Below are 40,697 nucleotides of genomic sequence, written 5' to 3' on the forward strand. Positions count from 1 at the left end.
GATCCCCGGCGGCAGCGGTCATCGCGTCGGCGCGGCCGGGATCGGCGGCGAACATCTCCCGCAGATGCATCCCCTCGACCTCCGCGCGATGATCGACCAACTTCTGCCACGGGGTGGATCGGGTCACGTCGCTCATGCGATCGACAGTAGTGTCCACCTCCCCGAACCGCCGGGTTTGCACCCTCCGCGGCGCGGGACGCGCATGATGGGATTCATGGACACATCAGAACTGATCCGGTCCGTGCCCACCGACCTCTTTCTCGGTGGCGAGTGGGTGCCTGCCGGAAATCGAGCGACCTTTCCCGTCCACAACCCCGCCACGGGTGACGTTCTGGCCGAGGTGGCCGACGCCACTCCCGACGACGCCATGCGCGCCCTGGATGCTGCGGTGACCGCAGGCCGCGACTGGGCCGCGACGCCTCCGCGTGAGCGAGCAGAACTTCTTCGCGCGGTGTGGGCGAAGATCAGCGAACGCGCCGACGACGTCGCGCTGCTCATGACCCTCGAAATGGGTAAAGCATTGCCCGAGAGCAGGTCCGAAGTCGCGTACGGCACCGAGTTCCTGCGATGGTTCTCCGAGGAAGCAGTGCGGATCGCCGGCCGCTACACCCCCGCCCCGGCGGGCAACGGCCGCATTCTCGTCACGAAGCAACCGGTCGGCCCGTGCCTTGCGATCACGCCGTGGAACTTCCCTCTCGCGATGGGTACCCGCAAGATCGCCCCCGCTCTGGCCGCGGGGTGCACGATGCTCGTCAAGCCTGCGTCGGAGACGCCGCTGACCCTGCTGATGCTTGCCCAGTTCTTCGCCGAAGCCGGTCTGCCCGCAGGCGTGTTGTCGGTGCTGCCGACGTCCCACGCCGGGGATGTGACCGGCCCCCTGCTCGAGGATCCGCGGCTGCGCAAACTCACCTTCACCGGATCGACGGCGGTAGGACGGTCGCTCGCGCAGACCGCCGGCCGGTCGCTCCTGCGCACCTCCCTGGAACTCGGCGGAAACGCGCCGTTCGTCGTGTTCGACGACGCCGACCTCGACGAAGCGGTCGAGGGTGCGGTTGCGGCCAAACTGCGGAACGGCGGTGAGGCGTGCACGGCCGCGAACAGGTTCCACGTCGCGAACTCCGTCCGGGAGGAATTCGTCACCAAGCTCACCGAACGCATGGCGTCGTACAAGCAAGGGCCGGGGACCGATCCCGACACGACCCTCGGGCCGCTGATCAACGAGAACCAGAAGAAGACGGTGATCGAACTGGTCGAAGACGCGGTTGCGGGAGGCGCGACGGTGCGACTCGGCGGGGAGACCCCGGAGGGCCCGGGCTGGTTCTATCCGGCCACGGTGCTCGACGACGTGCCGCGTACTGCTCGCATCCTGCGGGAAGAGGTCTTCGGGCCGGTCGCCGCCGTCACCGGTTTCGACACGGAGGACGAGGCCGTCACCGCAGCCAACGACACCGAGTACGGGCTGGCGGCGTACATCTTCACGCACGATCTGGATCGGGCGCTCCGGGTGTCGGATGCACTGGAATCGGGCATCGTCGGCGTCAACCGGGGAGTGGTGTCGGATGTCGCCGCACCGTTCGGCGGGATCAAGGCGTCCGGCATCGGCCGCGAAGGCGGGACCGAAGGTATCGAGGAATACCTCGAGACGAAATACATCGCGCTCCGGTAACGGGAGGGAGCCCGGCCGCTACGCCCACGGACCGGCAGTGTTCAGGCCGGCGCAGTATTCAGGCCGGCACTGGCCGTGGGCTAGTGGCCGAGGCGACCGCGGCCGAGGCGCAGCAGCAGCATCGCGAGGGTGTGGCCTTCCTGGCCCAGTTCGCTGAAACGCTCGAGCACCTTCATCTCGCGGCTGTGCACGAGCCTCGTGCCGCCGGACGCCATCCGGGTCCGGCCGATGATGCGCGAGACCTCGGTGCGGCGCTTGACGGCCGCGAGGATCTCGGCGTCGAGGCGATCGATCTCCTTGCGGAGTTCGTCGATCTCGGCCTCGGTGGTGGGCACTGCGTCGGCGGTTTCGCCGGAAAGAGCAGCGTCGGTGTTGGCGTTCAATGTCATCTCCTCGCGTCAGCGCTGGCCGTCCGACCGGTGAAGGGCGCATGACATAACGTCCAGTTTGCCACCGTGTCAATCCGCGGCCAAGTCGGGGATTCGCTGTCGTACGCGTCCGGTAGTTTGGTAGAACGATGAACACTCCCGTTGCTCCCGCCCACACGACCCCCGATTCGGACGCTCTCCTCGAGGGACTCAATCCACAACAGCGGGAAGCGGTCACGCACGAAGGTGGGCCGCTGCTCATCGTGGCGGGTGCGGGCTCGGGCAAGACGGCAGTGCTCACGCGGCGGATCGCCTACCTGCTGGGCGAGCGAGGTGTCGCACCCGGTCAGGTGCTCGCCATCACGTTCACCAACAAAGCAGCCGCAGAGATGCGCGAGCGCGTGGCCGCTCTGGTCGGGCCACGTGCCCTGTCGATGTGGGTGTCGACCTTCCACTCGAGTTGCGTCCGGATCCTGCGGGCCCAGGCGAGTCTCCTGCCCGGCATGAACTCCAACTTCACGATCTACGACGCCGACGATTCGCGCCGGTTGCTGACGATGATCGCGAAAGACCTCGAACTCGATATCAAGAAGTACTCTCCGCGGCTGCTCTCCACCCAGATCTCCAATCTGAAGAACGAACTGATCGGCCCGGAAGAGGCAGCGGCCGCCGTCGGTGCCGACGCCAGCGATCTGGAACGGATCGTCGCGCGCGTGTACGCGCTGTATCAGCAGCGCCTCCGTGCCGCGAACGCTTTCGACTTCGACGACCTGATCGGCGAGACCGTCGCGTTGCTGCAGGCTCACCCGGACATCGCCGAGTACTACCGCCGGCGCTTCCGGCACGTGCTGGTCGACGAGTACCAGGACACGAACCACGCCCAGTACGTGCTGGTCCGCACCCTGGTGGGCGACCCCGACGACGACTCCACCGTCGAGCCGAGCGAACTGTGCGTGGTCGGCGACGCCGACCAGTCGATCTACGCCTTCCGCGGCGCGACCACCCGCAACATCGAGGAGTTCGAACGCGACTATCCCCAGGCGCGCACGATCCTGCTCGAGCAGAACTACCGGTCCACCCAGAACATCCTGTCCGCGGCGAACGCGGTGATCTCCCGCAACACCGGTCGTCGCGAGAAGCGGTTGTGGACCGATTCCGGTGAGGGCGATCTCGTGGTCGGGTACGTGGCCGACAACGAGCACGACGAGGCGCGGTTCGTCGCGGCGGAGATCGACCGTCTCGTCGACGAGGGCATCAAGTTCTCCGATATCGCGGTGTTCTACCGCACCAACAACGCGTCCAGGGCCTTCGAGGACGTGTTCATCCGTCACGGCGTGCCGTACAAGGTCGTCGGCGGGGTCCGGTTCTACGAGCGCAAGGAAGTGCGCGACATCGTCGCGTACCTCAAGGTCCTCGAGAACCCCGAGGACACCGTGAGCCTGCGCCGGATCCTCAACACGCCTCGACGCGGCATCGGCGACCGGGCCGAGGCCTGCGTGGCGGTGCATGCCGAGCGTCTCGGCATCGGGTTCGGTCAGGCGCTGCGGGATGCGGCCGAGGGCAAAGTTGCCCTGCTGAACACTCGTGCGCAGAAGGCGATCGCCGGATTCGTGGGGATTCTCGACGAACTGCGGGCGATGCTGGTGGTCTCCGACGCCGACGGCAACGACACGGTCGACATCGGCGACGTGGTCGAGGCGATTCTCGAACGCACCGGGTACAGCGCCGAACTCGCCGCGAGCGACGATCCGCAGGACGGCGCCCGGCTCGACAACCTCAATGAACTCGTCAGTGTCGCACGGGAATTCAGCGCCGACGTGCGCAATGCCGCGGGTATCGAAGATGTGGGACGTGAAGACGGCGACCCGGATCCCGGTTCGCTGGCGGCGTTCCTGGAGAAGGTCTCACTCGTCGCCGACGCCGACCAGATCCCCGAAAACCAGGACGGTGTCGTCACGTTGATGACGCTGCACACCGCCAAGGGACTCGAGTTCCCCGTCGTGTTCGTGACGGGCTGGGAAGACGGGCAGTTCCCGCACATGCGTGCGCTCGGTGATCCTGCCGAGTTGTCCGAAGAGCGGCGTCTGGCTTACGTCGGCATCACGCGAGCGCGCCGTCGTCTGTACGTCAGCCGCGCAGTGCTGCGCTCGTCGTGGGGACAACCCGTCACGAATCCGGAATCTCGTTTCCTGCAGGAGATTCCGCAGCACCTCGTCGAATGGAAGCGGACAGATCCGGGGCCGGGGCGCGGACATGCCATCGGCTCGGGCACGGGATCGCGGTTCGGTGCGAGGGAGGAGCGTTCGTCCTCGCCGAGTTTCGGGGCGCCGCGCGGGCGAAACAATCACCTCGTGCTCGCCGTCGGCGACCGCGTCAGCCACGACAAGTACGGGCTGGGCACGGTTCTGGAGACGAAGGGCAGTGGGCCCACCGCGACGGTCGTCATCGACTTCGGAAGTGCCGGTAAGGTCCGGCTGATGCTGGTCGGCGGCGTGCCGATGATCAAGCTCTAGGCGCCCGCACCGCGGTTGCCCGCGCGGGCTGTCGCGAGGCGACCGGTATCGCGGCGGAAGGGCGCGCGATGTGGGAGTTCGTCAGACGCGGTTGCTGCCGGGGGCGATGCCCCGGGTGGCGAGCCACGGCACCGGGTCGATCTTGTCGACGCCGTTGAGGTGCACCTCGAAGTGGAGGTGCGGACCGGTGGAGAATCCGCGGTTGCCCATGGTGGCGATCTGGTCGCCGGCCAGGACCTGCTGTCCCACGCTGACCATGGACTGATCGATGTGCCCGTACACGGTGACCGTGCCGTCGGCATGGAGCAACCGGATCCACATACCGAAACCCGACGCGGGACCGGAATCGATGACTTCACCGTCGGCGACCGCGAGGATCGGGGTGCCGATCGGGCCGGCGATGTCGATGCCGGCATGGAGAGTGCCCCAGCGAGCACCGAAGTTCGAGGTGAACGCGCCCGCAGCGGGAAGGACGAACAGGGGCCGTCGGGCCGCTGCCTCGCGTGCCGCTCGCTCCTCGCTGAAGCGTTCGCCCTTGGCGAGGAGGTTGGAGAACTGCGACAGGTCGTTGGGGTCGGCGATGTTGAGCACCTGGGGCGCCTGCGAGGGTGCCGCACCGGTGCTGTCGGAAGTGAACTGCGCTGCCTGCGGCACCGCGGTGGCCGTGATGACCGAGGAGTCGCTGGTGTCTGCGGCGAGTGCGACCTGGCTGTGGTCGGCGTTCTGGCCGGGGCCACCGTTGGTCGCTGCCTGACCCGCTGCGACGACTGCGCCGGCGGCGACGGCGAACACCGCGGCACGGCCCTTGAGCGCGGTCGGGGGAGTGGGCACCCGGTGCGCTCCGCTGCGGCGAACAGGAGAGACGGTGTCGGAAGATTCGGCGGAATCCGAGGTGGGAGCGTCGACGTAATAGGTCGGCTCGGAGGCGAGGCCCGTCGTGCGGAAATCTATGGTCGCTGTGGTCCAAGCGTTCCAGTCGTCCGGTGCCGTTTCGGGCCGGCGGGCGTGGCTTTCGGCAATCGGGCTGCCTGGGCGCATCGCCATCCTCCGTTTCGTGACCTCATCGTTACTTGACCTGAGCGACGGTAACGAAACGATCGCAAGCAGGGCAACCTATAACGCAAACCAAAGCCCTTATGTGAGCGGCATCACAGTTATGTGCTGGGAAAAGCGGGGAATGGGCCGAATGTCACGGGATGAAACATCCAATGACTTTTGCATTGCGAAAGAGTCTCGGAGCAATCGGGGGCCGACTACCGGGCGGCCTCGGGGGAGCCGGTCGCGGCCGCGTGAGCGGCGCCTGTCATCCTGGGGATGGTGCTCCTCTTGGTTGCGGCGTTCTCACATTCCGGGAGGAAACCCGTGAGCTAACCCTCGGCGTCCAGGATCCGTGACATGCGCCACATGCCCGGAGCGCGGACGTTTCGCAGGGCGTCCATGTAACTAGAGTCCGAACCGGCCCGCTCAATACCCCCGAGCGGGCGTGAACGCAGACGAGACGGTGAGCAGATGGATCTCTTCGAATACCAGGCGAAGGAACTTTTCGCCAAGCATGACGTGCCGACGTCGGCTGGACGTGTTACAGACACGGTCGCCGGAGCCCGCGAGATCGCCGAGGAAATCGGCAAGCCCGTGATGGTCAAGGCGCAGGTCAAGGTCGGCGGCCGTGGCAAGGCGGGCGGCGTGAAGTACTCCGCCGACGTCGATGCCGCCGTGGCCAACGCCGAGGCGATCCTGGGCCTCGACATCAAGGGCCACGTCGTGAAGAAGCTGCTGGTCGCAGAGGCGAGTGACATCGCCGAGGAGTACTACATCTCCTTCCTGCTCGACCGCACCAACCGCACCTACCTGGCGATGTGCTCCGTGGAGGGTGGCGTCGAGATCGAGGTCACCGCCGAGGAGAACCCGGACGCCCTCGCGAAGATCCCGGTGGACGCGGTCAAGGGCGTCGACCTGGCCTTCGCCCGCGAGATCGCCGAGGCCGGCAAGCTGCCCGCAGAGGTGCTCGATGCCGCCGCCAACACCATCCAGAAGCTGTGGGAGGTGTTCATCAAGGAGGACGCGCTCCTCGTCGAGGTGAACCCGCTCGTCCGCACCCCGGACGACCAGATTCTGGCTCTCGACGGCAAGGTGACGCTGGACGAGAACGCCGCGTTCCGTCAGCCCGGCCACGAGGCATTCGAGGATCGGGACGCCACCGATCCGCTCGAGCTCAAGGCCAAGGAGAACGACCTCAACTACGTCAAGCTCGACGGCGAGGTCGGCATCATCGGTAACGGCGCAGGACTCGTGATGTCCACTCTCGACGTCGTTGCCTACGCAGGTGAGAAGCACGGCGGAGTCAAGCCCGCCAACTTCCTCGATATCGGTGGCGGCGCTTCGGCTGCCGTCATGGCCGCCGGCCTGGACGTGATCCTCAACGACGAGCAGGTCAAGAGCGTGTTCGTCAACGTCTTCGGTGGCATCACCGCATGTGACGCCGTGGCAAACGGCATCGTCGGCGCGCTCGAGACGCTGGGCGACGAGGCCAACAAGCCGCTGGTCGTCCGCCTCGACGGCAACAACGTCGAGGAGGGTCGCCGCATCCTCTCCGAGGCCAACCACCCGCTGGTCACGGTCGTCGCCACCATGGACGAGGCTGCCGACAAGGCTGCCGAGCTCGCCTTCGCAGCGAAGTAAAGGGACACACAGAACAATGGCAATCTTCCTTACCAAGGATTCCAAGGTCATCGTCCAGGGCATCACCGGCGGCGAGGGCACCAAGCACACCGCTCTCATGCTCAAGGCCGGCACCCAGGTTGTCGGCGGCGTCAACGCCCGCAAGGCCGGCACCACGGTCTCGCACACCGACAAGGACGGCAACGCCGTCGAACTGCCGGTCTACGGCACCGTCGCCGAGGCCATGAAGGAGACCGGCGCGGACGTCTCCATCGCGTTCGTTCCGCCGGCCTTCGCGAAGGACGCCATCGTCGAGGCCATCGACGCCGAGATCCCGCTGCTGGTCGTCATCACCGAGGGCATCCCGGTGCAGGACTCCGCGTACGCGTGGGCCTACAACGTCGACAAGGGCGAGAAGACCCGGATCATCGGCCCCAACTGCCCCGGCATCATCACCCCCGGTGAGGCGCTGGTCGGCATCACCCCGGCGAATATCGCCGGCAAGGGTCCGGTCGGTCTGGTGTCGAAGTCGGGCACCCTGACCTACCAGATGATGTTCGAACTCCGTGAGTACGGTTTCTCGACCGCCATCGGCATCGGCGGCGACCCGGTCATCGGCACCACCCACATCGACGCGATCGCTGCGTTCGAGAAGGATCCCGAGACCAAGGTCATCGTGATGATCGGCGAGATCGGCGGCGACGCCGAGGAGCGCGCAGCCGATTACATCAAGGCCAATGTGACCAAGCCGGTCGTCGGCTACGTCGCGGGCTTCACCGCACCCGAGGGCAAGACCATGGGCCACGCCGGCGCCATCGTCTCCGGTTCCTCGGGCACCGCCCAGGCCAAGAAGGACGCCCTCGAGGCCGCCGGCGTCAAGGTCGGCAAGACGCCGTCCGAGACCGCCGCTCTCGCGCGCGAAATCCTGCAGTCGCTGTAATTTCGCACCGTTCGACCTCTGCCCGTGTGTATTCCCGACGGAACACACACGGGCAGTGTGTTTTCGAGGGCAGGCGTGTTTCGGGGGCAGTGTGCTTTCGGTGCCTACTCGTCGATCCACTGGTGCCCCACCGGCGTGAGGTCACCCGAACCGGACGTGACCGACGCGACCGTCGCCGTGAGAACGACCGGGTCGGACGTCGCGACGGTCAGTACCGCACGCTCGCCGTACGCGACGCCGAGCACGCTGACCCCGCGCTGTCTCAGCTCGGCTTCCACGCGACCGGCGTCGGCATGGTCGACCCCGAGTTCGAACAGCTCCCGGCGGACCCGCGTGACCACGCGCGCCGAGTCGAGCGCGGTCGTGACCGCTCCCGAGTACGCGCGCACGAGTCCGCCCGCACCCAGCTTGATGCCGCCGAACCACCGCGTCACCACCACAGCGACGTTCACGAGATCGCGGTGATGCAGGACCTGCAACATCGGGATACCTGCGGTTCCGCCCGGTTCGCCGTCGTCGCTCGACCGCTCGGCCCGCGTCGCATGCTCGTCGCCGACGACGAACGCCCAGCAGTGGTGGCGTGCATCGGGATACAGTCGCCGTTGTTCCTCGACGAAGGCCAGCGCCGACTCCGGTGATTCGACACGCCGGAGTGCGGCGAGAAATCGCGAACGTTTGACCTCGGTTTCCACGACGACATCCGGGCCCGGGGCAAAAGTGTGCGGCATGGCCCCATTCTCGCGGGTCGTGCCTAGGCTGGTACGCAGGAGACGGACGACAGCCGAACCGACAGCAGGAGGACCGATGAATTTCCCCGCAGGGCAATCCACCCCGAGCAAGGTGGTGCCGCTGCTGCTGCCACTTGTGGTCGCCGCGCTCGGTGTCGTGAACTTTCTACTCGGTCTCGCGCCGTATGTGAGCATCACGTTCGGTTCCCGCGTCGCACTGTCGTCGTTCGATTTCGGATTCGCCGTCGTGCCCCTCGCTTTCCTGTTGCTCGGTGGCGTCAGCGCAGCGCTCTCGTTGCTGCCCGGCCAGGACCTGCGGGCAGTGGCAGTGGTCGCGTCGGGAGTCGGCTTCGTGACCTCGCTCTTCCAGTTGTTCCATCTGCCGGAAGACACGGGAATCGCCTGGGGCGGAGTCACGATCCTCGTCTTCGGCTTCGTGCAGGCCGCGCTCGCCGTCGTCACTCTGCTGTTCGGACTGGGCATTCTGGTGCCCGGACGCTCGGCACGGCAGAGCGGTGGCGCACAAGGCTATCCGCAGGGTTCGCCGCAGCAGGGTTCGGCGCAGCAGGGTGTCGGACAGTTCGGTGCCCAGCAGTACCCGGGACAGCAGTTCGGTGCCCAGCAGTACGGCGGGCAGCAGTACACAGGCCAGCAGCAGTACGGCGGCCAGCAGCAGTACGGCGGGCAGGCCGCCGGAGCTCAGCAGTATCCCGGTCAGCAGTTCGGTGCTCAGCAGTTCCCGGGTCAGCAGTTCGATGCCCAGCAGTACGGGGGCCAGCAGTACGGCGGTCAGTACGGGGGCCAGCAGTACGGTGGGGCGCAGCAGTACCCGGGCCAGCCCGCCTCCGGCCGGCAACCCGAGCAGTCCGGTAGCCAGCACTCCGGTAGCCAGCAGTACCCCGGTGGGTCGTCTTCCTCCGCGTCGCCGTCGCCGGAGTCGCAGTACCCCGCCGGACAGCAGCCGGGCGACCAGCCTTTTGCGGGCGCACAGCAGCACGGTGGGCAGTTCGGCCAGCAGCACTCGGGCGAACACGGGGGCACCGACCAGGAACGCACACAGCGCTTCACTCCCGCTCAGTACGGCGGGCCCGACCAGGCCGCCCAGTCGCATTCCGCGGTGAACACCGGCGGCGAGTACGACCGGTCCGAGTCGGAGCACACGGACGCGCAGCAGTCGCCGGGCCGCCCGGAGCAGGAGGATGCGTCGTCGGCGCCCGAGTCCGATGCCGAGCGCGCCGTCGTGAACCGCGCCGAAGACAACGAGGGTTCCGCTCCCGGCGAGCCCGCCCCCACCCAGGCGTTCCGCTCACCGGGTGACCAACGGTGATCGGCGCGCCTGACACCCTCCGCGACACGTCGGTGACACCCTCGACTCGATGACTTCCACGCTCGGCCGGTCGACCCGGCACACTCCACCCGAGGACGGCCACCTCGATCCGGAGCGGTTCCGAATCCTGGTCGGTACCGCGGCACGTCTTCCCGCGGTGACGCTCGCGGTGGTCGCCACGATCGTGGTGACCACCATGGTGCTCGCGAACAGCGACCTGGCGGGGATCTACGCCGCCATCGCGGGTACCTGGCTCGCGCTGCACCAGGTGACCCTCACGATCGACGGCACCTCGCTCGGTGTGCTTCCCCTGTTGCCCACAGCGGTCCTGGTGTGGTTGTCGGCGCGAGGGGCCGCCTCGGCGGCAGACGCCGTCATGGACTACACCGGGTACCAACTCGAAGGCCCCGACGCCGCACGCATCACCGCGGCAACACTGGCCGGCCCGCTGACCGTCACGGTCGTCGCGCTCGTCGTGATGCAGGACGCGGCGGGTGTTCTTCCTGTCGCGTCGCCGAACCCCGCTGCGGCTCTGGCGTGGGTGACGGGCCTGTACCTGCTCGCCGCGTTGCTCGGAATCGGCTCACGTCTGTGGCGGCCGCTGGTCCTCCGGTACGCGGTGCCGGAATGGCTCGTGCTGTCGGTCCGCCCCGCGGCGAGGGCGGTGCTCGGCATGTTCGCGGTCGGCGGCGTCCTCGTCGTCGCGGGACTGCTGTGGTCGTGGACCACACTGGGCGACCTGCTGGCACGCGGTGAAACCTGGACGGGCGTCCTCGGTCTCACCGTCCTGTCGATCCTGTACCTGCCGAATCTGGTGATCGGTGCGTCCGCGGTGCTGGCCGGGAGCACCGCACAGTTCGGGCAGGTGCGGTTGAGCTTGTTCGAGGCGTCGGGGGGCGATCTGCCTGCTCTCCCGATCCTCGCGGCGATCCCGGCGGGACCGGCGCACGCACTGTGGCCGGTACTGCTTGCTGTGCCGGCCACAGTCGGTGCTCTGCTCGGCCGGTTTGCCGCGCAGCGCACGCTCCAGGCGCAGGCCGACGGGGCGCCGGTGGGAAGCCTCGACGCTGCTCGGACGGTTCTGGCCGCGGCAGGGTTCGCCGGGCTGGTCACCGCAGGCATCACCTGGGCGGCAGGTGGCCCACTGGGAATCTTCGGGGTCGTCGGGGCCAGATGGTGGCTCGCCGGCGTGCTCCTGTTCGCGTGGGCAGGACTGCTCGGGCTCATCGTCGCCCAGTTGCTCATGTGGCGCGAGGGTCGCCTGGCCGCCGCAGTCCTGCGTGAGGACTACCACGAGCAGACAGACGACGAGCAGTTGGACGATGACCCGATCGACGACGAGCTGAGGGAGGATGACGAGGCAGCGGAGCGCAGCGACGCGGCCGAGGATTCCGATCACGACGCGGACCCGGACTCCGACTCCCGCACCGACGAGACGTCGGAGGGCGTGTCTGCGGAGGACGAGTCCGGGGAGGACGAGTCCGGGGAGGACGAAAGCCGAGAAGCCGTGGCGGACGCCGAGTCGGAGGCGGAGTCGGACACGGAGGGCAAGGGCAAGGGCAAGAAGGGCGCCGACTAGGCTTTGACACGGCCGGTTCGTCGGCCGACCCCCTCGAGTTCCAGGAGTAGTGCCCTGACTGCCTCGCGTGACCAGTTGCCGCCCACCGCACCGGCGCGGCTCGTCGTACTCGCGTCCGGGACGGGAAGCCTGTTGGCATCACTGCTCGAGCAGGCGCGTGACGACGACTACCCCGCACGCATCGTCGCTGTCGGTGTCGACCGCGAGTGCCCGGCCGAAGAGCACTCGGCGGCAGCCGGTATCCCTGTGTTCCGGGTGTCCCTGCGCGAGCATCCGGACAGGGCTGCCTGGGATCGCGCACTCACCGAGGCCGTCGCCGAATTCGAGCCCGATCTCGTGGTCACCGCCGGATTCATGAAGATCCTGGGACCGGCGTTCCTCGACCGTTTCGGTGGACGCATCATCAATACCCACCCGGCATTGCTGCCGTCGTTCCCCGGCGCACACGCAGTGCCCGATGCGCTCGCGTACGGCGTGAAGGTCACCGGTTCGACCGTGCACCTCGTCGACGGCGGAGTCGACACCGGCCCGGTGCTCGCGCAGGAGGCGGTGCCCGTCCTCGAGGACGACGACGTGGCGAGCCTGCACGAACGAATCAAAGTTGTGGAGCGACGGCTGTTGGCAGAGGTGGTCGCCGCCGTCGCGACCCGTGGAGTTGTTTCCGATGGACGAAAGGCCGTGATCCCCGGTGACCGAACGTAAGACTGTGCGCCGCGCGCTGGTCAGCGTGTACGACAAGAGCGGACTCGTCGAACTGGCGACAGGACTCCACGACGCGGGGGTCGAGCTGGTCTCGACCGGCTCCACCGCGGCGACGATCGCCGGAGCGGGCCTGCCCGTGACGAAGGTGGAGGAACTCACCGGCTTCCCGGAGTGCCTCGAGGGTCGCGTGAAGACGCTGCACCCGCGTGTCCACGCCGGCATCCTCGCGGACACCCGCAAGCAGGACCACCTCGACCAGATCGCCGATCTGGGCATCGAGGCATTCGAACTGGTCGTGGTCAACCTCTACCCGTTCACGGAGACGGTTGCCTCCGGCGCCGGCCCCGACGAGTGCGTCGAGCAGATCGACATCGGCGGACCGTCCATGGTGCGCGCCGCTGCGAAGAACCACCCGTCGGTGGCTGTGGTCGTGGATCCCGCCGCATACGGCGATGTCCTCGAATCCGTTGCGGCCGGTGGTTTCACCCTCGAGCAGCGCAAGCGCCTTGCCGCGCAAGCGTTCCAGCACACCGCGGCCTACGACGTCGCGGTGGCGACCTGGATGAACAGTGGCTACGCGGCTCCGGACGACGATGCGAAGTTCCCCGCCTGGACCGGCGCCACGTGGACCCGTGCGAATGTGCTGCGCTACGGCGAGAACCCGCACCAGGCGGCTGCCCTCTACGTGGACGGGTCGGGCGAGCCGGGACTCGCTCAGGCCGAGCAGTTCCACGGCAAGGAAATGTCCTACAACAACTATCAGGACGCCGACGCCGCATGGCGCGCCGCGCACGATCATCGCGAGCCGTGCGTCGCGATCATCAAGCACGCCAACCCCTGTGGGATCGCGATCGCCGATGACATCGCGACCGCTCACCGCAATGCCCACGAATGCGACCCGGTGTCGGCATTCGGTGGTGTGATCGCCGCGAACCGTGAGGTGAGCGTGAAGATGGCCGAGCAGGTCGCCGAGATCTTCACCGAGGTCGTCATCGCGCCGTCGTATGCGGACGGTGCGGTAGAGGTGCTCTCCCGCAAGAAGAACATCCGCATCCTGCGGGCCGACTCGCCGTCGTCCTCGCAGATCGAGATGCGCCAGATTTCCGGCGGGCTCCTGCTTCAGGAACGCGACGCGCTCGATGCCGAGGGCGATGCACCGGCCAACTGGCAGCTCGCGTGCGGCGAGGCCGCCGACGAAGCCACCCTGCGCGATCTCGAGTTCGCGTGGCGGACGGTGCGCGCCGTCAAGTCCAATGCGATTCTCCTGGTCTCGGGTGGCGCGACCGTCGGAGTCGGCATGGGGCAGGTCAACCGCGTCGATTCGTCGCGTCTGGCTGTGGCACGCGCGGGCGACCGGGTCGTCGGTTCCGTCGCCGCCTCGGACGCGTTCTTCCCGTTCGCGGACGGCCTCCAAGTGCTTACCGAGGCCGGAGTGAAGGCCGTCGTTCAGCCCGGCGGATCGGTGCGCGACAACGAGGTCATCGAGGCAGCGCGTGAAGCCGGGATCACCCTGTACCTGACGGGTGCCCGCCACTTCGCCCACTGACAGATACCGGACGGCGCCGGCCCCCGCGCCCCGGCCGGCAGGTCCGGCCGCGGGCGAGGGGGCGGCGGCGGCGGGGGCGGCCGCGGGTCCGCGCGATCCGCGGCCCTCGGAGATGACGAGGCGCGCGGCACCCCGGTCGAGCAGTTCACGGATCAGATCTGCTGCGGCGGCGCCGCTTTCGGTGCCACCGACGCGGCTGAGATCGATCGTGATGGCGTGGCCGGTCAGGTCGCCGGGCAGGTCCGACGGGACGGATCCGCCGGGTTCGATGCGAAGTTTCATGATGTTGTTTCTCCTGTCGGGGAATGAAGCTGTGGGGATAAGAAAGGGCACCCCGGGGGGGGGGGGCGGGGGGCCCCCGAGAAGGGAGTCGTCGTGTGACTTCTATTCTCGGGGTGGCCTTGCGGCGAAGTGGGAATGAAGGTGCGCAAAAGGTACGGAACAGCCGATGACGTGCATGTGCTTGAATCGCATCGAACCGTACCTTTCTCGGGCGTACCAGCGGGTTAACGGGAAACCATACACCAATAACGTGAAAGCGACATTTGTTATTTCGCGGACCCGGTCACAGACTCTTCAGCCACGCCTCGAAACCGGACGTGAACTCCTCCGAGAAGGGCAGGTCGGCGATGTAGTCGGCGCCCGTGGACTGCTGGTCCCCGATGTCCTTGAGGACGTGGTTGGTGCGGGTCATGCGCAGCGATGTCAGGCGGGTGTGGACGAGCGCGTCGTCGAGAGCGTCCACGTCCTCGATACGCACCTGGATGTCCTTGGTCGATGCGCTCGAGAGCACCGGCAGGTCGCCGTCGACCTGGGCGGCGAGCATCCGAGGATCGAGCGCGTCCTCCTCCGCGAGAGCCTTGGCGTTCGCGGGAACGAGCCCGGCGTTGCGGAGGGGTTCGGGCAGGTGGTCGCTGAGGGTACCGTCGGCCCGCAGCGATTCGACCGCTCCGGTCAGCGCCAGCCGGAGTTCGTCGGCAATCTGCACGGGGAGCTTCTGGGCGACGACCACCGCGTCGAGCTGGGCGTCGATCTGGGCGGTCAGCAGGTCGAGCAGGCGTACCGCGAGGGGTTCGATCAGACCGATACCCCTGATCCGCGGGTTGTCCTGCGCCAGCGCCAGGGCGATCAGCGCACCTTCGCTGTGTCCGACGACGTAGAGACGGTTCGCGTCGACACCGCGCCGGCCTGCGAGGAAATCGAGACCTGCGGACGCGGCGTCGATGAACGTGGAGAACCCGAGATCGGCGACGTCCTCGACGTCGTACGGTCCGAGGCCGGTCACGCCGCTGCCGAGCTTGTCGTAGCGCAGGCTGGCGAAGCCGTGCCGTTCGAGGACGTCGGCGAGGTGGCGCAGCGTGCCGATCGGCCCCGGAAGCAGGGCGCTGTCACCGTTGCGGTCGGTGGGACCGCTGCCGGCGAGCAGAAGCACTCCGGGCACCACACCCCTCCTCATCGACACGGGTACCCGGACGCTGCCGTGCAGGGTCACGTCGCCGCTGGAAAAGGTGATCTCGGTGTCCGACATACACCGTGTCTATCAGAAGAGCCCCCGACGTTCCGTATTCAGGCACCTCATGGGTGCGTACCTGCGGAGTGCCGCCGAACGGAGGTCTCGCCCCGGCTGCGTCAGGGTGCGTCGTCGTCGACGTCCGGCCCCCTGCTGTCACCGTCCTCGGCACCGGCCGCCGTGCCGTCGATACGGCCGGACGCTGTGTCGTTGTCCGCGGACTCCGGGGCGGGCAGTTCCTCCGCGTAGGGCGCGCGCGGTGGAGCGATCTCCGCGAGACGCTCGTTGACGGCATGCGCGAGCAGGTCGTGCTGCAGAACCGACAAGGGCACCATTCCGTCGAGGTAGGCCTCGATCTCGACCTTGCCGGCATCCCCGCCGAGCGCGAAGTAGCGCAACCACAACTCGTCGAGAGTCAGCCCGGTCGCGGCGAGCGCCTCGAGGAACCGGCGATGCGCCTCGCCGGACGGAAACAGACGCATCACCTGCTCACCCCGCTTCGTCACCGGCCGCCTCGACGAGCGTCTCTGCCAGGGTTGCCAGGGTGGTTCCCGACAGGCTGGACTGCTCGATCAGCCACCGCATGGCCTGATCGGGGTCCAGTTGTTCGCGCAACATCACGATGCCCTTCGCGGTGGCGATCAGATCCCGGGTGTGCAGCGCGCGCTTGAGGTTGTCGCTGAGCCGTTCGGCACTGCGGAAGGTGTGCACGTTGGCGACCAGAATGGCGGCCTGGGCCGCGAACCGCCGCAGCAGGCCGACCTCGGTCTCGTCGTAGGCCCCGGCGCGGTCGGAATACACCTTGATCGCCCCCCACGACCGGTCCGCGGTGACCAGCGGCGCGCTGAGCACCGACCGGATACCGGTCGAGTCCACCCGTGCCGACCACAGCGGCCACCGGGGATCGGTGCCGACGTCGTCGACGCGCACGATCACCCCGTCGTGCCATGCGGTGAGGCACGGTCCCTGGCCGAGTTCGTATTGCAACGCGTCGGCGCGTTCGACCATCCGATCGGTCGCGGCGGAGGTGACCTCGTCCCCGTTGATACCGCGGACACTGACCCCGGATCCGATCGATCCGGGCAGGGTGTCCACGGCCAGGGAGGTGATCAATTGCAGTGCTGTGGCGACGGTCTGTTCGGACAGCAGCACTCCGGACATCCGGGCGTACACAGCCGTCAGCTCGTCCGGTGTCGAGTCCGGAAACGCATCCACGCGGCCCCCTTTCGTCTGTGGGACTACCCATCATCGCGGAGACGAACCGAGGTGTCCGGCCTGGCCCGGTGGCGATGCCTTTCCGCCAGCCTAGACCGCGACCACCGCAGGCGAATCCCCCTACTGGCGACGCACAGCGGGCAGGTTTCTCGACGATCCACCGGATCCGGCGGCCCAGGTCGTCCGGGAAGAAGAGGTTCCTCGGCTTGCAGGTGCCGAAACCGCCGCACGGTCGTACCTTGGATGAGGTGACGTCTCCCACACCGCGCCCGTCCACCCTCGGAGAGCTGCGCGCCTCCGGCCACGTACATCGTCCCGTCAAGGACGAGATGAGGCAGAACCTCGTCGCCGCGCTGCGCGACGGCACCGATCCCTGGCCCGGCATCGTCGGATTCGACGAGACCGTGGTCCCCCAACTCGAGCGGGCACTGCTCGCCGGTCACGATGTCGTCCTTCTCGGCGAACGAGGCCAGGGCAAGACGCGCCTGCTGCGTACCCTCGCGTTGCTGCTCGACGAGTGGACCCCTGTGATCGCGGGATCCGAACTCGGTGAGCACCCCTACGAACCCATTACGCCCGTCTCGATCCGCCGCGCGGGCGAACTCGGCGACGATCTGCCGGTCGCGTGGCGACACCGCAGCGAGCGCTACGCCGAGAAGCTGGCAACTCCCGATACCTCCGTCGCCGACCTCGTCGGGGACGTGGACCCGGTGAAGGTGGCGGAAGGACGCAGCCTCGGTGATCCCGAAACGATCCACTTCGGGCTGGTCCCACGCGCCCACCGCGGAATCGTCGCGATCAACGAGCTTCCCGATCTCGCCGAGCGCATCCAGGTGTCGTTGCTCAACGTCATGGAGGAGCGCGACATCCAGGTGCGCGGCTACACACTCCGGCTCCCGCTGGACGTACTGCTCGTCGCGAGCGCGAACCCGGAGGACTACACCAACCGCGGACGGATCATCACCCCGCTCAAGGACCGGTTCGGTGCCGAGATCCGCACCCATTACCCCATGGAACTCGACGACGAGGTCGCGGTGATCGAGCAGGAAGCCGACCTGCAGGCCCGCGTTCCCGATTTCCTCGTCGAGATTCTCGCGCGCTTCACGCGGTTGCTGCGCGAGTCGACGTCGGTCGACCAGCGCTCCGGTGTCTCCGCGCGCTTCGCCGTGGCCGGCGCCGAAACCGTCGCGGCCGCTGCCGTGCACCGCGGCGCGGTGCTCGGTGAGGACGACCCCGTGGCGCGGCCCGTCGACCTGGCCACCGTCGTCGAGGTACTACGCGGAAAGGTGGAGTTCGAATCAGGGGAGGAAGGACGGGAATTCGAGATCCTTGACCACCTGCTGCGTCGTGCGACCGCGGACACGGCGCGCACGCGGCTGGCCGGGATCGATCTCGCCCCACTCGTCGCCGCGGTCGAGCAGGGTGAGCCGGTGATCACCGGCGAGCGCGTCACTGCGAAATCGTTGCTCGACGCGCTGCCCGAACTGCCGGTCCTCGACACGGTCGCCGAACGACTCGGCGCTTCCGACAGCGGCTCTCGCGCCGCCGCAATCGAACTCGCACTCGAGGGCCTGTATCTGGCGCGGCGCATCGCAAAGGACGCCGGCCCGCGCGGCGCGGCGGTGTACTCCTGATGGACCGTTCCGCGAGGTACGGCCCGTACCACGGGGGCGACCCGCTCGCGCCACCCGTGGATCTGCGCGACGCGCTCTCCGCGATCGGCGACGACGTCCTCGGCGGGGCGTCGCCGCAACGCGCCCTGCGCGAACTGCTGCGGCGCGGCAGCAGCAGCATGCGCGGACTCGACAAGCTTGCCGCGCAGGCCAACCGGCGCAAGAGGGAACTGCTCGACCGCACCGATCTCGACGGCACTCTGAGAGAGGTGCGCGAACTCCTCGACCGGGCGGTGCTCGAGGAACGGAAGGAACTCGCGCGCGCCCTCGACGACGACGCCCGGTTCGCCGAGATGCGGATCGAGGAACTGCCGGCGTCGACAGCGCAAGCCGTTCAGGAACTCGCCGACTACGACTGGCGCAGCGACAAGGCGCGGCAGGACTACGAGAAGATCCGGGATCTGCTGGGCCGGGAAATGCTCGACCAGCGGTTCGCCGGAATGAAGCAGGCACTGGAAGGTGCCACCGAGGAAGACCGGCAGCGCATTTCCGAGATGCTCGAGGACCTCAACAACCTCCTCGACAAGCATGCGCGCGGGGAGGACACACCCGAGGATTTCGAACAGTTCATGGCCGAGCACGGCGAGTTCTTTCCCGACGATCCCCAGAACGTGGAGGAACTGCTCGATTCGCTCGCGCAGCGGGCAGCCGCCGCGCAGCGGCTACGGAACTCGCTGACGCCGGAACAGCGGGAGGAACTCGACGCACTCGCGCAGCAGGCGTTCGGGTCGCCGTCGTTGACGAATCAGCTCGACCGGCTCGACGGACATCTCCGTGCCGCGCGGCCCGGTGAGGACTGGGCGGGATCCGAACGTACGCGTGGCGACGAGGGGATGGGACTCGGTGAGGCGACCTCGGCGCTCCAGGAGATCGCGGAACTCGACCGGCTCGCGGAGCAGTTGTCCCAGCAGTACGCCGGGGCTTCTCTCGACGACATCGATCTCGACGAACTCGAGCGCCACCTCGGTCCGCAGGCCGTGGCCGACGCTCGCACACTCGCCGATCTCGAGAAGGAACTGCAGAAAGAGGGATTCTTCGACCGCGGCGCGGACGGCAAGTGGCGGCTCTCGCCCAAGGCGATGCGTCAGCTCGGGCAGACCGCGCTGCGGGACGTGATGAACCGGATATCGTCCCGCACGGGTCAGCGTGAATCGCGCCGCGCCGGGGCGATGGGGGAGCCCACCGGTGCGACGAAGGCCTGGGAGTTCGGCGACACCGAGCCGTGGGACGTCGTGCGCACCCTCACCAACGCGACGCTGCGCAGCCCCGGCGTGCCGGTCCGGATGTCGGTGAGCGATGTCGAGGTGGTCGATACCGAGCAGCGGGCTCAGGCGGCGGTCGCATTGCTCGTGGACACGTCGTTCTCGATGGTCATGGACGGACGCTGGGTGCCGATGAAGCGCACCGCTCTGGCACTGAACCACCTGGTGTCCACTCGGTTCCGGGGCGACGCGCTGCAGTTGATCGCGTTCGGGCGGCATGCGCGCGTGGTCACCGCACCGGAACTGGCGGGCCTCGACGGTGTGTACGAGCAGGGGACCAATCTTCATCACGCGCTGATGCTCGCGGGCCGGCACCTGCGTCGTCATCCGAACGCGCAGCCCGTCGTGCTGGTCGTGACCGACGGCGAGCCCACCGCCCACCTCGAACCCGAGGGGTACGCGGCGTTCGATTATCCGCCGAGCGCCAGGACTCTGGGCCTGACCGTGCGCGAACTCGACCATCTCGGCAAGATCGGCGCCCAGGTGACGATCTTCCGGCTCGGCGACGATCCCGGACTGGCCCGGATCGTCGACCGGATGGCCCGCCGGGTGGGGGGACGGGTCGTGGCACCCGACCTCGACGGCCTCGGCGCGGCGGTGGTGGGCGACTACGTGCGGATGCGCCGCCGCTGACGTGGCCGGCGGGTCAGGTTCGCAGGGCCCGCCACGTCGAGGTGGCCGCGGCGGACAGCAGTGCTGCGGTCACCCAGAAGACCGACGCCACCCCTGCGATTCCGGCTATCCCGCCGGCGGCGACGGGGACGAGCACTTGGCCGAGGCGGTTGCCGGTGAGCCGGACCGCCAGCGCGGAGGCTCGGTCGGAGGGGGCGACCAGTTCGACGACCCAGGTCATCGTGAGTGGTTGACCGACTCCCCAGAACGCGCCGCAGACCGCGAGCATCGCGGCGATGAGCCACGGGTTCGGCAGGAACGGAATGAGCGCGACCGGCACGACGGTGCCCGCAGTGGCGGAGATGAGCAACCGGCGCCGGCCGACGTGCCGCAACGCCCACGGCAACAGCGCGCGGGACAGGATCGACGTGAGCGTCCTCGTGGTGAGCAGCGCCGACACGAGCAGCACCCCGAACCCGAACTGCTCCCCGAGCAGCGGCAGGTACACCACCACGAGGTCGACGGCGGCGAGGACGATCAGACTCGACAGCATCGCCGGTTTCATGCCGGGAGTGGAGAGCATCGAGAGCACCGACTGGGGTGCACCGTCGTCGGCGGTGCGCCCCGAACCGGGCGGCTCCCGCAGGCCGAGCACGAACGGCAATGCCACCGCGCAGATCGCCGTCATCACCAGTAGCGCGCCCGTGGTCTCCACATAGCCGTCGTCCGCGCTGTGGCCGGCGGCGATGATTCCCGCGACCGGCACACCCACGGCCTGACCGACGGAGACTCCGAGCGTGATGCCGGCGAATCCTCGGTCGAGCCGGTCGGGCGGCGACAGGATCGAGACGAATGCCTGGCCGGATACCGTGACGAGCAACTGCCCCAAGCCGAGGACGATGTTGCCCGCGCCGAGCACCAGCAGACCCGAACTTGCCGCGATGAGCCCGACACCGAGCGTGGACACCACGATCCCGATCCGCAGAATCATCGTGGCGTGACCGCGGTCGACGGCACGACCCATCCGGACCGCCGCGATCAACGGAACGATCGCGTACAGGGCGGTGACCAGGCCGATGGTCGTCGCATCGCCGCCGAGCGCGAGGATCCGGTACGACACGAGCACACGAACCGACTGGAAGGCCGCGTGCAACAGCGCGGTCGCGGTGCACAGGTACAGCAGCCAATGGCGAGGTACGCCGATCCGGGAAGCGTGGGACATCGGTCAGATGCCTGCCGCCGCGGGAGACGGGGTGAGCGACATCGCCATGCCGCTACGGTATGCGGCCCGGCACCGTACCTCGTAGACGGCTCGGGCCGGTCGGGGCGACCGTCCGTAAGGTGTTCGGGATGTGTGCGTCACGTCGTCGAGATACGTGGTCAGTGCGGCTCACCCGCCGTGACGACTCGGTCTCCGAGCGGCGACTCCAGCGGAACCTCGAGCGTCCCGGTCACGGCGATCATGATGCACATGCGGTCCTGAGCCTCGGGCAGGGTGCCGCCGAGCACCGTGACACCCACTGCGTCGGTGGTCTCCGTGATCGTGGCGTGCACGCCGTAGCATTCCGGCGTTCCCGTCTCGAAGTGCAGGGCGATGCGGTCGTCTCCGGCACGTGACCATCCCTGGACCTGCACCGGATGCGGGTCGACGATGTCGGGTCGCGCGGTGAACTCCGTCGCCCCTTGCGGCACAGCAATTTCCGGCAGTGGTTCAATGTCATGGCTGCCGGATCCGCAGGCGACGGCGAGAACGCTACAAGCGAGCAGGACGATCAGACGCATGCGGTCACCCTAAGCCCGCACCCGTGGCGGGTCCTCGCCGCGACCGACTCCCCGGAGGACCATGAGGCTGCCAGTCCTGTTCGACCCGCCGGCGCAGGCCATGCCCACGCCCGAGATCCGGGTGGACGCGCAGACCACGCCCCGGCAGTTCACGGTGCGGACGATCTTCGCCGCCCGGAAATGGACCGTCCCGGCCGCGGTCCTCGTCTCGGTGCATCAGATCTGCGAGACCCTCGTGCCCGTCGTGATGGGGCAGGCCATCGACCGCGCCGTTGCCACCCGCGACGCCGGCGCTCTGGTCGCGTGGCTGCTCGTGCTCGCGGCAGTGTTCGTGGTCCTGTCGTTCTCCGCCCGCTTCGGCGGCAGGATCGGGCAGGCCGGAATGCTCGCGGTCCAGCACCGCCTGCGGACCCGGGTCACCGATCGCATCCTCGATGTCCGCGGTGTGGGCGGGCCGCCGCAGGCGCCCGGCGTGACGCTCAACATCGCGACGTCCGACGTCGAGCAACTCGCCCGCGGGATCGCCGTCGCGGTGTATCCCGTGGGTCACCTCGCCGCGGTCCTCTTCGGTGGGGTAGTCCTGCTCAGCACCTCGTGGATGCTCGGCGTCGCGATCCTGACCGGGGCACCGCTGATCCTCTGGTTGCTCGACAAGGGTTCCGGTCCGCTGCGCCGGCGCAGCCTCGAAGAACAGAAGGTCGCGGGTACGGCAGCCGGGACGGCCACCGACCTGGTCTCCGGTATCCGCGTGGTCAAAGGAATCGGAGCCGACGGCGAGGCGTCCCGCCGCTACCTGTCGGCCAGCAGGCGCGCGCTCGACGGTGTGCTGCGCTCGGCACGGGCCGAAGGGGCCTATGTCGCGACCATGGAACTCGTCTCCGGGATGCTCGTCGCCGGGGTTGCGATCGCGGCCGGTGCGATGGCTGTCACCGGTTCGCTGACCGTCGGCCAGCTCATCACGGTCGTCGGTGTCACTCAGGTGATCATGGGTCCACTCGCGGCGCTCGGCACCAGCATGGGCGCCGCGTGGGCATCGGCGGTCGCATCGGCCGAGCGTGTGCTAGGCATCCTCCAGGCTCCGGCCGCCGTCGTTGTGGGTGATCGCGACACCGACGGCCGCGCCACCGTCGAATTCGACGGCCTCACCGCCGGACACGTGCGCGCCCTGACCGCCACGGTCCCGGAAGGAGCATTCGTGGTGGTCCGGGCCGATGCCGACGCCACCGCGGACCTCGTCGCCGTGCTGTCGCGAGTGCACCTCCCCGAACAGGGCCGGGTGCTGGTCGGGGGTGTGGACCTGGCCGAACTCGGAGCAGGCGCCGCGCGGCGCAGCCTGCGTGTCGTGCCCCACGCGTCGCACCTGTTCGAAGGCACAATCCTCGAGAACATCGCCGCGGGGATCCCGCCGGACGCGGCCGATGCCGATGCACGCGTGACCCGGGCGGTGTTCGCCGCGGCGTGCGACGACGTCGCGCGGGTGCTGCCCGCGGGTCTCGACACTCCGGTCGGGGAGGCCGGCAGGCTGCTCTCCGGCGGGCAGCGACAGCGGGTCGCCCTGGCACGGGCGCTCGCGTCCCCGGTCGACGTGCTGGTGCTCGTCGATCCGACGACCGCCGTCGATTCCGTCACCGAGGCGACGATCGCCAAACGCCTGCCGGAAGCGCGGCGCGGTCACACCACGATCGTGTTCACCCGATCACCGGCGTTCACCGCCGTCGCCGACGAGATCCTGAGCCTGCCGGCCGGGTCCGCGATGCCGTCGGTTCCGAAGCAGGAGCAGCCATGACCGCAACCACCTCCCGCGCCGGCGAACGTTTCCGCACGTCCGACGCCCGCGGCACGGTACGCATCGCCCGCGCGTCGTTCGCCGGGAAAGGCCGCGAGACCTGTGCTGTCCTCGTGGTGCTGGTCCTCGGGGCGGCGGCCGGGCTCGTCACCCCGTGGGCGATGGGACGTTCGGTCGACGTGGTGCTCGAGGGCGGCGACCTCGGCGACATCGCGTGGCTCGCAGCCGCCATGGTCGCGGGGACCGTCGCCGCCGCGGCTCTCGGCGGATTCGGACTCGTCCTGACCTCCCGGTTGTTCGAAACCGGGCTGGCCCGGTTACGGGAACGCATGCTCACCGCTGCGATGCGCTTGCCGCTCTCGCGCATCGAGTCGGCGGGCAGCGGCGACCTGGTCTCGCGTGCCACGGACGACGTCTCCCAGGTCGGCTCGGCCATCCGTACCGCCGCACCTGCCATCTCGGGTGCGCTGTTCACCGTGGTGCTGACAATGTTCGGCCTCGCCGCACTCGACTGGCGGTTCCTCCTCGTTCTGATCGTCGTGCTGCCCGTCCACTACATCGGTGCCCGGATGTACACGCGCGACGCGCCACCGGTGTACCGGGAGTCGCGGGTGGCCATGGGGGAGCGTGCGCACCACGTGCTCGGCGGCATCCGTGGGCTGGCGACCGTGCACGCGTTCGACCTCGGGCCTCGTCTCGCGGGACCGATCGACGAGCACTCGTGGTGGGTCGCGCGCTGGGAGTTGCGCGCGCGGATCGTGGTCAACCGCCTGTTCGGCCGCATCAATCTTGCCGAGTTCCTCGGGATGGCGTCCATCCTGCTGGTTGGTTTCGTGCTCGTCGACCGGGATGCTGTGACCGTCGGCGTCACCACCACCGCGATGTTGTTCTTCCTGCGGCTGTTCGGTCCCATGGGGCAGTTGCTCCTCGTCATGGACGACCTGCAGAGCGGGCTCGCGTCGCTCTCCCGCATCGCGGGGCTCATCGAGGAGTGCGAAGAGTACGAGAAGACCGGCACCACGGGACAGGAGCTGCCGCAGCCTACGGGCCGCGAAGTCGTCGCCAGCGGAGTGCGATTCGGCTACGAGTCCGGACCGGAAATCCTGCACGGCGTCGACCTGACCATCGCCGACGGCGAGCATGTCGCTCTCGTCGGTGCATCCGGAGCAGGAAAGACGACGTTCGCGTCGGTCGTTGCCGGGGTGCATCCCCCGACTGCCGGGAGCGTCACCTTCGGCGGTGTCCCGATCGACCGGCTCGGTGACGACCGGCGCACCCGCGAGATCGCTCTCCTGACGCAGGAGGTCCACGTGTTCTCCGGCTCGGTGCGTGACGACCTGCGGATGGCTGCGCCGGAGGCATCGGACGAGGGACTCTCCGCGGTGCTCGAACGGATCGGCGCGGCGGGCTGGGTGTCGCGACTTCCGGACGGCCTCGATACCGAAGTCGGTTCGGGCGGGCACGTCCTCACTCCCATGCAGGAACAACAGCTCGCACTCGCGCGAGTGATCCTGCTCGATCCGGCCCTCGTCATTCTCGACGAGGCCACGGCCGACGCCGGATCGGCGGGAGCCGACGAACTGGAGCGGTCGGCGGAGGAAGCGCTGCGGGGGCGTTCGGCGCTGATCGTCGCGCACCGGCTCAGCCACGCCGCCACAGCGGACCGGATCGTGATCATGGACGACGGACGCATCGTCGAGGAGGGCAGCCACGACGAGTTGGTGCGCCGCGGCGGTCGGTACGCCCGGTTGTGGGAGGCGTGGTCGCGCGGGCGTTCCTGACGGCCGCTACTCAGGTCAGCAGGCTCGCGACGATGCCGATCGCGGGTATCGAGGCGAGGGTGGTGACGAGCGCCGCGTCGCGCGAGAGGACCATTCCGCGCCCGTACGCGCTCGCGTAGACGAAGACGTTCTGGGCGGTGGGGAGGGCCGCGACCACGACGACGGCGAACAGCGCGTGCCCGTCGAGTCCGAGCAGGTAGCGGCCCATCGCGTACGCGAGCAGCGGTTGCACGACGATCTTGAGCACCGACGCCAGTGCGACGTCCCGTCGCGGGCTCGTACCCTTCTCCAGCACTCGCACGCCCTGCAGCGACAGTCCGAACGCGAGCAGCGCGCCGGGCACCGAGGCTCCTCCGAGCAGGTGGAACGGTTGCAGGATCGCCGCGGGCACCGTCCAGCCGCTGACCGCGACGGCGAGTCCGGCGGCACCCGCGAGAACGATGGGGTTCTTGAACGGGGCCGTGAGCGTGTCGAGTCTGGACGCTCCGGCACGCATGGTCGACAGATCCAGCATCGTCAGGGCGATAGGGGAAAGCACCACGATCTGGAAGAGCAGCAGGGGCGCGACGAACGAGGCGTCGCCGAGAACGAACACCGCGATGGGGATTCCGAGGTTCGCGGAATTGACGTACCCGGCGCAGAGTGCGCCGATGGTGAGTTCGGGTACGGAACGTTTCAGCCACAGGGCTGCGATGACGAAGTACGCGATGGCGACGACGAACGCGCTGGCCGCGGCGACGTACAGGTTCGGGGAGAAGATGACCGCCAGGTCGGACGTGGCGAGCGCGTCGAACAGGAGGGCGGGAGTGGCCACGAAGAATACGAGCCGGCTGAGTACGGTCTGCGCTTCGGCGCCCAGCGTTCCCCGGCGTCCCAGCACGAATCCGATCGCGATGATGACGAAGATGACGGTGAACCCCGCGACCACGCCCGACACCGATTCACCCACTCGTACGAAGCTCTCCACAGGGCGCGTCACGCCTGGCGAAAAAGGTTACCACCGGTAACGGTTCGGTCCGGTTCTGCTGCCGCAACTCCGGGGCAGGGGGCGCGAGCACGTGAAGCCGGGGGCCGCCGGGCGGGGGGCGCCCCCCCCGCGGGGGGGGGCCCCCCCCCCCCCCCCCCCGGGGGGGCAGCGGACGGGGTGAATGCCCCCGGTCGTCATGCGCGGGAAGGCTCGGTGTCGGTGGGGACTGGTGAGCCGTCGCGCTATAGGGGGCACTCCGCTGAAACGATCCTCTGTCCTCCCCGGCAGTGCGATTCGTTCCAGCGAACAAAAACCTATCCGGGGATCGGGCCAGGTGCCAACAGGAGTTCCCGAAATTTGGGCGAAATGCAGGCGGTTTACCCGTGTGGCGATGATAATGCCCAGTTTGCCCGATTCATCGCTCGGACGTGGGGTCGGCGCCGAACACCGTCCGCGCATACGACGACCCCCCCACCCGGGGCTTCGGACCGGGCGGTGGTGGGCCCCCCAACCCCCGCCCGCCCATCCCCCCCCCCCCCCCCCCGTCCCACCGTCCGGGGCGGTCGTCGGAATCTGCGGCGTGCGCCTACTTGCTGCTGATGTAGGGGAGGAGAGCCATCTCGCGCGCGTTCTTCACCGCGATGGCCACCTGGCGCTGCTGCTGCGGGGTCAGGCCGGTCACGCGACGGCTGCGGATCTTGCCGCGGTCGGAGATGAACGTGCGGAGCAGGTTCACATCCTTGTAGTCGACGTAATCGATCTTTGCCGCGAAGAGGGGATTCTTCTTGGGCTTGCGTCCCTCTACGGCACGCGACTTCTTGGACGGTCCTCGCTTGACTGCCATATCTCGCTCCTCACCAGCTCGACTTTGTGGACGCCGGGTATTTCCCCGCGGTGGGCGACTTCACGTACGCCCTCGTGAGAGCCCGAACTTCCGCAGGTGGCCGCGCGGGCGGCCGTCCGCAGCGTCTCGATTGAGCAATCTTACCGGACGCGACGAGCAGGGCAGACCGCAGTACGATTCCGGCCGCACGGCACGCCCCTCAGTCAATTCTCAGCGGTCCGGTCCACACTGAGAACCATGCGCATCTTGGTGGTCGACGACGACCGGGCAGTGCGGGAATCGCTGCGCCGCTCTCTCAGCTTCAACGGATACACCGTCGACCTCGCGTCGGACGGACAGGAGGCGCTCGAACACGTCGTGGCGTCACGGCCCGACGCCATGGTGCTGGACGTGATGATGCCGCGCGTCGACGGCCTGGAGGTGTGCAGGCGGCTGCGCAGCACCGGCGACGACCTGCCGATCCTCGTCCTCACCGCCCGCGATTCCGTCTCCGAACGGGTGGCGGGACTCGACGCCGGAGCAGACGACTACCTTCCCAAGCCGTTCGCACTCGAGGAACTGCTCGCCCGCCTGCGGGCACTGCTCCGCCGCGCCACCCCGGACCCCGACGCGTCCGCCGAAGAAACGATGCGGTTCGAGGACCTCACACTCAACGCTGCGACCCGCGAGGTCACCCGGGGCGACCGCCGGATCAGTCTCACCCGCACGGAGTTCGCCCTGATGGAAATGCTGATGGCGAACCCGCGACGAGTGTTGTCGCGCAGCCGGATTCTCGAGGAGGTGTGGGGATACGACTTCCCCACCTCGGGTAACGCCCTCGAGGTCTACGTCGGATACCTGCGCCGGAAAACGGAGGCCGGGGGTGAACCCCGCCTGATCCACACCGTGCGCGGTGTCGGGTACGTGTTGCGCGAGACCGCACCGTGAAGTCGAAGATGCGGCCGCCGATGCTGCTGACGCGGTCGGTGCCCCTGCGCACCCGCGTCACACTGCTCGCGGCCGGCGCTGTCGCCCTCGCCGTGGCGGTCACCTCCATCGCCGCATATGCCGTCGTCGCCCGCGCGCTGTATTCCGACGTCGATCAGCAACTACGTGCCCGCGCCGAGGCGCTGGTCGAGTCGAGCACGCTCATCACCTACGACCCGCGATACATCGGTGGCGCGCAGCTCTACAGTTCCGACATCAGCGTCGCGTTGATCTACAGCGACCTGAGCCGGTACGTCCCGCCCGGATCGTCGGTACCGATCGGCGAACCGGAGCTGGCCGTGGCGGAGGGCGAGCGCGAGTCGTCGCTACGGACGGTCGACCAGCAACGCGTCCTCGCCCAGCGCATGCCCGGCGGCAGCACGGTGGTCATCGCACAACGGCTGCGGCCCACCGTGGAAGTGCTGAACCGGATGGCGAGCGTGCTCTTCGTCGTCGGTGGATGTGGCGTCGTGCTGGCCGCGGCCGTGGGAGCGACCGTCGGCCGGACCGGCCTGAGACCGGTCGCGCGGCTGACGGCCGCCGCCGAGCGGGTCGCGCGCACCGACGACCTGAGGCCGATCCGGGTGAGCGGACACGACGAGCTGGCGAGGCTCACCGAGAGTTTCAACATGATGTTGCGGGCGCTCGCCGAGTCGCGCGAACGGCAGAGCAGGCTGGTCGCGGATGCGGGACACGAGCTGAAAACGCCGCTGACCTCGCTGCGCACCAACATGGAACTGCTCATCGCGGCCAGTAGACCCGGTGCGCCGAGTCTGCCCCCCGAGGACATGGCAGAGCTTCGCGAAGACGTCGTCGGGCAGATCGAAGAGTTGTCCACGCTGGTCGGGGACCTGGTGGATCTTGCGCGCGAGGACGCGCCGGAGGCGGTGTTCGAGGCCGTGGACATCGCGGAGGTGGTCGATCGGAGTCTCGAGCGGGCACGACGACGACGGACCGACGTGGTCTTCACCGCGGTCACCGAGCCGTGGTACGTGTTCAGCGACCACGCCGCGCTCACCCGAGCGATGGTCAACGTCCTCGACAACGCGGCGAAATGGAGTCCCGCCGGAGCAGAGGTGTTCGTGCGGATGCGGCAGATCGGCCCCGGCCTGATGGAAATCACTGTGGACGACGCCGGCCCAGGCATCCCGGAAGAAGAACGCGAACTGGTTTTCGAGCGTTTCTACCGCGCGACGAGCGCTCGCTCGATGCCGGGCTCCGGCCTCGGCCTGGCCATCGTCCGGCAGATCGTCATGAAGCACGGCGGCACCATCGCCGTCGACCGTTCGGAGCGAGGTGGGGCGCTGATCCGCATCGTGCTGCCGGGAACCCCCGATCTCGGCGACGACACCGGGACCGACCGGGCGTAGCGGACCGGGCCGTCGCGGACTGAAAGGGATTTAGGAGCCGAATATTAAGCCGGTTCTCAGATGAGCAGTCCATCCTGGGAAGCGGACGCCCAAGCGCCCCCGCCCGCATAGGGCGACCGGACGCTCGTCCTGGTGCTCGAATCGGATGAAGGCGATGACCATGAACGATGACCCCACCCGCGGCGCAGGTTCGCCGCAACCGCACCCCTATGGGCAAGGGCAGCCCACCGGCCCGTACGGACCGGCGCAACCGACGGGCGCTACCGGCCCGGGCCAGTCGCCGGGGCCGTACGGCCCGGGTCAGCCCACCGGCCCGTATCCACAGGGGCCGTACCCGCAGCAGACCCGGGGCACGGGGCGTATGCCCGGCCGTTCGGCGCTGGCGGTCGGCGCGATCGCACTCGCGATCGTCAGTGGCGGCATCGGTGGGGCAGTAGGCGCGTGGGCGGTCAAGGATTCCGGTGGCGGTACCGCGGTGGTCAACTCGCTCGATACGCCCGCGGAGGAGAACGTCACGGTCGTCGAGGCACCGGAGGGCAGCGTCCAGGCGGTCGCCCAGAAAGTGGTGCCGAGTGTGGTGCGGATCGAGGTGATGGGTCGCAACAGCAGCGGTGAAGGCTCGGGCGTCGTTCTCTCCTCGGACGGGTTGATCCTCACGAACAACCACGTCGTCGAGGGCGCGGGCGGCGGAGGACAGCTCACGGTGTACTTCTCCGACGGCACCTCGGCTCCCGCGACGATCGAAGGGGCGGATGCCGTCTCCGATATCGCCGTGATCCGGACCGAGGGCCGCAACGATCTCACCCCGATCGAACTGGGCAACTCCGACAACATCCAGGTGGGACAGGAAGTCGTCGCCGTCGGTTCACCGCTCGGGCTGGAGAGCACGGTCACCGCGGGCATCGTCTCCGCACTCGAACGGCCGGTGTCCACCAGTGGGCAGACGGGCAACCAGAGTTCGGTCATCGACGCGATCCAGACCGACGCCGCGATCAACCCGGGGAACTCGGGCGGCGCGCTCGTCGACATGGAGGGGCGTCTCGTCGGGATCAACACGGCGATCGCCACGGCCGGGTCGCAGTCCGGATCGATCGGGCTGGGTTTCGCCATCCCCGTCAACCAGGCTCGCCGTATCGCCGATCAGCTGATCGATACCGGTACGGCTCAGCACGCCGTCATCGGCGTCCAGGTGCCGTCCCAGAACCAGGACAACGGCGCGCGTGTCGCCGAAGTGGTCGCGGGCGGGCCCGCCGAGCGCGCGGGAATTCCCGCCGGCTCTCTCATCGTCAAGGTCGACGATCGGGTCATCACCGACGGTGATGCGCTGATCGCGGCGATCCGTTCGCATGCTCCTGGCGAGACGGTGAAGATCACCTACCAGGATGCGAACGGGAACCAGAACACCGTCGATGTCGAAACGACGTCGGGGTAGAGCGGCGAGGAGCCGAAAAATGGACATAGCTCACAATTCCGCGCATGCAGCGCGTCCGCCGCAGCCGCGAACTACCGTGGGTGTCATGGAACTCGAAGACCTGAGAATCGGCCGCGCCCTGGTCGTCATCGTCGACGACCGGGTCTCCCACGGGGACAGCCCCGACGCGGCCGGTCCGCTCGTCACCGAGCTGCTGGTGGAAGCCGGATACGCGGTGGACGGTGTGGTTACGGTCGCGGCAGACGAGGTCGAGATCCGCAATGCACTCAATACCGCCGTGATCGGCGGTGTCGATCTGGTGATCTCGGTGGGCGGCACCGGTGTCATGCCCCGCGATGTGACTCCCGACGCCACGGCCGACGTGCTCGACCACGAGATCCGCGGCATCACCGAGGCGCTACGTGCGTCCGGTCTGGCGTCCGGAAATGTGCATGCCGGATTGTCGCGCGGGCTCGTGGGGGTGTCCGGCTCGACGCTGGTCGCCAACCTGCCGTCGTCGCGCGCCGCGATCAGGGACGGCATGGCGACGTTGCTGCCGCTGGCGGCACATGTGATTCAGGAATTCTCGCGAGTGGAGGAGTAGGACCATTTCGAACGACGAGTCGTGCGGGACCCCCGCCGACAACGCAGCCGATCGGCCTGCGTCACCGTCCCCGGGCGCCCCCCCCCCCGCCCCCGGATCGACCGGGCGCGGCTCGCGCGCATCTTCGGCGACGTGCTTCCCGAGACCACCCGTGACGAACGGGGCGGAGGGGAGGAGAGGCGAGAAGGTGGGCGCGATTCCGACGAATGGCTGCGTCAGCAAGTGCCTCCACACCACGGACATGTGTGATCTACCTCACTTTGGTGAGGCTCACCTTACTCTGAGATGAACCCGTTATAGGCGGCAACGAAACGTTCCCGAAACATTCCGTTCGGTTCGCGTCCTCGTTCACCACCAGGCAGATCCTGTGCCCCCCGACACAATCCCGAGAGGTTTCTACGTCGCCTGCTCGGGGAATCCTCACTCTCACCTGCTGAAACGCATTCTCGCCCGGACTCGTCTGTCCGGGAGGCACGAGAACGCCGTCACATTCGCCCGTTGTGGGCGCGAGTACAGACAGCCTCGTGGAGCGACGGGCTCACAGCCCCGAATGTCCGGCTCGCGTGAATCTCTAGCCGTTGCCCCGCGAAAGGTCACGGTCTAATCTCCCTCTCAGGTTCGATCAGGTCGCGGAGAGGTCTCACACACCGGCTCTTCGATCTCGAATCGGTAACGCAAAACCGTGTGGACGATTGACGCACCGAACGCACCGGCGGGCACTCCGGCGGTGCGTTCGCTGTGGAGAACGCCTTCGCGGGCGACGAGGGCGACCAGCAGTGCCGGACGCGGGTGCGCCACCCGGCACTCAGAGAACGGATGAGGCATTCATGAAGATTCAGACGCGACGCGGTTTCAGAGCCGCCCGCAACGCCACGGTGGCGGCGGCCGCCGTGGCCGGTCTGGTTCTCGGATCGACCGGCGCCGCGAGCGCAGAGGTCAACGACCAGAACCGGATCGTCTCCGACGGCAACGAAGTCATCGTCACTCAGGAGGACACCTTCATTCAGGGTGTGCCCCCGATCGGTGGCAGCCCCCTGAGCCGTGAGTGGTTCCACAACGGGCGCGGTCTCGCGAACATCGTCGGCCCCGACGCCGCCGATTTCGAGGGCACGACCTTCCAGTTCGGCTACCAGGTCGCATGGACGGCGTCGATCGACGGCTCCATCGGCTTCAATTGGTCGTCCCCGGACCTCAGTGTCGACGTGGGCTACGGCTACTCGGACCAAGTCGTGCCGGTGATGATTCCTAACCCCGCTTACACCGAGGGATCTGGCCTTCCCCAGGAAATCCAGGCTACGACCGAAGATGACCAGCCTCTCTTCACCGTTATCGAAGACGGTGGCGAGTGGGGACGCCAGTCCACCGACATCGGCGTCGGCAGCATCCTTCCGCAGGTCACCGCGGGTATCGAATTGTCGCAGGCACCTGGCATCGCAGAAGTTGTGGTCGCCGAGGGCGAATTCGACGGCGACTTCAAGGAAGTTCAGATCGCCAATGTCCACGGTGCCGCCACCGGCGTCATCGGCCCGGTTTCGGTTCGTCCGTTCGTGCGCGCCATCACCGCCAACGGCGACAACGTCACGACCTACGGCCAGGTCTGGACCCTCTGAGTCCTGCACTGCCCATCCCACCAGTAGTACCCACCACCAAAAACGGAGTAATCATGGGAATCAAGTCGCGTGGCTTCAAGGCCGCCCGTAACGCCACTGTGGCCGGTGCCGCCGTTCTCGGTCTGGTCCTCGGCGCCTCGGGTGCCGCTTCGGCCGAGGTCAACGATCAGAACCGCATCGTCTCCGACGGCCTCGAGGTCGTTGTGACGCAGGAAGACACCTTCATCCAGGGCACCCCGGCCCTCGGCGGCAGCCCGTTCAACCGCGAGTTCTTCCACAACGGCCGCGGCACCGCCAACATCCTCGGTGAGGGTGCAGCCGACGCGGAGGGCACCACCTTCCAGTTCGGTTACCAGTTCGCATGGGCCGGCAGCATCGACGGCGCCATCGGCGTCACCTACTCCACCCCCGGCCTCGAGCTCGGCCTCGATCCCACGACTGTGGTCGATGCGACGGTCACCGACATCCTCCCGCAGGCCTACGCCGAGCTCGAGCTGACCCCGGCTCCGGGCATCGAGGAGCTCGTCGTCGCCGAGGGCGAGTTCGACGGTGACTTCAAGACCGTTCAGTTCGCCAACGTCCACGGCACCGCTTCCGGCGTCCTCGGCGCTGTCCAGGTGCGTCCGTTCGTCCGCGCGATCACCGCGAACGGCGACAACGTCACCACCTACGGTCAGGTCTGGACCGTCTAAGTAGACGTCCGGCAACTGCCGAACCGCACCACAGGCTGGGCCCACTCGGAAATCCGCGTGGGCCCAGCCTTTTTCGTGCGGAAGGTCTACGACAGATCCGGCGTGGACCGGGTGTGCGCGCCGCCCTGGCCCGGCGTACCGGCCTGCGCTTCGAGGATGTCGCGGATCTGGATGAGCAGGTCTTCGGCACTCGCCTCTTTGTCCGCCTCCTCGGTGACGAACTTCTTCTTCGCCGCGTTGGCGGGAAGGATGAGCACGAAGTAGACGACCGCGGCGATGATGATGAAGTTGATCGCGGCCGTGATCACCGCACCCACGTTGACGAACGTCGCCGGATTGTCGGCGAGGATTTGGAAGCCCCAACCCAATTCGTTGTCGCCGCCCAGCGCGGCGATCAGCGGCTCGATGACGTATGTCGTGAAGGCGGTGACGATCGCGGTGAACGCTGTTCCGACCACCACCGCGACGGCGAGGTCGAGGACGTTACCCCGGAGGAGGAAGTCCTTGAAGCCTTTAAGCATGGTGCTCTCCTTCGTGCAAGGGTTCCGGCGACGAGCGCGGGCACGTGCGGTGGATCACATCCACAGGCTGACGATAAACCGGCCGGGCGTTCGGTATGGCCGTCTCAGGCAGTTCGGTGCCGACCGCACTCGGGTGCGCCGACAGTCCGGGACCGGCCCGCGGGCTCAGTGCAGCGTCACCGTCAAGGCGCTGACCAGCGACGCGGCGGCGACGGCCGTGGCCTGATCCGGTTCGAGGGCAACCAGAATCACCCGCTCGTTCCGATCGCGCGCCGAGTCGGCGCGCTGGGCCAGCACGACGATCGCACCCCTCGCGAGGACGTGCGCGTCGGGCACGGCGGCGTCCGGCGCACCCGCGACGGTCACGACGTCGACGAGGTCGCCTTCGCGGAGAAGTTCGCCCACCCCGGCGTCCGCGAGGCGGATCGGGACCACACGCGCGTCCTGGACGCCGGTGGCCGCCGACGCGAGGCGTGGCCCCACCAGACGGGCGTCGACGAGGGTTTCCCCGGCGGGCACGGGGCCGGCGAGGGTGTGGCCCACGGCGTTCGCGAGGTCGGTGAGTGAACCTGCGGCGAGACCGGAGGCGTCGCGTTCGGAGAGGGTGAGGTCGTCGGCGGTGAGTGCTCGCCCCGGGCTCAGGTCCCGTGCGGCGACGAGGACGGGCACGCGTTCGGTATCCGGATCACCGCGCAGCGCAAGGACTGTCGCGAGAACGGCGAGAACTCCTGCGCCCACCTTCCGGGCGGTACCCGCACGTGCCCAGCCCGGCCGGAATCGTTCGGCAATCCGGTCGGGAAGGGTCGGCTGGAGCGAGGAAGGGCCGGACGGACGGCCGCGCCCGGGTGGAGTGAACCGGGGCGGAAACGACAACGGACCGACGGGCATGTGCCGACGCTATGCGTTCGGATCTGCCCGCCGGTCTCGCGAAGAGGTGTGCCCGGCGTCCTGGGGATGTGCAGGGCGCCTGGGGAGAACCCCGATCAGCTCGCTGCGGCGGCCGGGGTCGAGGACGTGCTCGCCGACGACGTGCTCGTCGAGGAAGAGCTCGACGAGGAGGCAGCCGGGGCCGACTCGGAAGTGCTCGACTTCGAGTCGCTCTTCGCGCTCTCGCTTGCAGTGCTGCCGCTGCGGGAATCGGTGCGGTAGAAGCCGCTGCCCTTGAACACGATGCCGACCGAGTTGAACAGCTTGCGCAGCTTGCCGCTGCACTCCGGGCACTCGGTCAGGGAAGCGTCGCTGAACGACTGCACAATGTCGAACTTGTTGTCGCACGCCGTGCAGGCATATGAGTAGGTGGGCACCGCTTGATCCTCCGCCAGTTCGTCGTACCGCGGTATTCGTCAGACCGCAGCTTTGGCACTCTATCGCCGACAGTGCCAACAACGCTAGCGGGTGTGTTGTTCCGCACGGTTGCCCGCACCGAGGCGTACCAGCCCTTTCTCCGGGGTGAGTGCCCAGCCCATGCGGATGTCGTGAGGATCCTCGGGCAACTCTGTGACAAGTTCGTCGTCGCGTACGACGGCAACGATCCTCGCATCGGGCGAGGCCAGGTGGAGAGTCCGGTCGTAGAACCCCGCGCCCCGGCCCAGTCGCACGCCCCGGACATCGACAGCGAGTGCGGGTACGAGCACCGTGTGCGCGTCGCCGACCGTCTCCGGCGGAAGTACGTCGCCGGCGGGTTCCCGTAGCCCGAAACTCGCTGCGACCAGCGAAGACTCGCCGCGATACTCCGCCCACGAGAGCGCCGACCCCTCACGGGTCACCGGCACGAGGACGGTGACACCGGCGGCGACCAGCGCGTCGAGAAGCGCTGTCGAACCGGGCTCCGAACCCACGGGAACGTACGCGCAGACCGTCGAGCCTGCGGGGGCCAGGGATGCGGCCGTGCGCGCGAGTGCTTCGTCTTCGACGTGGCGAAGATCGCTTTCTACGCGGTGTCGCGCGGAGATAATCCGGGTACGCCAGAGTGCTTTGGAAGTGCGGGCCATGCGGGTCGCCTTAAGATCACGGGGCCACCGATCGGTTGGCCGAAGTTAGGGTGGGAGTCTATGACGAACAAAACGGACGGCGCGGCGTGGCGCTTCAAGACCGCGGTTGTCCCGGCGGCGGGCATGGGTACGCGGTTCCTCCCCGCAACGAAGACGGTCCCCAAGGAGCTACTCCCTGTGGTCGACACCCCGGGCATCGAGCTCGTGGCGGGCGAAGCGGCCGAATCCGGCGCGGAGCGCCTGCTGATCGTGACCGCGCCCGGTAAGGACGGTGTCGTCGCGCATTTCGTCGAAGACCTCGTTCTCGAGTCGAAGCTCGAAGAAAAGGGCAAGTACGAACTGCTCGCGAAGGTGCGCAAGGCGCAGGGCCTGCTCGAAGTCGAGTCGGTGATCCAGGAGAAGCCGCTCGGTCTGGGCCACGCGGTGGCGTGCGCGGAAGCAGCGCTCGACGACGACGAAGAAGCCATCGCCGTGCTGCTGCCCGACGACCTCGTGCTGCCCGTCGGTGTCCTCGAGATCATGCAGCGTGTGCGTGCCAAGCGCGGCGGTTCGGTGCTGTGCGCGATCGACGTGCCGAAGGAGCAGGTGAGCGCGTACGGCGTCTTCGACGTCGAGATCGTTCCCGATGCCGTCAACCCCGACGTGCTCAAGGTCCTCGGCATGGTCGAGAAGCCGGATGTCGCAGACGCCCCCTCCACCTTCGCCGCTGCCGGCCGTTATCTGCTCGACCGGGCGATCTTCGACGCACTGCGTCGCATCGAGCCCGGCGCAGGCGGAGAACTCCAGCTCACGGACGCCATTGCCCTGCTGATCGCCGAGGGTCACCCCGTCCATGTGGTCGTGCATCGCGGCACCCGACACGACCTCGGAAATCCCGGCGGGTACCTTCGCGCTGCGGTTGACTCTGCGTTGAACACGGACGAGTACGGTCCCTCGCTCCGCGAGTGGCTGATCGAGCGCCTGGAACAGTGACAGGCGGCACCTGGCTGGAGGTCGAGAAGCGGTATGCGGTCGGTTGAGGATCAACAGGCCAGGGTGACGGCGGCAGCAGTCGCACCCCGGCCGGTCCGAGTGGCCATTTCGGAAGCGCAGGGTTTGCTGTGCGCAGAAGAAGTGGTCACAGAGCGGCCGCTACCCGGCTTCGACCAGGCCGCGATCGACGGTTACGCCGTGCGGAGTGTCGATGTGCGGCTCGCGGAGGGCCGGTCCCCGGAGTCGGGAGACGACGACGGACCCGACGACGTGGTGTTGCCCGTCGTCGGCGAAGTGCGCGCAGGGTCGCGGCAGCCCATCCGGTTGCAGCCCCGCCAGGCCGTCCGCGTGGACACCGGTGCTCCGCTGCCGACACTGGCCGACGCGGTCCTGCCGCTCGACTACACCGACCAGGGGACCGCCCGCATCAAGGTGCTCAAAACGGTGCGCTCGGGCGACTACGTCCGCCGCACCGGCGACGACGTGCAGCCCGGTGACGTCGCGGTGCGCGCCGGCACGATCATCGGTGCCGCGCAGGTGGGATTGCTCGCCGCGGTCGGCCGCGACAAAGTGCTCGTCCATCCCCGGCCCCGGCTCTCGGTGATCTCCGTCGGCGGAGAACTCGTCGACGTCGAGCGCACCCCCGGCCCCGGGCAGGTATACGACGTGAACTCGTACGCGCTGGCGGCCGCGGCACGCGACGCCGGGGCGGACGTGAACCGGGTCGGCATCGCGAGTACCGACCCCAAACGACTCCGCGAAGTCGTCGAAGGCCAGTTGATCCGTGCCGAGATAGTGGTGATCGCCGGAGCGGTCGGCGGCGGTGCCCTCGAAGACGTCAGGGAGGCCCTGTCCGATCTCGGTGACCTCGAAGTGGAACGGGTGGCGATGCACCCCGGGTCGGTCCAGGGCTTCGGCAGACTCGGCCGCGACGAGGTCCCGACGTTCCTGTTGCCGGCGAACCCCGTCAGTGCGCTCGTCGTCTTCGAGGTGATGGTCCGGCCGCTCATTCGTATCGCGCTCGGACGGCGACAGCCGATGCGCCGCATCGTGGCGGCACGCACCGTCGCCCCCATCACCTCCATTCCCGGCCGGAAGGGGTACCTCCGCGGGCAACTGCTGCGCGACGAGGCGACCGGGGAGTATCTCGTTCAGGCACTCGGGGGTGCTGCGGGCGCGTCGTCGCATCTCCTCGCGACGCTCGCCGAGGCGAACTGCCTGGTGATCGTGGAACCCGAAACCTCCGAGGTGCGCGCCGGCGACCGGGTGGACGTGGCGTTCCTCGGGCAGCGCGGTTGATGTCGCGACATCCCGGGTGGCCGGCCCGGCTGGGGCCGTTGCGGGTGGCGGGCGGTCTCGTCACCGTGCGCTCGCTCAAACTGCGCGATGCGGCGGCGTGGAGCCGGTTGAGGATGCGCGACCGCGAGCACCTCGAACCGTGGGAGCCCACCGGAGAGTCCCCGTGGGACATGCGGCACCACATCTCGGTGTGGCCCGGCCTGTACCGGAGTCTGCGAGCCGAAGCGCACAGGGGACACATGATCCCGATGGCCATCGAACTCGACGGGCGCTTCTGCGGACAGATCACGGTCGGCAACATCGTGCGCGGGGCGCTGCGCTCTGCGTGGATCGGCTACTGGGTGGAGAAGGACGTCAACGGTCTCGGTGTCGCCACCGCGGCCGTTGCGCTGGGGCTGGATCACTGCTTCGGACCCGTGGGTCTGCACAGGGTCGAGGCGACCGTCCGTCCGGAGAACCTTGCCAGTCGCGCCGTACTCCAGAACGTCGGATTTCGCGAAGAAGGCCTGCTCCAGCGGTATCTCGACGTGCACGGCCGATTCCGTGACCACATGCTGGTTGCGATGACCGTCGAAGAGGTTCCCGGTTCGGTGTCCGACCGCCTGGTTCGGGGTGGCCGCGCGACGTGGTCTTGAAACCTCCGACCGGTGTAACAAATGTAACTCCGAACCTGAGTGATAATCCTCAGGCTTCCGGTGAATTCTGTGACTAGAGTGAACAATGTGTCCTGTGGGAGTGCGTGACTCGAGTGGCAGCAGTAGTCGCCTGAGTCGGCGTTTCTCTACGGGTAATCGTGTACATGCCGCTAGCCTGAGTTAGGTCGGTGGCGCCGACGGACTAGCAGGTGACGACTGGGAGGAGGGCCGCCGGATGCCGAATTCACTCCTGTGGATAGGGCTTGTTGCCGTGTGGTTGTTCGTTCTGGTGCCCATGCTGGTCACCAAGCGTCCACGGATCCGGCAGACGACCGACGCCGCGCTCGCGACACGGGTTCTGCATCGCGGTGACGACGAGCCGATCGCCCCCCGTGGGCCGGCTGCCGGGCATCGCAGCGACCCGAACTGGCGTCCGAGTCGTGATCACGCGCACGGACACCCAGCGGAGGACCGCATGGACACAGACCTCGAGGACAGGCCCGGAACAGACACCGACGAAGACTTCTCTTCGGACGACGATTTCGCACGTACCCGCCGTCCCGGACGGGCGCCCGCACGCGACTTCGTGCCGCAGCGCCGCGGCCGGGGCGGATTCGACCCGCACGCCGATGCCGTGGCCAGTGCGCAACGCTACGACGCGCGTCAGCGCACGGTCCTTGCCTTGCTGATCGCCGCGATCCTCAGCGCAGCGCTGGCGCTCACCGTGTCGTCGGTGATGTGGTGGATCTGCGGCGCTGGGACCGCGGCGCTCGTCGGCTACCTCTTCTACCTCCGCCGCCAAGTACAGCTCGAGCAGGAGATCCGCCGTCGCCGGCTGGCGCGTCTGCACCGGTCACGGCTCGGCGTCGAGTCGCGCACCGACGAAGAACTCCGGCTGGTCCCCGAGCGTCTGCGCCGGCGGGGGGCCGTGGTCCTCGAAATCGACGACGAAGACCCGGATTTCGACCACCTCGGCTACTACGTGGACGACTCGGGTCACATCGACCCGGGCTACGAGGAGCCCCGTTACGCCGAGCACGGTTATGACGAGCACGGTTACGACGAACGTCCCCGCGACTACTTCGTCCCGCGCGCAGCGGGGCAGTAACCCGAACGCACAGAAGGGCCGCCCCCCCGCGGGGCGGGGCGGGCGCGGGGGGGCGGGTG

Annotated in this window: 36 protein-coding genes and 1 pseudogene; 22 read left to right on the plus strand and 15 right to left on the minus strand. The window is 68.2% G+C overall.

What is annotated here, in order from left to right; translation table 11 throughout:
- Positions 1–214 precede the first annotated feature (214 nt).
- Positions 215–1,666 (plus strand): NAD-dependent succinate-semialdehyde dehydrogenase, encoded by a 1,452-nt coding sequence (locus tag TVH25_RS08240; RefSeq protein WP_422423803.1) that lies wholly within the window; start codon positions 215–217, stop codon positions 1,664–1,666.
- 80 nt (positions 1,667–1,746) lie between these two features.
- Here the strand turns inward: TVH25_RS08240 and TVH25_RS08245 are convergent, their stop codons facing one another.
- Positions 1,747–2,055: a chorismate mutase gene (locus TVH25_RS08245; RefSeq protein WP_240955119.1), complete on the minus strand. Its 309-nt coding sequence runs from the start codon at positions 2,053–2,055 to the stop codon at positions 1,747–1,749.
- A 128-nt stretch (positions 2,056–2,183) separates the two neighbouring features.
- On the opposite strand from TVH25_RS08245, the gene pcrA reads away from it, so the two are divergent.
- Positions 2,184–4,547, plus strand: coding sequence for a DNA helicase PcrA (gene pcrA / locus TVH25_RS08250; RefSeq protein WP_422423804.1), 2,364 nt, complete (start codon positions 2,184–2,186; stop codon positions 4,545–4,547).
- 81 nt (positions 4,548–4,628) lie between these two features.
- Here the strand turns inward: pcrA and TVH25_RS08255 are convergent, their stop codons facing one another.
- Positions 4,629–5,591: a M23 family metallopeptidase gene (locus TVH25_RS08255; protein ID WP_169621433.1), complete on the minus strand. Its 963-nt coding sequence runs from the start codon at positions 5,589–5,591 to the stop codon at positions 4,629–4,631.
- Between the two features lie 465 nt (positions 5,592–6,056).
- On the opposite strand from TVH25_RS08255, the gene sucC reads away from it, so the two are divergent.
- Both sucC and sucD read left to right on the plus strand, forming a co-directional pair.
- Complete coding sequence (sucC, locus tag TVH25_RS08260; RefSeq protein ID WP_296549575.1) at positions 6,057–7,226, plus strand: ADP-forming succinate--CoA ligase subunit beta; 1,170 nt, start codon at positions 6,057–6,059, stop codon at positions 7,224–7,226.
- A gap of 16 nt (positions 7,227–7,242) precedes the next feature.
- A complete protein-coding gene (sucD, locus tag TVH25_RS08265; RefSeq protein ID WP_169621435.1) occupies positions 7,243–8,145 on the plus strand; it encodes a succinate--CoA ligase subunit alpha in 903 nt (300 codons plus the stop codon).
- Positions 8,146–8,249: 104 nt separating this feature from the next.
- Here the strand turns inward: sucD and TVH25_RS08270 are convergent, their stop codons facing one another.
- Complete coding sequence (locus TVH25_RS08270; protein WP_169621436.1) at positions 8,250–8,873, minus strand: IMPACT family protein; 624 nt, start codon at positions 8,871–8,873, stop codon at positions 8,250–8,252.
- Between the two features lie 76 nt (positions 8,874–8,949).
- On the opposite strand from TVH25_RS08270, the gene TVH25_RS08275 reads away from it, so the two are divergent.
- The 4 genes from TVH25_RS08275 to purH are packed head-to-tail and all read left to right on the plus strand — an operon-like array spanning position 8,950 to position 14,027.
- On the plus strand, positions 8,950–10,200 hold the full coding sequence (locus TVH25_RS08275) for a DUF5336 domain-containing protein (protein WP_422423805.1): 1,251 nt from the start codon (positions 8,950–8,952) through the stop codon (positions 10,198–10,200).
- A gap of 49 nt (positions 10,201–10,249) precedes the next feature.
- Positions 10,250–11,779, plus strand: coding sequence for a DUF6350 family protein (locus TVH25_RS08280; protein WP_169621438.1), 1,530 nt, complete (start codon positions 10,250–10,252; stop codon positions 11,777–11,779).
- 54 nt (positions 11,780–11,833) lie between these two features.
- Complete coding sequence (gene purN, locus TVH25_RS08285; RefSeq protein ID WP_206037059.1) at positions 11,834–12,481, plus strand: phosphoribosylglycinamide formyltransferase; 648 nt, start codon at positions 11,834–11,836, stop codon at positions 12,479–12,481.
- A complete protein-coding gene (gene purH / locus TVH25_RS08290; RefSeq protein ID WP_169621440.1) occupies positions 12,468–14,027 on the plus strand; it encodes a bifunctional phosphoribosylaminoimidazolecarboxamide formyltransferase/IMP cyclohydrolase in 1,560 nt (519 codons plus the stop codon). The genes purN and purH overlap by 14 nt, the downstream gene beginning before the upstream one ends.
- 565 nt (positions 14,028–14,592) lie before the next feature.
- Here the strand turns inward: purH and TVH25_RS08295 are convergent.
- From TVH25_RS08295 to TVH25_RS08305, 3 genes are all read right to left on the minus strand, one after another.
- On the minus strand, positions 14,593–15,555 hold the full coding sequence (locus TVH25_RS08295; RefSeq protein ID WP_169652565.1) for an alpha/beta hydrolase: 963 nt from the start codon (positions 15,553–15,555) through the stop codon (positions 14,593–14,595).
- A gap of 101 nt (positions 15,556–15,656) precedes the next feature.
- Positions 15,657–16,043: a hypothetical protein gene (locus tag TVH25_RS08300; protein ID WP_422423806.1), complete on the minus strand. Its 387-nt coding sequence runs from the start codon at positions 16,041–16,043 to the stop codon at positions 15,657–15,659.
- Complete coding sequence (locus TVH25_RS08305; protein ID WP_422423807.1) at positions 16,027–16,752, minus strand: GAF domain-containing protein; 726 nt, start codon at positions 16,750–16,752, stop codon at positions 16,027–16,029. The genes TVH25_RS08300 and TVH25_RS08305 overlap by 17 nt, the downstream gene beginning before the upstream one ends.
- Positions 16,753–17,000: 248 nt before the next feature.
- On the opposite strand from TVH25_RS08305, the gene TVH25_RS08310 reads away from it, so the two are divergent.
- On the plus strand, positions 17,001–18,386 hold the full coding sequence (locus TVH25_RS08310) for an ATP-binding protein (RefSeq protein ID WP_169621444.1): 1,386 nt from the start codon (positions 17,001–17,003) through the stop codon (positions 18,384–18,386).
- Positions 18,386–20,320 carry a vWA domain-containing protein gene (locus TVH25_RS08315; RefSeq protein WP_169652564.1) on the plus strand — a complete coding sequence of 645 codons (1,935 nt, stop codon included), beginning with the start codon at positions 18,386–18,388 and terminating at the stop codon, positions 20,318–20,320. The genes TVH25_RS08310 and TVH25_RS08315 overlap by 1 nt, the downstream gene beginning before the upstream one ends.
- 13 nt (positions 20,321–20,333) lie before the next feature.
- Here TVH25_RS08315 and TVH25_RS08320 read toward each other — a convergent pair whose 3' ends face one another.
- Both TVH25_RS08320 and TVH25_RS08325 read right to left on the minus strand, forming a co-directional pair.
- Entirely contained in the window at positions 20,334–21,521 is a 1,188-nt protein-coding gene (locus tag TVH25_RS08320) for an MFS transporter (protein ID WP_422423808.1), read from the minus strand.
- A 158-nt stretch (positions 21,522–21,679) separates the two neighbouring features.
- Positions 21,680–22,081, minus strand: a complete 402-nt coding sequence (locus TVH25_RS08325; RefSeq protein WP_296549571.1) for a hypothetical protein — start codon at positions 22,079–22,081, stop codon at positions 21,680–21,682.
- Positions 22,082–22,142: 61 nt separating this feature from the next.
- Here TVH25_RS08325 and TVH25_RS08330 point away from each other — a divergent pair, with 61 nt between their 5' ends.
- Together TVH25_RS08330 and TVH25_RS08335 are read left to right on the plus strand one after the other, a co-directional pair.
- A complete protein-coding gene (locus TVH25_RS08330) occupies positions 22,143–23,867 on the plus strand; it encodes an ABC transporter ATP-binding protein (protein ID WP_422423809.1) in 1,725 nt (574 codons plus the stop codon).
- Positions 23,864–25,648 (plus strand): ABC transporter ATP-binding protein, encoded by a 1,785-nt coding sequence (locus tag TVH25_RS08335; RefSeq protein ID WP_422423810.1) that lies wholly within the window; start codon positions 23,864–23,866, stop codon positions 25,646–25,648. Before TVH25_RS08330 ends, TVH25_RS08335 begins: the two co-directional genes overlap by 4 nt.
- Before the next feature lie 10 nt (positions 25,649–25,658).
- Here TVH25_RS08335 and TVH25_RS08340 read toward each other — a convergent pair whose 3' ends face one another.
- The 3 genes and pseudogenes from TVH25_RS08340 to TVH25_RS08350 form a co-directional block, all read right to left on the minus strand.
- Positions 25,659–26,585, minus strand: a complete 927-nt coding sequence (locus TVH25_RS08340; RefSeq protein ID WP_422423815.1) for an AEC family transporter — start codon at positions 26,583–26,585, stop codon at positions 25,659–25,661.
- Positions 26,586–27,201: 616 nt separating this feature from the next.
- Positions 27,202–27,459 carry a 30S ribosomal protein S18 gene (gene rpsR, locus TVH25_RS08345; RefSeq protein WP_072699716.1) on the minus strand — a complete coding sequence of 86 codons (258 nt, stop codon included), beginning with the start codon at positions 27,457–27,459 and terminating at the stop codon, positions 27,202–27,204.
- Positions 27,417–27,624: pseudogene (locus tag TVH25_RS08350) on the minus strand (hypothetical protein); the annotation flags it as partial. The gene rpsR and the pseudogene TVH25_RS08350, both read right to left, overlap by 43 nt.
- A gap of 72 nt (positions 27,625–27,696) precedes the next feature.
- On the opposite strand from TVH25_RS08350, the gene TVH25_RS08355 reads away from it, so the two are divergent.
- The 6 genes from TVH25_RS08355 (at position 27,697) to TVH25_RS08380 (ending at position 34,112) form a co-directional block, all read left to right on the plus strand.
- On the plus strand, positions 27,697–28,386 hold the full coding sequence (locus tag TVH25_RS08355) for a response regulator transcription factor (protein ID WP_169621450.1): 690 nt from the start codon (positions 27,697–27,699) through the stop codon (positions 28,384–28,386).
- Positions 28,387–28,394: 8 nt separating this feature from the next.
- Positions 28,395–29,795, plus strand: a complete 1,401-nt coding sequence (locus TVH25_RS08360) for a HAMP domain-containing sensor histidine kinase (protein ID WP_296549578.1) — start codon at positions 28,395–28,397, stop codon at positions 29,793–29,795.
- A gap of 160 nt (positions 29,796–29,955) precedes the next feature.
- A complete protein-coding gene (locus TVH25_RS08365) occupies positions 29,956–31,227 on the plus strand; it encodes a trypsin-like peptidase domain-containing protein (protein ID WP_296549577.1) in 1,272 nt (423 codons plus the stop codon).
- Positions 31,228–31,312: 85 nt separating this feature from the next.
- Positions 31,313–31,810, plus strand: coding sequence for a MogA/MoaB family molybdenum cofactor biosynthesis protein (locus TVH25_RS08370; protein ID WP_206037042.1), 498 nt, complete (start codon positions 31,313–31,315; stop codon positions 31,808–31,810).
- Positions 31,811–32,637: 827 nt separating this feature from the next.
- The gene (locus TVH25_RS08375; protein WP_422423811.1) at positions 32,638–33,420 is read left to right on the plus strand and encodes an MspA family porin; all 783 of its coding nucleotides are present in this window, start codon (positions 32,638–32,640) and stop codon (positions 33,418–33,420) included.
- A gap of 53 nt (positions 33,421–33,473) precedes the next feature.
- Positions 33,474–34,112, plus strand: coding sequence for an MspA family porin (locus tag TVH25_RS08380; RefSeq protein ID WP_422423812.1), 639 nt, complete (start codon positions 33,474–33,476; stop codon positions 34,110–34,112).
- A gap of 86 nt (positions 34,113–34,198) precedes the next feature.
- On the opposite strand, the gene mscL is transcribed toward TVH25_RS08380, so the two are convergent.
- The 4 genes from mscL to TVH25_RS08400 all read right to left on the minus strand — a co-directional run bounded on the left by mscL (position 34,199) and on the right by TVH25_RS08400 (position 36,624).
- Positions 34,199–34,633: a large conductance mechanosensitive channel protein MscL gene (gene mscL / locus TVH25_RS08385; protein WP_422423813.1), complete on the minus strand. Its 435-nt coding sequence runs from the start codon at positions 34,631–34,633 to the stop codon at positions 34,199–34,201.
- Positions 34,634–34,798: 165 nt separating this feature from the next.
- Positions 34,799–35,521: an SAF domain-containing protein gene (locus tag TVH25_RS08390; RefSeq protein ID WP_422423814.1), complete on the minus strand. Its 723-nt coding sequence runs from the start codon at positions 35,519–35,521 to the stop codon at positions 34,799–34,801.
- Between the two features lie 95 nt (positions 35,522–35,616).
- Positions 35,617–35,937 (minus strand): FmdB family zinc ribbon protein, encoded by a 321-nt coding sequence (locus TVH25_RS08395; protein ID WP_169652556.1) that lies wholly within the window; start codon positions 35,935–35,937, stop codon positions 35,617–35,619.
- A gap of 84 nt (positions 35,938–36,021) precedes the next feature.
- Entirely contained in the window at positions 36,022–36,624 is a 603-nt protein-coding gene (locus tag TVH25_RS08400) for a 5-formyltetrahydrofolate cyclo-ligase (RefSeq protein WP_169652555.1), read from the minus strand.
- A gap of 60 nt (positions 36,625–36,684) precedes the next feature.
- On the opposite strand from TVH25_RS08400, the gene TVH25_RS08405 reads away from it, so the two are divergent.
- From TVH25_RS08405 to glpR, 4 genes are all read left to right on the plus strand, one after another.
- Positions 36,685–37,596: a UTP--glucose-1-phosphate uridylyltransferase gene (locus TVH25_RS08405; RefSeq protein ID WP_169621459.1), complete on the plus strand. Its 912-nt coding sequence runs from the start codon at positions 36,685–36,687 to the stop codon at positions 37,594–37,596.
- Between the two features lie 33 nt (positions 37,597–37,629).
- Positions 37,630–38,895, plus strand: a complete 1,266-nt coding sequence (gene glp / locus TVH25_RS08410; protein ID WP_169652554.1) for a gephyrin-like molybdotransferase Glp — start codon at positions 37,630–37,632, stop codon at positions 38,893–38,895.
- Complete coding sequence (locus tag TVH25_RS08415) at positions 38,895–39,530, plus strand: GNAT family N-acetyltransferase (protein ID WP_169621461.1); 636 nt, start codon at positions 38,895–38,897, stop codon at positions 39,528–39,530. Before glp ends, TVH25_RS08415 begins: the two co-directional genes overlap by 1 nt.
- Before the next feature lie 235 nt (positions 39,531–39,765).
- The gene (glpR, locus tag TVH25_RS08420) at positions 39,766–40,638 is read left to right on the plus strand and encodes a gephyrin-like molybdotransferase receptor GlpR (RefSeq protein ID WP_169652553.1); all 873 of its coding nucleotides are present in this window, start codon (positions 39,766–39,768) and stop codon (positions 40,636–40,638) included.
- The last annotated feature ends 59 nt before the right edge of the window (positions 40,639–40,697 follow it).

This window comes from Rhodococcus sp. 7Tela_A2, assembly GCF_049311045.1.
GTDB lineage: Bacteria > Actinomycetota > Actinomycetes > Mycobacteriales > Mycobacteriaceae > Rhodococcus.

Coding starts and splice junctions, on each gene's coding strand:
- TVH25_RS08245 (WP_240955119.1), bottom strand. CDS start 2,055: ATGACATTGAACGCCAACACCGACGCTGCTCTTTCCGGCGAAACCGCC.
- TVH25_RS08270 (WP_169621436.1), bottom strand. CDS start 8,873: ATGCCGCACACTTTTGCCCCGGGCCCGGATGTCGTCGTGGAAACCGAG.
- TVH25_RS08240 (WP_422423803.1), top strand. CDS start 215: ATGGACACATCAGAACTGATCCGGTCCGTGCCCACCGACCTCTTTCTC.
- sucC (WP_296549575.1), top strand. CDS start 6,057: ATGGATCTCTTCGAATACCAGGCGAAGGAACTTTTCGCCAAGCATGAC.
- mscL (WP_422423813.1), bottom strand. CDS start 34,633: ATGCTTAAAGGCTTCAAGGACTTCCTCCTCCGGGGTAACGTCCTCGAC.
- rpsR (WP_072699716.1), bottom strand. CDS start 27,459: ATGGCAGTCAAGCGAGGACCGTCCAAGAAGTCGCGTGCCGTAGAGGGA.
- TVH25_RS08330 (WP_422423809.1), top strand. CDS start 22,143: ATGAGGCTGCCAGTCCTGTTCGACCCGCCGGCGCAGGCCATGCCCACG.
- TVH25_RS08415 (WP_169621461.1), top strand. CDS start 38,895: ATGTCGCGACATCCCGGGTGGCCGGCCCGGCTGGGGCCGTTGCGGGTG.
- TVH25_RS08390 (WP_422423814.1), bottom strand. CDS start 35,521: ATGCCCGTCGGTCCGTTGTCGTTTCCGCCCCGGTTCACTCCACCCGGG.
- glp (WP_169652554.1), top strand. CDS start 37,630: ATGCGGTCGGTTGAGGATCAACAGGCCAGGGTGACGGCGGCAGCAGTC.
- TVH25_RS08255 (WP_169621433.1), bottom strand. CDS start 5,591: ATGGCGATGCGCCCAGGCAGCCCGATTGCCGAAAGCCACGCCCGCCGG.
- TVH25_RS08360 (WP_296549578.1), top strand. CDS start 28,395: ATGCGGCCGCCGATGCTGCTGACGCGGTCGGTGCCCCTGCGCACCCGC.
- TVH25_RS08375 (WP_422423811.1), top strand. CDS start 32,638: ATGAAGATTCAGACGCGACGCGGTTTCAGAGCCGCCCGCAACGCCACG.
- TVH25_RS08370 (WP_206037042.1), top strand. CDS start 31,313: ATGGAACTCGAAGACCTGAGAATCGGCCGCGCCCTGGTCGTCATCGTC.
- TVH25_RS08320 (WP_422423808.1), bottom strand. CDS start 21,521: ATGTCCCACGCTTCCCGGATCGGCGTACCTCGCCATTGGCTGCTGTAC.
- TVH25_RS08400 (WP_169652555.1), bottom strand. CDS start 36,624: ATGGCCCGCACTTCCAAAGCACTCTGGCGTACCCGGATTATCTCCGCG.
- TVH25_RS08405 (WP_169621459.1), top strand. CDS start 36,685: ATGACGAACAAAACGGACGGCGCGGCGTGGCGCTTCAAGACCGCGGTT.
- TVH25_RS08365 (WP_296549577.1), top strand. CDS start 29,956: ATGAACGATGACCCCACCCGCGGCGCAGGTTCGCCGCAACCGCACCCC.
- TVH25_RS08380 (WP_422423812.1), top strand. CDS start 33,474: ATGGGAATCAAGTCGCGTGGCTTCAAGGCCGCCCGTAACGCCACTGTG.
- glpR (WP_169652553.1), top strand. CDS start 39,766: ATGCCGAATTCACTCCTGTGGATAGGGCTTGTTGCCGTGTGGTTGTTC.
- TVH25_RS08315 (WP_169652564.1), top strand. CDS start 18,386: ATGGACCGTTCCGCGAGGTACGGCCCGTACCACGGGGGCGACCCGCTC.
- TVH25_RS08325 (WP_296549571.1), bottom strand. CDS start 22,081: ATGCGTCTGATCGTCCTGCTCGCTTGTAGCGTTCTCGCCGTCGCCTGC.
- TVH25_RS08335 (WP_422423810.1), top strand. CDS start 23,864: ATGACCGCAACCACCTCCCGCGCCGGCGAACGTTTCCGCACGTCCGAC.
- TVH25_RS08280 (WP_169621438.1), top strand. CDS start 10,250: ATGACTTCCACGCTCGGCCGGTCGACCCGGCACACTCCACCCGAGGAC.
- TVH25_RS08295 (WP_169652565.1), bottom strand. CDS start 15,555: ATGTCGGACACCGAGATCACCTTTTCCAGCGGCGACGTGACCCTGCAC.
- pcrA (WP_422423804.1), top strand. CDS start 2,184: ATGAACACTCCCGTTGCTCCCGCCCACACGACCCCCGATTCGGACGCT.
- sucD (WP_169621435.1), top strand. CDS start 7,243: ATGGCAATCTTCCTTACCAAGGATTCCAAGGTCATCGTCCAGGGCATC.
- TVH25_RS08355 (WP_169621450.1), top strand. CDS start 27,697: ATGCGCATCTTGGTGGTCGACGACGACCGGGCAGTGCGGGAATCGCTG.
- TVH25_RS08275 (WP_422423805.1), top strand. CDS start 8,950: ATGAATTTCCCCGCAGGGCAATCCACCCCGAGCAAGGTGGTGCCGCTG.